Below are 57,671 nucleotides of genomic sequence, written 5' to 3' on the forward strand. Positions count from 1 at the left end.
GGAAGCTTTAATGAAAAAAAACTTTATCCGTTTCTTTCTGATCTGCTTTTTCACTATCAAAATCTCCTGCGTTTAAAGGAAAATAAACAGCTTCTGAAAGAACATTTTCCAAAGCAAATTTCCAGTGCTGATTTTGAAAAGCTTGAAATCATTTATGAAGAATTGGTAAATGATGACAAGATTATGAGGGAATTGGAGGAAATCGTAATGTTTGCATTGCCTAAGCTTAAGGATCAGTTGGTGGAGGGGAAGGAGATTTATGAAGAGATTGAAGACATGCTGTCAATAAGTCCGATAGGATTGTCTCCTCTTAATTTGGATGCAGGATACCTTTTGTTTCACACCAATAACAGGAGCGAAACCCGGGTCTATGAATATCAGGTTACATTATTTCAAACTGCTGAAGCCAAATACAGAGGTATTCATACTCATTTTGTCGAAAATATCAGTAAGACAATAGGGAATACATATGAAAATATTAAACTGGAGTTGATTAAAAAGTATAAAAAGTTGCCCAATCCCGCTACTTTTCTTGTTAATTCAAAATTTAGCTATCCCTTTGAAGAAACTGTAATGCCAATTACCAAGAGATTGTTGGTTAAAAAACTTTATTCAGAAATTTAATTAAAGTGATTAGACCCAATGAATGTATATAAATAAAAAAGCCTCTAAATCAGAGGCTTTTTTATTTATATACTTTTTTATATTAACATTATTGAGCCGAATCATTTGTTGCAGGAACTTTTTCCTGACCTTCACCCGGCGCTTTAGGCATTAATTTATTTCCTTCCTGAGCTCTTTCCACATTCACGCTGTTAATGCCTCCATCATTTTCTTCTATATTGTTTTTATAAAGAAGATTGACGCCAAGACAAAGAACAACCAGGCCTATTGCAAACCCCCAGGTTAATTTTTCAAGCAAATCCCCAGTTTTTTTAACTCCCATAAATTGAGTAGAACCACCTGCAAAGTTTCCGGAAAGCCCACCACCTTTAGAATTTTGTGCAAGTACCAGAACAACAAGGAAAAAACAGGCTATAAATATTAAAACCGTGATAAAGATTTCCATTATAAATTATTTTTCGTTTTTTAATTCATTAATAAGGCCTGCAAAGTAAGTACTTTTTTCAGGATTTTTCAAACTTAATTGTGTGTAAATATCAATGGCTTTCTGAATTTTACCTTGTTTTATTAAAATTTTAGCAAAATTTTCAGATACCAATCCTTTAGATTCTACACCCGACTTCGCGGAAAGGTCTTCCTGTTCCTCGGCAATAGTTCTAGGATTTAAAGGGGGAATGGTAGGATCTTCTTTTATAAATTTATCTATTATATTCTCAATTTGCTTTTTATCAAGTTGTTTTCTCCCTCTTTCCAGGAATTCAAGATATTGTAGGTGCAAATCAGCATCTTTATTGCTGATTTCCTCATTATCAATATTCTTCTCAATGATCTTTTTCTCCAGAAAAGCGTTTTTCTCTTCTTCTTTCTTTAAAAAAATTTCAACCTTTTCCCAAGGGAATTTTTCAATGTTGATTTTGTTTTTTCCTTTAAATGCCTCTTTCTTCGATAGTTCTTCCAGGATTTTGTCTTCGGGGAAAGCGTACTTTTTTTCAGGCATTATAGCCGATGAGGCAGATGGAGAAGGAGTTTCTCCCTTTGCATTAGTATCAGGTGTATTATCTCTGGCCGCTTCTTCTTTCAGTTTTCTTAAATTCTGCAGATTTTTCTGCAGGTCTTCGAAAAACTCTTTTGAGTTGGTAATGACCTTGCCTGTAGGGATTGAAAATTTTTCAGGTTCAGGCGAAGTTTCGTCTTCAATTTGAGGATGAATTTGATTTTCATTCTGAACTGAAGTTTCGTTACTTTTATGAGATTCAGAAATTACCTTGTTATTTTCCTCTTCAGGAATGTTAATCGCATCCTGGGCTGTTTCGCTAATGGCAATGTTTTCTTCTTCGATTTCTTCAATAAGTACTTTTTCTTCAAGAAGATTTTCAGGCGCCGGTGCCTGAATTACAGGAGCGAAAGATTTATTATCTGATTTAAAAGAGTACCTGGAATGATGAATTATCTTTTTTAGGTTTTTCCTGTCAAAAGAATAGGCCGCTGCTTTTCTGATTCTTTTTTCAGCAAGCATATTGTCTGTTTCATAGGAAGCCTTGGCAAACAGGATATGAGCTGCCTGGCAGTAAGGAAATATTTTCACGACTTCTTCCAGATCTTTAAGATCTGTAGAAGAAACTTCCGTGGAGTTTGTGATTAAATCTATGAAACGTTGCTTATTCAATATTTATCCGGGTGTTTTAAATTTTACCAGTTGGAAGTGGTTTTTGTAAAGATATCCAATACTATCTGGTCCAGCATCTTATTAACTAATGATCCTTCTACCTGTGATAACGTCTGATTGGCAGGAAAGTCGCCACTTGTAGGAGGGCTGGTGAAGACATTGGTGAAACTGGCTTTTTCATCCAATGTATTAATAAATTTTACTTCAATTTTTATAACCAATCTGTTGATTCCTGCAATTTCATTTGACTGAACACCAACTGGTGTAACGTTATAACCAACGATTCGTCCTTCCAGTTGCCAGTCTCCATTGCTTTTTACTAAAACAAGATTAGAGTTTTGCTGATAATAGCTTCTTAATTTTTCGGTGAAACTTTGAGAAAGATTAGGAGGGCCATTACCTGCGTCATTTGGAAAATTCAGGATAGAAATATTTTTGACTTCCGGAGGAATTCTTCCATCAGTAAAGGAATATACACCACATCCTGTAAGAAAAGAAAGAATCAAAACCAGCATAAGAGCTTTGATGCTTAATCTGAACAGATTTATGGCAGAGGAAAATTTATTCATGATACTATATTCAAAATTCTTTTATTAAATCAAAATTATTCTTCGATTTCATACTGCTTTAATTTCCTGTACAGTGTACGTTCGGAAATGCCAAGGTCACGTGCAGCATTTTTTCTTTTATTATGATTTCTTTTAAGTGCCTTTAAAATCATTTCTTTTTCCTTGTCTTCAAGTGAAAGAGATTCTTCTTCCGGCTCTTGTATTGCATCCTCTATTTTTTCAATTTCAATTGGAGCATGGTCATGTATGTGCTCTTCTGTAGTAGGAGGTAGCAGAAATTTAGCCTGGCGTTGTTCTCTGGGATAGACCTCTTCGGTAATACCAGTAAAGAGATCAGGATGATCTTTGATCATTTGTGAACCATAATTTTCATTTTGAAGAAGTTCAAAAACCAGTTTTTTTAACTCTGTCATGTCTTTCTTCATGTCAAAGAGAATTTTATACAAAATATCTCTTTCTGAAAAATCATCTGTTTTATTCTTGTCTTTATTGTAAACGGCAGGAATACCACTGTGAGGCTCAGGTAGGTATTTTAATAAAGTTTCTTTAGTGATATCTCTGTTAGTTTCAAGAACGGAAATCTGCTCTACTATATTTTTAAGCTGACGAATATTACCAGGAAAGCGAAAATTATTAAGTGCAACCTTTGCTTCATCATTGAGTCTGATTGGCTGCACTTTATATTTATCGGCAAAATCTGAAGCAAATTTTCTAAATAGTAACTCTTTATCGCCTTCACGATCCCTTAATGGAGGTACGAAGATAGGTACCGTATTCAGTCTGTAATAAAGGTCTTCCCGAAACTTTCTTTTCTCCACAGCCTCAAACAGGTCTACGTTGGTTGCAGCTACTACTCTTACATTAGTCTTTTGTACTTTGGAAGAGCCAACTTTTATAAATTCTCCGTTTTCAAGTACTCTTAGTAGTCTGGCTTGTGTGCCCACAGGCATTTCACCGATTTCATCCAAAAAAATTGTACCACCGTTGGTCACCTCGAAATATCCCTTTCTCGCCTCATGAGCTCCGGTAAAAGAGCCTTTCTCATGACCAAATAGTTCTGAATCTATGGTTCCTTCGGGAATTGCTCCACAATTGATGGCAATAAATTGTCCATGTTTGCGTGCGCTTAAGGAATGTATTATTTTAGAAAAGGATTCTTTTCCGCTTCCACTTTCTCCGGTGATTAAAACAGTCATGTCGGTGGGTGCAACCTGAATAGCAACCTGTATCGCATGATTTAAAACAGGAGCATTACCAATAATCCCAAATCTTTGTTTTACGCTTTGTATTTCTTCATTCAGATTCACGGATCCTCCCTTCGATTTTAATTACTGATTTTTGTTGAAGAGGGAATTATTTCTATAATTTCCCCAAAAAGAGTGGCAAGTGAACAGTCTGTTACAAGGACGTTCACGTAATCACCCATTTTGCAGTCTCCTTTAGGAAACACCACAACTGTATTTTCAGAATTCCTGCCTTTATATTCCAGATTTGATTTTTTTGATTCTCCTTCCACGAGCACTTTGTGTACTTTACCCAGAGCTTCTTTGTTTCTATATAAAGAATGTTCTTGCTGCAGGTTGATTACCTCATTAAGACGCCTCATTTTAGTCTCTTCCGGAATATCATCGGCATACTTTTTCTGAGCAAGAGTACCCGGCCTTTCAGAGTATGCAAACATATAAGCAAAATGAAACTTTACTTCTTCCATGAGGGATAATGTTTCCTGATGTTCCTCTTCTGTCTCTGTGCAGAAGCCCGTAATCATATCAGATGATATGCCACAGTCTTCTCCAATGATATTTCTGATGGCTTTTACTCTGTCAAGGTACCATTCTCTGGTGTAAGTACGGTTCATTAGGTCAAGTACTCTGCTGTTACCGCTCTGAACAGGCAGGTGTATGTAGTTACAGATGTTTTCATACTTTTTGATTGTATAAAGTACTTCATCTGTAATATCTTTGGGGTGTGAAGTTGAAAATCTGACTCTCAGATCAGGGCTGATAAGCGCTACTTTTTCAAGTAACTGAGCAAAGTTTACCTTTTCACTTCCATCCTCAGACTGCCATTTGTAAGAATCTACATTCTGACCAAGAAGGGTAACTTCTTTATACCCTTGTTCTACAAGTTCTATAGTTTCTTTTATTATAGAATGAGGGTCTCTGCTGCGTTCACGTCCCCTTGTAAAGGGAACGACACAAAATGAACACATGTTGTCGCAGCCCCGCATAATGGAAACGAATGCACTGACGCCATTTGAATTTAACCTTACAGGACTGATATCCGCATAAGTTTCTTCTTTTGATAAAAAGACATTAACAGCTTTATTACCTTCATCTGCCTCGGCCATTAAATTTGGAAGATCTCTATAAGCATCTGGTCCTATTACCAGATCAACAATTTTTTCTTCTTCCAGGAATTTAGCTTTTAACCTTTCCGCCATGCATCCTAATACTCCGATTGTCAGAGATCGCTTTCTTTTTTTCAAAGCATTGAATTGGGCAAGACGGTTTCTTACCTTTTGTTCAGCATTTTCTCTGATCGAACAGGTATTTATAAAGATCACATCAGCAAGTTCCATGCTGTTGGTTGTATCAAAACCATTTTTATGCATAATAGAAGTTACAATTTCGCTGTCAGAGAAATTCATCTGGCAGCCGTAGCTTTCTATATATAATTTTCTTTTATTACCTGTATTTTGTTCAAGGCTAATTCTAGGTAAATCACAGGCGGCTTTTTCCTCTGCTGTCATTGATTCCTTATGATTGATCCTGTCTTCCATTTTTATAAATTCTTTTTGCAAAGATAAGAAATTTATTCCAAACTGACAGATTGGCAGATTTATTATTTATTAATCTGAAAATCAGTATTAAAAGTTCAATTCATCTATAAGTTTCTGATCCAGACCATAAATATCTTTTCGGAAATGGACATTTTCGTTGCTATCCATCCAGGTCGTGAAGTATACAATGTAAACAGGTACTTTTTTCTTGAGTTTCATATATACTTCCTTATCCATTTCGAGGAGTTTGTTAATTTCTTTCTCTTTCCACATGCCTTGTTTTTCTAGAAGGTATTGAGCCAGTTTCATCGGTTCTTCCAGACGAATGCAACCATGACTAAATCCTCTTTCCTTCTGTGTGAAAAGGTGTTTTGCTGGCGTGTCGTGAAGGTAAACGTCGAAAGTATTAGGGAATAAGAATTTCACCTTACCAAGAGGATTTTCAGGTCCTGGAGTTTGTATAAAGGTTAAATTGAAGTTTTGTTCATTGATCGAATGCCATATTATGCTATCTGGATGAATAGGGGTATTTAGTTTATTGCTCATAAATACCTGCATATTGTTTCTGGTTAGATATGCGGGATCTTTTTTCTGCAACGGAAGTAATTCTTTAACCGCAATACTTTTTGGTACATTCCAGGAAGGATTAAATACCAGAAACTGAATTTCATTTGAAAATATTGGTGTATGTGATAATGTCTTTCCTACAATGACATTCATTTGCCATGCGTGTTTATTTTCTTCATATACATGTAGTGCAAATTCTGGAATATTTATGGCGAGATACAAATCACTTCCTTTTTCCGGTAGCCATCTCCATCTTTCCATATTGGCTGAAATTTGTAAAATTCTTTTTTCAACCGGAATATTCAATTCATCTATAGTGTAAGAGTCCAAAATACCTGTAGTTTCAAGGCCGTGGCAGAACTGGAATTTTTTTAAAGCAAATACCAGAGTTGAGTCAAAATAATTGCTTGTATCAGCTTTTAATACTTTGCTTTCGAATGCAAGACGATAGCGTAGTTGTTTTATGATTGAAGAAGTATCGCCGGGTTTAATTTTATAAGTGCTCTTGGTAATATTACCCCAGCCCCCTTGACGAGCTATTTTTCTGTATTGAATAAGGGTTTCCTTTAGTAGTTTGTATTGTCTATGCAAAGGATGAAATTTAGATGCAGAAAAAGTGCTGTCCAGCTCTGCTTTGAGAATGGACATAAGGAGTTCTCTTTCGTTTATTGTTTTTTTTGTGATAAACCAATCGTACTTTTCGGGATTATTAATACCTGCCCAGATCTTCCGTGCATATTTAAAAAAAGTTATGGAAAGGAATATGTCAAACTCTTCTCTTGCCTTAATGTGTTCAGGGAGTATAGACTTCTGGTAGTCAGAAAGCTGAATATAATGATGCCAGATATCATTGGTAGGAAAGCATTCCATAGAAAATCCTTCTTCATCAATATTCTTAATCATATTGATTACGTAGTTTGCCTGAGGAATGAATTTTCCTTTATATGACCATGCAAGTTTGTAATTTCTATTTTTATAAAAAGTAAGTATATCTTCTCTCCAGATGGTATCTTCGGGCTGATTTTGAAAATAAAGATTTATTAGATTCTCGTCTGTTCTCTCAATTCCAGGTAGTTTAACAGTATGAACTTTTTTTTGAGAGTTTACTTTTCCCTTACAGGATAATATAATAATACTAATGAAAGTGAAAAGTAGAAATAATAAATGCTTTGATTTCACAATGTCAGAAGGTTAATGAATTTTCAGGCATCAATTTAGGAAATTATTCTTTTGATTCCAGAATCGATTTGAGCTGTTTGTCATGATCATAAATGTCTTTCAGGAAGTGAATGGTTCCTGTTTCATCAACCCATGTAGTAAAATAAAGGATGAAGACAGGTAACTTTTTCTTTAATAAAATCGATTTTTCTTCTTGCCTGTATATTGCTTCATACAACTTCTTCTTATTCCACTGAGGTTCATCTTTCAAGAGATAAGAAGCAAGCCAGATAGGATCTTCAATTCTTATGCAACCGTGACTAAAGTTTCTTTCACTTTCTTCGAAGAGGTAATCTGATGGAGTATCATGCAGGTATATGTCGTATTCGTTGGGAAATAAAAATTTTATATGTCCTAATGGGTTATAGAAGTTTGATTTTTGTTTCAGTACATAATTGAATTTTCGGGTGTCAAGAGTGAGCCAATCTATTGTGTCAGGATTAACCATTGTATTGAATGAGTAATCTGTATAAATTTCAATATTTTGTTTTGAAAGTATACTTGTATCTCTTTTAATCATTGGTACAAGCTCTGTTGTAGCGATTTTAGCAGGGACAATCCAGGAAGGGTTAATAACAATTTTTTCTATCTGGTCACTGAATATAGGGGTGTAGGCTCCACTTTTTCCTACAATAACTTTCATATTGTAAATCTCAGAGTTCTTTTCGAAAACATGCATTTTAAATTCAGGAATATTTACGAGTATGTATTTTTCAGAAGGTTCTTCAGGTACCCATCTCCAGCGTTCCATATTGATACTGATTTGCTCTATTCTATCCTCAATGGGAATGTTCATCTCTTTAAGGGTTTCACCTTTTACAATACCATCCTCTTTCAGTTTGTGTCTGTATTGAAAATGCTTTACTGCTTGTTCAAGTTCTTGATCAAATGTTTTGTTATCTTCAAAGTGACTAATATCACCAGAAAGGTAAAGCCGTTTTCTTAAGTGTATAATTTCTGAATCAATATCCCCTTTAATTAATACCTTGCCTTGAGGGGTTACCTCGGGCCATCCGCCATTTCCGGCAATTTCTGTATATTTATTTAATACAGCCTTCAGCTCTTTATAATCTTTGTGTAAGGGCTCAAATTCAGTGAAAGGATCATTAGCGCCTGAAGACAGAATGGAATCAAGGGTCCTTCCATACTTGATTTTTTTGTGTTTGATTTTCCATAAGTTTTCCAAGTCATCATTCTTGAAATGACCTCTCCATATTTTTTTGGAATCCTTGAAAAAGGATGCAGATAATAGGATATCCGTATTAATAAAGGTCTCCTGCTTGTCTTTCAATCTGAACCATTGCGTTTCATTACTTTTTTTTATGGCTTCTTTTAACGCCATTATATTGGCGCTATCTGTTTTCAGGCCATGTTTGTTCATATGGTTAAGGTAGTTTATCAGCATCTGGGCCTGAGGAATGAATTTGTAATCTTTAGACCAGGCAGGCTGGAAGTTTCTTCGTATGTAGAATTTCTCAAGTTTTTTTTGATACGGCTGGTATTCGGGGTGTTTTTTTATGAATTTTTTTATATCAGAATCGGAGATCTTGTTTTGTTCTGGCAATAGGATGTTGAAAGATACGCTATCATTGTAATCCCTTTGAAATGTAGTTGTTTTTTTAGAATCACAGGAATTCAAAAAAAGTAAGAGAAAAACTATCGATAATATCTTCATCAGAAATACAAATTCGAGTCAATAACAGATCATCAGGCATCTGACTAAATGCCCTATATGTTAAACAACTGCTTTAGGGGAAAATGAGTTTATGGATAATAAAAAAGAGGGAAAAGTTAATCAGTAAAATCAGAATGAATAAAAATACCATATAATTTTACTGTGTTTTTTCAACGGTTTTTAATCGGATATTTATTGTAAATTTATGAGAATCATTTGGTTTTAAGTAATTAACATTTTATACTTGTCTTTTATAAGGGCCTGTATATCTTCTAGTTAATATTTTTAATCTGTACTTAACATTAATTGAAATGAAGGATAATATTTTTGATTCGGACAAAGCATTTACAATTGAAACTTTAAAAGAGTTAAAAAAGCTGATCCTTGAAGAACAAAACATCAAACCTGAGAATAAAACAAAAATTTTTGAGATGCTTCAGGAAGTTGATTTTATTCTAGGGAAATATGATACTATTTATGAGGAAATGGTAGATGTATTTTCTTCTATGGCTTTACATGATTTCAGTAAAAGACTGCCGACTGATATTGGCTTTAAGCATGATTTTTTAAGCTTCCTGACCTTAGGAATAAATATGATAAATGAGCAGCTGGCGGAAAATTCCTTTTCCAAACAAGGAGTTCACAAGGTTATCGAAGTAATGGAAAATAAAGACAGGGTTATTTTCATTACAGGAATAAATGGGAATATATTTTTTGCCAATTCAACCGCTAAAGACCTGACAGATTTTAAAGAAGAGTCTTTGATAGGACAAAAGATTGAGACTTTAATTGAAAACTATTGTAATATTGAAGAGCTGATGTTGTGGGATGGAAGTCTAAATAATATTCCAATTCATTTTCGCTGGAATGGGAGTTTAATATCTTCCGTATTGAATGTTTCATTAATTATGCAATCAGGAAGAGTTGAAAATATTATTTATTTAATAAAGTTAAAAGCTTAAAACGGAAAGCACAAAACTTAAAGATGATAATACAGGTATAAAATTCTTTAAATTAATCTTACGACTAAAAAAATAAAAGCTGAAAGTTTAAAATGTCATTTTGAGACTTTAAACTTTCAGCTTTTAGCTTTAAACTTATAGCTTTTAAGCCGCTTTACCGCCACCAGCCAAGGTACTGATGAATGAAACTGAGAAGCTGTCTTTCATCTGAACAAAACCAATTTTTTCAATCACACTTGCATTAAATTTCCTTTTATTTTGTGATGCAGTAAATCCAAGAGAAACTTTAGGGGCTTTTAGTTCTCCGGCTCTTTTAACTATTTGCCAAAGTATCTGTGGGTATAAATTATGAGAATCAACAAACTCATAGTTCATTCCTGTGAGCAGGAAGCAGTATTCTGTTGCGGATTTATGACAGATTGCAATACCGGCAGGGTGATTGGTTCCTTTCATAAATACCTCGATAAATTCCCAGGAGTTTTTCTTTGCCATATTCTGGAACAGTTTTTTAGGGAGTAAAAATGTATTTAATACAAAGCTCTTGGCTGCCACATTTTTGTATAACTCATAGTATTCATCAATTTTAATATCTGAAGGGTTTGTAATAATATTTACATCATATAAAGATTCAAAATTTTGCGCTTTTTTCTTGATATAATAACGTTTTTCACTACTTACCCGATCAATGAAATCATCGGCAGATTCCCAATTGAAGTTTTCAATAACATGTGTGTCGGGAAGAGGAACTGGGATAAATCCCTGGTCTTTAAAAAAATTATATAGATCTGTATTGTTTTTGTAAAAATCTCTTAGGTTTAGAACCACGGCTTTTTGAGTATCCTGAAGCTTCCATACAGTGTCGAGCAAAAGCATTAGTGCTTTCTGCCATTCGTTATGATTTTGATTAAGATACATATGTTTGCCTTCTGTAAGCAATGTGCCCATGATCAGAGATTTTGAAGTGAGGAAATATTTATTTTTTTGTCTTCCAGATTCAATGATTTTCGACGATTCAGGAGGAGCAAGCATATCGTCTTTGGTTAGGGCTGTTGTGAAAAATGTGGCTAGCACAGGTATACCTATTTGGTCTCTAATGATATAATAATGAAAGTTCCAGTTGTTTTCAGGTTCAAAGTTTTGAGAAAAACTTTTTTCCATTAATTCAAGACTCTCATGATCAATAATGCCCTCCGTCCCTAAAAGTTTGTCCCAGAGGTTTCTGTCAATTTTAGAAATTGAATTTTCATATTGAATTGAAAATCCGGATGCAGAAGTAGGGATTGGGATTTCTTCTTTTTCCTTGAAATTGGCCACTCTTCTAAAAGCTCTGTAGACATCATTGATTGTTCTTCCTTCCTCTTCAAGTGCCTTTGGAAAATGATAAGCCAGACCTTTTACAAGTTTTTCTATATCCTCTTTGGTATGATGTAAAGTAATGGTAAATCTAACTCCTGTACAGGTTTCCGGAACAGCTGGAAAAGCTGAGATATTTACAAAGCAACCTTCGCCCAGCATCCGTTTGACAAGATTATATCCGACTCTTACCAAGCCCAGCCCTACAAAAAATATTGGGGTATTCGGGTTAGAAACTACGGGCAAATTATGAGCCATCAGCAATTCATGACAATAGTTTATCTTTTCTGCCAGCGCAGCTTGTTTCTCATAAATTTCATCTGATAGTAAAATTTTAGCAGATGCTATGCCAGCTCCTAATACCGGAATCTGATGTGGTCCAGAAAAAATAAATGCCCCCCCGCAGTTTCTTACTTTCTGACAAAGTTCTTCATCCGGAATTACAAATGCTCCTCCACCAGCTGCAAATGCTTTATTCAGAGAAGTGGCAACAATCATTTTAGGATGCAAGGACATCCTATTGAGTACATATCCTCGTCCATGTTGCCCCATCCATCCCAATCCATGGGCATCATCAGCATATACATGGAATTTTTTGTGACTTTTTAGCATCTCAGTAATTTGCTCCATGGGAGCAAAGTCTCCATACATGCTATAAACCCCGTCCATCATGTACCAGACCTTATTATAAGAGCGGCTAAGTTCTGTTACTTTTTTTCTTAGTTCATCCATGTCATTGTGTCGAACAATTGTCACAAAGACTCCTTTTGCTTTCATTTTGATAGCCGCATCCTGGACACTCGCATGAACTTGTTGGTCCATAATTATAGCATCATTTTCTCCTATTACTACAGGAATCACTGCATGATGCCCGAGAGAAACAGAAGTTGACAGTATAACCGGAGCATCAAAAATCTTTCTGACCAGACTTTCAAGTTCTCCATATAAGGTACATGACATATATGTACGAGAACATGAAAATTGCACACCATACTTATTAATAGCCTCAATAGCTCCGTCTTTAAGTCTTTGGTCGAGCTCCAGACCAAGATAACTGCAGGATCCAAAGTTTATTAGCTTGTTTCCTTCTACAGTAATAATTCTTCCATCATAAAATTCATCTTCTGTAGTAAACTGCCCAACTCCACGATTTTTTCCATTTGTTACAATCTCATTAATGAGTTCTAGAACATTTTTCATAATTTAGATTTTAGTTTTAGTTAGGTGTAAGGTTTTATCAAAAGTTTATACGGATATGGTTGAAAAAAAGATGATTAAAAATTCATTTTTTGAGAATGAATTTGCAGAATTCTGGATTGAGGATGGAATATTAATGGAAGTTTTTAAGCCAGAAGTTACATCTCTTACGCCACAGGTGGCAAAGAGAGTAATAGAGGATAGGCTGAAAGTTTCTAATGGTGTAACTATGCCTTTGTTTGTTGATTTTGCAAATCTTAAATCTGTAGACAATGAGACAAGGAGATTGTTTTCAAGTGCTCATTCTCTGCAATATATAAGTGCATCAGCATTTTTAATGCATAGTTATGTTGCTTTTTATGGTGGACGTTTGTATTTATTACTAGATAAGCCTAAGGTTAAGACAGAGTTGTTTAGGACGAAATCACGGGCCATAGAATGGTTGAATGCTCATAAAAAATGACGTTTATGTTGTAAATAATACATTTGGTCTACTGTAGTGAGGTGTTTAGGGGTTTTAAAAAGTAAACCATGTTAAAATTCTGAAAATTAGTTAATTGTGTTTTATTTAGATTGCTTTGAGTTTTTTAGGGATGTTCTATTGATTTCAGTGTATTTTTTGAAGTAATATTAATTGGTGTTTTTAAATATTTTGTGAAATTTTAAGCCTACTTTTAGTGGCTAATCTGCATTAAAAAAAAGCCCTTTCGGGCCTTTTCTAATTTCCCTGAGGGATTTTAATCTTCTTTTTTAATGAAACAAATCTCAAGTCAATCTCTCCATATATTTTTCCGACACTTGCAGTTGCCAGAAGTAAAATACCGGTAAACAGGCCGGCAAAGGCAAAGTGATCAAAATAGAAGTGAGAAATGTAGATATTTCCGATCATGTTGGTTAATCCAAGAATGACAAATGATTTTATCCTATATATATATCCGATAATACCAAAGATCATTGCAAATAGCAGGCTGAATGCTGGAAAAAACAAGTTCATGTTTTCTTTGAACGGGAAAAAACCTACAGTTACTCCAAGGGGCATTCCGATTGCCAGGAGGGTTGTAAGCATCCTTAAAGGATGATCTGTCTTTGTTTGTTTAACTCCAAAGGCTTTCCTTATTATTCTGTATATAGGTTGAAACAATGTTGCTCCACCCAACAGTGCCAACATAGCCAAATGAGGGTAGTTATATGCACCTAGACATCCTGCTAAAAGCCATATGCCTCCCATTGTTGAGAAAAGCAGGTAATAATTATTGTAATTGTTTCTAACATCCGCTGTAAATCTATCCATACCCAAAAAAGATTAAATTGAAGAATATACACCTATTCAAAAAAGTAACAGATAAATCAGGCAGGTTGTTGATTGGGTATAAAATGTAAGAGGCTAAAGATTTGATCTTTAGCCTCTTATATGGTTTGTTAAACCTTTGGTGATATCAGAGAGTATCTATTTTCCTCTTAATGCTTCTAATGCAAAACTCAAATATACAAATGGAGCATTCCAGTTTATGGCAATCTCATTAGAGGCGTAGCTACATTTGTGGTCGATATAAGATTTTGCAGGAGCTGAAGATGGGTATAATGACCCTGGACAATCGGCTTTGTCTTCCTGTCCTGGATTCGGACCACCTGCAAGGAGACCTGGAACCGGATCTTCAATACCGTCAGCTTCTGAAGGTCTGGTATGAGGATTCATTACTTTTTTACCCCCAAATCCTGTTAGAAAACAATATGCAGTAGCATTTCTTCCCAATAAATAATCCATGTTAGCTTGAGCAGCATCCAAATAAGCCTTATTCTTGCTTATTAAATAAGCCTGAACTAACAGGATACCTTGGTTGGCAGCGTTACTGTTACTTCCCCAGTTAAAATCTCCTCCTGAAGTACCCATTGGTGTGCCATATGCTGATTTTTCCGCATTTTCTTTGTATTTATTAGCCATGGTAAGGATTTTATTGGTAATTACATCAGGATTGATGTTTTCAAATTCAGCCAGTTTTTTAGTGTTTTGTGCAATCGTGTAAAGTGCAAGAGTTGAAACGTTTGCCCAGTTTGGAACTGAGTAGGTTCCTGACAGAGAATATTCGAGTTTGGAATCTTCAAAGTAGGCGCCTTTACCTGTAGTTACAAAAAGTTCTATAGCAGCCCACTGGAATTCATCTTCAAATTTAGAGTCGCCATATTCACCTGTTCTGATACCTGGCTGGAATTTTTGATTTAATGTGGATTGTCTGTATTCAATATTAGGATTCTTTTTAGCCCAGGCATATGCTTTTACGGCTGCATTTTTCAGAGAGTCAGAAAGACCAGGAAGTTCTTTTTTGTATTTGGAAAATACTCTGGCTGCTTGCGCAGTTACTGCTGCAAAATCAAGAGTAGCAGCGGTTCCTTTCTGAACAACATATCTTGGAGCTTTTGCATCAGCAGGCATTATATAACCGTCAAAGCTAGGGTTGGTTAATTTATGGTAAACACCACCATCTTCATCCTGCATGGTAAGCATCCATCTGACATTCCATAGAATCTCATCAAGAAGATCAGGAATATTGTTTTTGCTTTCCGGGATGTTAAGTTTTAATGTATCAGCAAACTTAGGGAAGTGCTCATAGATAGAAAGTAATGTATAAGTGCTTATACCTGAGTTTACAATATATTTATTATAGTCACCGGCATCATACCAGCCTCTGGGAGAAGATATTTCAAATTTTTCGGGACGAGTAGCTGTTGCTGCGGAGCCATGAACCATTACTTTATCGTCAGGGTGTCCTGCAGGTCTTGCCCATTTTCCAGCGAATTCAGGAAGAAGATCTATAGAGGCTCTTTGGTAGTAATAACCTCTCATACTTCCTTTAGCAACAGGGAGTAATACCTGATCTTTAATTTCGAAAGGGAATGAATATCCCAATTTTGGTACAAAAACGCGGTAAGTTCCTGGAGTTTTAAATTTGGAAAAATCAGCCTTGCTAACGTTTTCTTTTGAATGTTCCCATACAACACCAGGTGTTAGTTGTCCTGTAAAAACTGTATCTTTCAGATTCTCTTTTATTACATAAAATTTGTCTGAAGGTGCATCAACAACAACTGCAGTTTTAGGACCAGATGGATAAAATCCTACCTGATTCAGGCGGATATCTTCCGTAAGTTTTGATTGCGACTGTGCTTCCGGAGTAAGTAATAGAATTGGAAGAGAAAAAAGTGCTAACTTTTTGATATTTACCAATTTAATCATAGTTATTTACCGTGTTTGGATAAAATATTTAATAATTTATAAATATAGTTCAAAAATTTCGGTCTTTTACCTTTAAAAGTACTTTTATAAGGGAAAAAATAAACTAATTTTCAACTTTTTCCTGTAATTGTACAAATTCAAGAGTAAATCTTAAATTCTGAATACTAAGCTTTTTCGGATAATTCTAACCAACGTAAAGTTTTTTCTTCCAGAGTATTATTAACATTTTCAAACTCTTGTGAAAGCTTTGTCAAATCATCATGATTAATTGAAGAAGAAGATAACTTCTCAGTCAGTTCTGTTTTTTTCTTCTCAAGCTTTTCAATATCTTTCTCTAACGCCTCAAATTCTTGTTTTTCTTTAAAGGATAGCTTTTTCTTTTCCTCCACTGGTTTTGAAGACGAAGTTTGTTCAGCAGGTTTTTCTTTTGGTTTTTCCTTTAACTTTCCTTCTGCCTGTTTCTCTGATTCATCCAGATGATTTCTATAGTCTGTATAGTTTCCCGGAAAATCTTTGATAGTGCCTGAGCCGTCAAAAACGAATACATGATCTATGAGTTTATCCATGAAGTATCTGTCATGTGATACAATTACAAGGGATCCTTCATATGACATAAGGAAAGATTCAAGTACGTTCAGAGTTGGGATGTCAAGATCATTTGTCGGTTCATCCAGAATCAGGAAGTTAGGATTGCTGATCAAAACCCTAAGTAACTGAAGCCGTTTTTTTTCTCCTCCACTTAGTTTATTTACATATGTATATTGAACAGCGGGAGGGAATAGGAATTTCTGCAGAAATTGTGAAGCACTAAGTGTTTCTCCATTACCTATAGGAATATGCTCGGCAACTTCTTTTACAATATCTATCACTCGTTGATCTTCTTTAAAATCAAGCCCTGTTTGTGAAAAGTATCCTATTTTAGTTGTTGAACCTGTATCTATTTTTCCACTATCCGGCTGCAGTTTTCCTGTGATAATATTGAGGAAAGTGGACTTCCCTGATCCATTTTTACCAATGATTCCGATCCTGTCTTTCTTTTTAAAGACATATGAAAAATCATTGATGATTGGTTTGGCAAATTTTTTACTAATATGGTCAATTTCAATTACCTTGTTTCCTTGTCTGGAAGTTTCAACTTTCAGTTCAAGTGTCTGGTCGTTTCTCGTTTTTCCTGCTTTCTCTTCTAATTCATAAAAAGCATCAACCCTGGATTTGGCTTTGGTACCTCTGGCTTTAGGTTGTCTGCGCATCCATTCAAGTTCTTTGCGCAACAGGTTATTAGCTTTGTCTGTCTCGGCTTGTTCTATGGATAGGCGTTCAGCCTTTTTCTCCAGAAAAAAGCTGTAGTTACCTTTATAGCGGTATATTTTACCTGCGTCTAATTCTACTATTTCATTAGTTACTCTGTCGAGGAAGTATCGGTCGTGGGTAACAAGCAAGAGGGTGGTATTACTAGTGGAAAGAAATCCTTCGAGCCATTCCACAGTATCAAGATCTAGGTGGTTGGTAGGCTCATCAAGAATCAACAAGTCAGGACTTTCAATCAGTAACCTTGCAAGAGCAATTCTTTTTTTCTGACCTCCGGAAAGGTCTTTTATTTTCTGGTCAAGAATGGTGATACCCATTTTGCCGATAATCTGCTTTACTTTGCTTTCATAATCCCAGGCATTAAGAGCATCCATCTTCTCCATTGCCTTTTGCAAGGCATTAGAATCTTCACTATTGTTTAGAGCATTTTCATACTCTTTGATAGCAAGTAAAGAAGGGCTTTCCGAAGAAAATAAGGCTTCCATCACATTAATACCTTCCGGAAACTCAGGATCCTGATCAAGGAAACCTACAGTTATACCTGATGAAACCGCAACATGGCCACGGTCAGGATTTATCTTTCCGGATAGAATTTGAAACAGAGTAGATTTACCTGCTCCGTTTGCTCCAACCAGTCCTATTTTTTCTCCTTTACTAATACCAAAGTTTAAATCCTGGAACAACCATTTTTCATTGTATGATTTTCCCAGGGATTCTCCTGAAAGATAATTCATTGAGTTGATTTCTTGTAAAATAAAAAGCCTTATTGCATACTCAGAAAGTTTGCAATAAGGCAAAGTAAGTGAATATAAGGCAAACTTAAAACACTCTTGCTGTAGCTAATGAATGTTTATTTACTTCCACTTCCAGGTCTGCAAGTGCATTAATGAAGTAAATGTATGAATCGTAAGGGGAATTATAAGGGCTGAAGTATTTATGTACCACTCCGTCTGACCAGTATTTTGTACACATGTAATAGAAAAGATCTGAAGTTTGCAGTCTTGCCCATCTTTCAATCAGGTCTTTATCTCCAGAGTTTTTTACATCCTCTTCCATAGCATATAATTTGGAGAGGGATTCAGATTGCATCGAATTGCTCAGCCATGCACTAAGGTCTCTTTCAGAATCTGCCCAGGATGTAGTCGCATGAGCGTCATATACATCTTTGATTTGATAATCATCAGCAACTTCTCCAACTGTTTTGAAAGAAAAATCTTTATTCTTTAAAATCTCTTCAGGTAGATGTGCCATAAATTCAAAAATGCCAGTTTCCTTCCATTGGTGTTCGCCAAATGTTTCGTAGTCCATAAACAGATTAATGGTATCTGCTGAATGAGCATTGTGAAGCCATGAAGCAAATTTTTGTGCAGTAAGAGGATATTCCGGCCAGTCCCTGTTTGAGAATCTGAAAGCAATATCATCTGACAATCTAAAGTTTTTCAGAAGACATTTGATTTTCTTATTGTTTGGAGCTGTATAAATCTGATTAGGTGTTCTACCCTGAAGAAGGTTATCAACTCCTTCACAAAGTATTGCTTTGTACCCCATTTTCTGAATAAAGTCTGCCAGATCGTTGTTGTATATCAATTCAGTGTTTCTAAATACAACAGGCTCCTGATTAAAGTAGTGTTTGATTTTCTTTTCATGAAGTTCTATCTGCCTCACAAATTCCTCTTTCGAATAAAGATAGCTCAGTGAATGGTGAAAGGTCTCTCCCAGAAATTCTACGCAGCCTGTTCTAGCAAGGTCAATAAAAGACTCCAATACATCGGGTCTGTATTTTTCGAATTGTTCCAGAGCTATTCCACTAATGGAATATGATATTCTGAATTGCTTGTTGAACTTTTTGATTAGTTCAAGCATCAACTTGTTTGCTGGTAAATAGCATTTATCAGCTACTTTATTCAGAATTTCTTTGTTTAGTCTTTCGTCCAGATAATTATGATCATTACCTATATTGAAGAACGAATACTGTTTTAGCCGGTATGGTTGATGTACCTGAAAATAAAAACAAACTGCTGGCATAATCCGAATTATTTTTAAATATTTTTAAAGTACTCTTTTGTAAACATCTGCTACTTTCTCTGCAGCTTTTTCCCATGTTAGATTTTCCAGATCACGGAAAGCATCTTTAACTACGGATTCCCTGAGTGAATCGTTCTGAAGCAAGGAAATTATATGCCCTGCCATTTTATCAACGTCCCAGAAATCGGCTTTGAGTGCTCCATACAATACTTCTGATACTCCTGATTGCTTAGATATAACGCAAGGAATACCAAACTGCGCGGCTTCCAGAGCAGAAAGTCCGAAAGGCTCTGATACAGACGGCATCACATACACATCAGCAATTGAAAGAAGCTTGTGTACTTTCTCTTTGTTCAAGAATCCTGTAAAGTGGAATTTATTTCCAATTTGTCTGTAAGCACCTGATTCTATGAGTCCTCTTAGTTTATCTCCTGTTCCTGCCATTACAAATCTTGAATTTGGAGCATGCTCAATTACCTTAGATGCAATATCAAGGAAGTATTCAGGACCTTTTTGTCCAGTAACTCTTCCTAAGAACAGAACAAGTTTTTCAGGAAAATCCTTCGTGTCATGGAAAACATGAACAGGATCAGCTCCATTGTGAACAGGATAAATTTTTCTTTCATCCACATCATAATGGTTTTTAGCTATTGAACCTGTATAGCGGCTTACAGGAATGATGGCATCAGCATAATGCATACCCCATCTTTCGATATCGTATACCCAGCCCCTGCTATCAGGTCCGCCTCTGTCATAGTCAAGAGAATGAACATGAAGAACCAATGGTTTGCCTGATAAGGCTTTAATTTCAATGCCTGCAAGAAAAGTCATCCAGTCATGACAATGAATGATATCAAAATCCTTTGTCATAGCAAGACGAGCGCAAAACTTAGCATATTCAATCACTTTGTTGATAACATCATCTCCGTAAAGATCACCCACTTTAAAGATATTTACATTATCAAGTCTGAAGTCTATGGATTTTCCTCTGATGATATCGAAATCTGATTCAGCAGTTTCATAAGGAAAAATATTGGCCTCTACCGTAGTGACATGAGCAAATTCTTTGTAGTATTTGCTAGTGCGGATCTTTTTAAGATTTTCTACTTCGACGTTATTCAACCCGATCAGTTCCACATTATTAACCATGTAATTAGGATCTGATTTTGGGATGATCATGGACAGCTCTACATGTTGGGATAAAGCTTTGCACAAGCCGAGACAGGCAACCCCAAGGCCGCCATTTATAATGGGAGGAAACTCCCATCCGAGCATTAGTACTCTTGGTTTTCTCATATTAGTCTTTCCTTGAAAAATCTACTTTATAACCAGATTATCAGCGTAGTGTTTTTCTTTTTTTAAATAAACTTAATTGAACAAAATCAGTTTAACAATAACTCAACATTATAAAAATAGTTTTAGTTGAGACTTTTGAAACCATTGAAAAATTGCTCAAAGAGAGTATTAACGAATAAAAAAAAAGAGATGTTTTCACTCTTTCTTTTTTAATTGTTAAAAAAAGTTTTTACTCTAGTAAAGCAAAAGATGAACTTTATTGGAAGTGTTAATAAACAAATTTAAAATTGTACTATGTCTTTTTTATGCAACCTTTTGCCAGGTTTTGCATAAAGGGCTTTAAAATTGTTCTTATGGAAAGTTACATGAATCTAGGGCAGAATCAGATATCTGTTCAACAGTTTCCCGATACAGTGCAAAGTTGGAAACGCGATGGTTATACCTTTTATTTCTATTGTACGGAATCTGCGTTAGAGGTGAGTGTTAAAAGCGATAAGGTTATTCGCTTCAGGTATTCTCCCGAGAGCATTTTTCAAAGAGATTTTTCCTATTCAGGCGCTCATAATTATGAGGGAAAGGTGAAAGCCCTGGATATTAAAGAAGATGGAGAGAAGTTTACAATCTGTACTGCCTTTCTTGATATCGTAATTACTAAGCATCGCCTGCTTGTTACAATTCTTGATAAAGAAGGTAAAGTAGTGATCGACGACGAAAAGGGATTTCATTGGGAAGAGCACAAAGACTATGGTGGTGAGATTGTGATGATGAGTAAAAAAGTTCAAAGTGGAGAACACTTCTTTGGACTTGGTGATAAGCCTACAGATCTGAATCTGAGAGGTAAAAGATTTGAACTCTGGGGCAAAGATACCTACGGGTTTATGAAAAATGCAGATCCTTTATATAAGAACATACCATTTTTCCTGGGGCTTCACCATAAAATAGGTTATGGTGTGCTCTTTGATAATTCTTTCAGAACATTTTATGATTTCGGCTTTGAAAGAAAGAATGTTTACAGCTATTGGGCACATGGAGGGGAAATGAACTATTATTTCATCTATGGTCCTGAACTAATGGATGTTGTAGAAACCTACACCAATATGACAGGTAAGCCTGAGCTTCCTCCTTTGTGGTCCCTGGGGTATCATCAATGTAAATGGAGTTACTATCCTGAAAAGGTTGTCAAGAACATTGCTGCAGAGTTCAGAAAAAGAAGTATACCATGTGATGCTCTTTATCTCGATATTGACTATATGGATGGTTTCAGGTGCTTTACCTGGAATAAAGATTATTTCCCTGATCCTAAAGGACTGACAACTGAATTATCAAAAGATGGATATAAGCTTGTGGTCATTATAGATCCGGGTATTAAGATTGATAAAAATTATTGGGTATACCAGGAAGCTATAGAAAAGGATTATTTCTGTAAAAGACAAGATGGTCCGCTGATGCGTGGATCTGTTTGGCCAGGAAAATGTAACTTCCCTGATTTTACTAATCCTGAAGTGAGAGAATGGTGGTCAGGATTGTTTAAAGGACTTATAGAAACGGGAGTTCGGGGTGTGTGGAACGACATGAACGAACCTGCTGTATTTGAGATTGAAACCTTCCCTAATGATGTAAGGCACAACTATGACGGCGATCCTTGCAGTCATAGAAAAGCTCACAATGTTTACGGCATGCAGATGGCAAAAGCCACCTATGACGGTATCAAAAGGTTCCTTGCACCAAACTATCGTCCTTTCAATATTACAAGATCCGCTTATTCCGGAATACAAAAGTATTCAAGCGTATGGACAGGTGATAATGTTGCTTCATGGGAACATTTGTGGCTTGCCAATGTGATGTGTCAAAGACTTGCTATTTCAGGTATTTCATTCTGTGGGTCTGATATAGGTGGATTTATTGAAACACCGTCCGGTGAAATGTATATACGCTGGCTGCAACTTGGTATTTTCCACGCTTTCTGCAGAACGCATTCTTCTGGTGATCATGGTGATCAGGAACCATGGTCCTTTGGGGAAGAGTATGCGGAGCTTGCAAAAAAGACAATTGAATTAAGATACAGATTATTGCCTTATTTGTATACTACCTTCTGGCAGTATTCAAAATTCGGTACACCTTTCTTAAGACCACTGACATTCCTTGATCAGAACGATACTGAGACTTATTTCCGTCAGGATGAATTCGGAGTGGGAGATAACTTGCTTGTGATTCCTGTCACTCAGGCGGAAGCGGATGGTCGCTGGTTATATCTGCCTTCCGGAGTCTGGTACTACTTCTGGGATGATGAACGCTTTCATGGAAACATGGAAGTATGGGCTGAAGCTGACCTTAACAGAGTTCCAATTTTTGTAAGAGCAGGTTCTGTTATACCGATGTATCCTGTAATGCAATATGTTGGTGAGATAGAATTGAAAGAATTAATCCTGCATGCTTATTTCTATATTAAATCTCATACATCTGTTGTATATGAAGATGCAGGCGATGGTTATGGATACGAACAAGGGCATTACAACGTGAGAACGTTCAATACCAGTGGTTCTGATAATCAGTTTGTAATTGAGCAGTCAGTAAAGGGAGAATTTATTCCGACTTATCATACGTATGCTGTTAACATCCATGGCTTGGCATTTGAGCCTAGAAAGTGCGAAGTAGATGGTCAGGAGGTAGCCTTTACTATGGAAAATCAAGAGAAAAATGAAATTAAGGTAATGGTTCCGATTCATTTCGGTAAGTTAGTGATATCATAAAATGAATGAAATAAACTTATACTTAGAGCACACTAATTTAAAACCAGTTATTACCGATAAAGATGTAGATAAGTTGGTCGCAGAAGCCAAAGAGTTTAATCTCTTTGGCATTTGTGTTCCAACTTTTTGGCTTAAAAGGGCAAAGCGAGAAATAGGCAATTCAAATATCAGTCTTGTCACAGTGATTGGTTTCCCTTTAGGGTATCAGCTCACGGAAACGAGACTAGAAGAGATAAAACATGCCGTTGCCATGGGAGCAGATGAACTAGATCTGGTGATGAATATTTCTGCTTTTAAATCAGGAATGGAGTGGTTTAAAATTGACATTGCCAAAGCTGCCAAATGTTGTCATGAACAACAGAAGATTCTGAAAGTGATTATTGAAACAGCTTATCTTTCAGATGAAGAGATTGTGAAGGCAAGCAAAGCAGCAGCAGATGCAGGCGCTGACTTCATCAAAACTTCAACAGGACTTGCACCTGCAGGCGCTACTCCTGAACATATAAAACTAATTAAGCAAAATATTCCTTCATCGACAGGTATTAAAGCTTCAGGAGGAATAAAAACATTAAATGATGTCAAAGCAATGATAGAAGCCGGAGCTGATCGCATTGGTACTTCTTCTTCAGTTGCTATTATGAAAGATTATCTTTTGTCCTGATTTTTTTCTTATCTTTTCAGGATTGAGAATCATTGATGTTATGCATTTGTAATACATGAGAGCTTTTCTAATTATTATATTTCAGTTGGTTGTTGTATTTGCCCAAGCACAGCAATCAACTTTTTTTAAGAGAATAGATTTTCGGATCGATACTGCTGAATATCATTACCCTAAAGATTCAAGAGTTTATAAGGATGAAAAAACTTTGTTTTTTAAAGCAGAAAACAAAGATGAGATTATGGAAATAATTCTCTTTCCTGAAGAGGAGATAAAGATAAAGCGACTACATATTGCCGGATCTTCAGATTACATAGTGCTTGATTCTTTAAAGGAAATAGGAAATAAATATTTCAGAGGAAAGATAAGGTTACAAAACCTTCCGGATATTAAATTCCTAAGATTGGTGATGATTGCAGAAACGGATGAAGGCTTGATCACGGATGAAATAAAGATGAGTCCTTTCTTCGAAACCTTTGTGGGGGCTCCTTCTGAGATTCAGGATCTGTATTTAGGTGAAGACAGGACTATAGAGCTTTCTGCAAAGAATATTTTTAACATCAGAATTCCTTCTGACTGGCAGGTAGCTGGTCCTCTCAAATTCAGACTGCAAAAGGGAGATAATCATATTAAACTTTTTGTTCACCCTGAAAGTCTGGGTTATAAAGACTTGATTTTAAATCTTAAGACTGTAGCTCCTTTTCTGAAAGGTAATAAAGAATTAAGTTTTGATCTTCCACCTGTCAAATTAAAGTTTAATATAAAGCCAAGTCGCATTGGTTATGTGAATCTTGACAGAAATGAATTCTTCCTCGATCCGGCTTCACTTCATACAGAAGAAGTACAGATTGATTATCACAGAAATTTTGAACTTGGAAAAACCTATAGGGTAGAAAATCAACAAAAGCCCGGAGGTCGCCTTGTTGCAGAATTGTATACAATCTCAGTGGTGGGAAACAGTAATAAAATTCTGGCTGTTTTGAGGCCCTATACACTTCATAAAATATCTGAAGGTTATCTGTTTATTAAAGATGGTGATGAACTTGAGTTTATTACTAATTTTAATGTATTGGAAAAGCCTACCATTGAAAATATATCTGTGCTTAGGGAGGGACAGGACTGGACAAGCAGCACTGTTGTTTATCCCGGAGAGAGAGTGGAAGTGAAGATAGAGGGGAGAGGACTTTCTAAAGCTGATTTTTATTTTGACGGAGTGAGAGATATCAAATATGATACAACAAGAACTTCCGATAATGTTAAATTCTATCTGATAAGAATTCCAACGGATATTATAAAAAGAAGAATCTCTCTTTATATGAATGGAATCATCACTAAGTATGACCTTCAGTTGAGGGAGTTTCAGATACCCAAGGCTTTAGGATTTGTAGGATTAAGTTATGATAAAGAAGTGTTTCCGCTTTCGGGAAATGTCTTTAATAAACCTGTTCTGACAAGAGCACCAATTAAAGATATCAATATTGTGTTTTTTGAAAATAATATTGATACGAAGACCAGATTCTATGGAAAGCAGTACCTGAACATTGAGGTAAGGATGTACAATACTAAAAGTGATCTTATTGAATTCCAAAAGATAGAAAATGTAGTTGTTTGTCCTGGAGAAGCCTCTCCGAGATATTTTTTCTATGATGTCAAAGATTGTAAAAAAGGAGAGATTAATATTAACGACTATCTGTTGCACAAGACCTATGATATGGAAGGGTGGTGGAAGCTTGAGATTACCATAAAACATAACGATCAGAAATATAGCCTTCCTGGATATTCACAAAAAATTACTTTTATTAAGGAAATGGTAACAGCACTGGATCTGCAGGTTTCCTTTCCTACAGGGCTCCTGGTAAAGAAATTTTCTCAGTCCGGCTTTGGTAATTTGACAGGTATAAGCATAGCCTTTCTTGCTCAGTTCAGTTTCTATGATCAGCAAAAGGTTGGTAAACTTAAGCCGTATAAGGTGGGAGCTGGGTTTATTGCTTTGGATATTTTTAACCTGAGTGAAAATAATAAGCAGCGAGATCTGGGCTTTGTAGTACTTGGTTCATTATTCCCGGTCAGAAAAGAATCCAAGTTTAGTTTTCCTTTATATGCAGGCTGTGGGTATCTCTTAAAGAACAATACATTCTTCGTTGTATTTGGTCCGGGGGTGACATTTAATTTCTAAATTGGTAAAAGAAAGAGTAAACTTTTACAAACACTTTTACCTTGAATTCAGTTATGCAGCGATGCGAAGGGATGGTAATGTCTTCCTTTATTTTGAGCTTTCGAAACATCCGAGTGCCACAAGAATGAAAATTGAGCTATCTGGAAGAATGTGATTGAAATTGCAAATAATTTTGGATCTGTCAGATCCTTCGCTTGGCTCAGGATGACACAGTAGAGTTGATATGGCATACTTTTTCAAATCAGAATCAAATAACTTCTTAATTATTACAAAATGAAATATAAACTTTTTGGAAAGAGCGGTCTCAGAGTGTCTGAGCTTTGTCTCGGAACTATGACTTTTGGGGGAGACTGGGGATATGGAGCTGATAAAGACGAGTGTCAGAAGATGTTTGACATCTTTACAAAAGCAGGAGGGAATTTTATAGATACAGCAAATCGCTATACTGAAGGTACCAGTGAAAAATTCGTAGGTGACTTTATAGCAAGTGATCGTTCGAGGTTTGTGGTTGCTACAAAATATTCTCTTTATAACAGAATGCATGATGTGAATGCATCAGGTAACCATAGAAAGAACCTTGTGCAGTCGCTTGAAGGAAGTCTGAAGAGACTAAAATCAGAATATATTGATGTTCTGTATCTCCATGCATGGGATTTTACAACCCCTGTAGAAGAGGTATTGAGAGCATTAGACGATCTGGTAAGGGCAGGTAAGGTATTTTATATTGCCATCAGTGATACGCCGGCATGGATCATCTCTATGTCCAATGCTATTGCAGAGTTGAGAGGTTGGTCTTCTTTTGCAGGCCTGCAGGTGGAGTATAGTCTGCTACAGCGCACGCCAGAACGGGAGTTTCTGCCTATGGCAAAACACCTGGATATTGCAGTGACGGCATGGGCTCCTATAGCAGGAGGTGCATTGACCGGAAAATACCTTGGCGGCGGAGGAGATGGTAACAGGCTTAAAGCTGATAGTGTAAGATTAAATGCACGTAATCAGGAAATCGTATCATCTGTGAGAGAAATAGCAGAGGATGCAGGATGCTCATGCGCTCAGGTGGCCCTGAACTGGTTAAGGCAGAAGAATCAAGTAGTGATACCGGTAATCGGTGCCAGAAAAGAAAATCAGATGAGAGAAAATATGGCCTGTCTGAATTTTAAACTTACTCAAGATCAGATAAAAAGACTGGATGAGGCAAGTAAAATAGAACTTGGCTTTCCCCATGATTTCCTGGTGAATGATGGCATGAGAAATAATTTATATGGGGGTATGAGGCATGCTTTGGAAAATCATAGAGAAAAGTGGTAATATTTGAATAACTCCTTTTGGAATTATCTGCAAATACTTATAAGTTTGCAGAACCAAACACAAATGCCCAGGTGGTGGAATTGGTATACACGTACGTTTGAGGTGCGTATGCCGCAAGGCGTGGGGGTTCAAGTCCCCCCTTGGGTACTGGGACAGCAAGAGTGAGGAGCAAGAGCAACAGGATGAAAGAGGTTTTATAAAAAGCTACAATCTGTTGCTCTTGCTCACGCTCTTGCTTCTTTTTTTATTTACAGCTATGATTAGAAATTAAGAGTAGGGAGCAGCAGCAACAAGACGGAAAACGCCTTGATAAATAGTTTTAATCTCTTGCTCTTTTTTATGTTCAGCTATGTTCGACTTTGAAAAACTAACCGTTTATTTAAAAGCAAAAGTTATAACCTTGAGACTAGCAACTTTTAAAACAATTTGCATTTGACTCTGCCATTAAAAATCAATTGAGAAGATTCTCTTTAAGTATTGCACTGAATATTGCTGAAGGCAAGAGGTTCTGTTTTTGAATGTGTAGCTATCTTTGACTTTCTCAAAGATGAAGGAAGTATTCAGAAATTCTATTCCCAGTCAGAAGAAGTTATAAAAATGCTGTATGTAATGACGAAAAGCTTAAAGGTTAAAAAAATCTTGAATTCTGATTGTTTTTTTAGTTCCCAAAACATTCTAAAGACAGCAAGAGCAAGAGGATAAAAGAGACTTTGTTGAGAACCTACAGCTTGTTGCTCTTGCTCACACTCTTGCTGACTTTTTTCATTTCTTCCAATCAAAACTATCGAAAGGCAAAGTGATAAAGTCTATATGACTAAAAAATACATTAACTGTCAAGTGCTCCTGATCTATTGCCTTTTTAGTCTCTTTGAATGCTTTGTAATTCTTTTCAGGTAAAAATCTAACAGAACTCGTGTTAAAGTTCTTCGGTTTCACAAACCGTCCGGACAGGAAGTATTTTTTTCTGGATCTGTCCAGCTTTACATATCCCTGATATTGTTCTTTTCCAACTCCATCTTTCAGAAGAATAAATACCTGATCATAGTTCAGTACATTATAAGGATCTTTTGGTTCTTCCATTGTATATAAAGTTAAAAGAGCCTGATGCAGTTCATTTCCGTTGTAGAATAATACAAACCATAAAAGTTTACTTTTTTTTGATAATCAGTGTATTATAAACAATTTTTATGTATTTGAGTTTCAACTCTTAAACCAATATTTTTATTATGGATTTCATAGATCAGATTCGCGCCTTAAGCGATAAGGTAGCCAGACTTAAAGATCAGATTCAGACAGAGGAAGCAACTAAGAACGCTTTCATCATGCCATTTATCCAAACATTGGGATATGATGTTTTTAACCCTACTGAGGTGATTCCAGAGTTTGTTGCTGACATTGGTATTAAGAAGGGAGAAAAAGTTGATTACTGCATTCTAAAGGATGAAAATCCCATTATGATTATTGAATGCAAATGGTGGGGGGCAAATCTGAATGTTCACGATTCTCAACTGCACCGTTACTTTCATGTAACCAAAGCAAAATTTGGTATTCTTACCAATGGCATCGCATATAAGTTCTATACCGATCTGGAGGAAGCGAATAAAATGGATGAAAAGCCATTTTTAGAATTTACCATGACGGAGATTAAGGAACATGTAGTGGAGGAATTAAAGAAATTCCAAAAACATTCTTTTAATGTTGATGAGATTTTTAGCTCAGCGAGTGAATTAAAGTATAGCAAAGAGGTTCGATCTATTCTTTCGAATCAGTTAAGTAATCCGAGTGAGGACTTTGTTAAGTTTTTTGCCAGCAAGTTTTATGATGGAAGGATTACAGCAAAACTCATGGAGCAATTCACTTTAATTGTTAAGAAATCGGTAAATCAGTTTATCACAGATACTATTAATGACAGGCTAAAAGCGGCGTTATCTACTGAATCAAAAGGGTTAGAAGAAAAGGTAATCGTAGTCGCCAATGAAACACCTGTTCAGATTGTGGAGGATACAAGAATCGTTACTACTGAACTTGAAATTGAAGCATACTTTATTATAAAATCTCTTCTCCGGAATTCTGTAAGGAGTACAAGGATCAACTATAGAGATACGCAGTCTTATTTCAATATACTCCTTGATGATAACAGGAATAAGACCATTTGCAGATTGTATCTAAATGGATCTAAAAGGTATATCGGGCTATTCGATTCCAATAAAACGGAGACTAAACACTCTATTGATTCATTGGAAGATATATATACCTTCTCACAACAGCTTATCGAAACAGCACTAAGGTTTCCTGACGATATAAAGAAAGAAAAAGAATCTGTGCAATAAGGAGCAAGAGTATGGAGCAATAGCAAGAAAATGAAAGACACTTTGATAAGGAACAATCAGTTGCTCTTGCTCACACTCTTCCCCCCGGCTGGTGTCTGCACCAGGCGGAATCTTTCAATCACAGCTTAACCAAAATACTCTCTGTAATCTGTGATAAAAGAATATCTCTTTCATCATTCTTAAAATTGTCTGAACTGGGATTTTAGGGGATTCAGAGATAGACAGGATTATCTTCGAGTACCAATTAAATTTTGTTTGATATCTTCAGGATTTTTGAAAGCGACCATTTTAGGGGGGAGAGATGAACTTTTATCAGAGACAATCCTGTCTATCCATTCATCCCATAAATCCCTGTCCAAAAAATAACCCTCCGGACTACTTACAGCCTCAGAGGGTTTTGGATCAATTTAAAACAACAAAAACTCTCTTATACTTCTATCTGCCTTGTGACAGTAATGTTGATGATGTTGGAGAATTCTCCTACCTGTTCATCTTGTATCTTGTAGATTCCTTTGTAAGACCAGATAGCAGTGTCAGAGCCTGAAGACAGAGGATGCGTGTCTATGTAGTCAGGAGTGGAATCGTTGGCGAGGAACACAAACCCTTTGCCGTCTTTGCGATCTACATAGATGTCTATGGAATCCGCTGTACCTTTTTTCCACTTGATAAGCGGACGGTGAGCGTCCAGAGCACCGCTGATTTCAGGCTTCATGGTAGTTCTGTCCTGAGTAGATTCTGATCCGATAACGCCGAGATCTTTACCAATGGAATCATTGTAGTTAGGATGATTTTTGATTCTCTGCACCAGTTTACCTGTCCGCTTGAAGATACCGGCCTTTACCAACGCAGGTTGATTAAGAGCAGGGATTGAAGTCGGATAGGTAAGCGCTAAGGCTTCCGAACCATCTGCAAGAATGTTTTTGAAGGAGACCTTCTGTGCGGTTTCATTCTTTGAATTTTCCACCATTTCGAGGGCATACAAGAACGCTAATGCGTCATTGGAGACACCGATTACTTCTTCCGAAGCGATGCCCACGTTTGCTGCATGGATTTGAAGTTTACCGGAGAAATTTTTTAGCCAGATAGCTTTTTCTTTATCTGCCTTTGGCAGATATCCATTGTTGATTGACATAGCTGTTTTTAAAAGTTTAGGTTTAGATAAAAATATTAACAGTTTCAATATTAGAGTTTTAAATTATTTCGTGCAACTTTTTTTCTAAGATATTGCTCCTGGAAGATTCAGAAGTACTCCTGACTCTTCCAGAAGTGTTTCTGAAGCTTTCAGAAGTGCTTCTGGAAGTTCCGGAAGTAAGCCTGAAAGGTTCGGGCTTAAGCTTGGAGGTCTGAGGCTATAGCCTGGGAGTTTCAGGCTATAGCCTCATGTCTTTTTGCTTACTCCTGGGCCTTTCAGCAGCCCACTGAAGGAGTCAGGAGCGCTTCCGGAAGTATCAGGAAGCTTCTGGAAGCTCCGGGAATAAGCCTGGAACGGTCAGGCTTAAGCATGGAGGTCTAAGGCTAAAGCCCGAAAGCGCGATGCTTAAGCAAAAATGAGGCAGGCTTATATCTGAGTGGATATTAATGAAGGATTGTGGGGATGGGCTTAAGCAGGGGGGAGGGAGGGGGAAGGTTTGGAGGTGGGGGCTGAGGGCTCTTGCTATGGATTTAGGGAGGATTTCTTTGTTGGTGGTATTTATTGAGATTAGATTGTGGGGGATACTTAAATGTTTCTGATTCAGATAACTTAGCTTGAAAAATATCGTAAGTTGTAACACTTTGTTTTTATATTTGTAGACTAGGGCATTTTTGGGGGGAAGTAATTTTTAGTAAATAAGCTGGAATAGCTCTAATTAGGTTTTATATATTTTTTAATTAAAGGGATGAATAAAAAGAATAACCCAATCGATTTATCGAGGATTTACGAATTAAGAAGGTCTTTCACGATTATAGGTTTAACAGGAAGGACTGGTTCTGGATGTAAGGATGTAGCTCAATTATTGTCTGCAGGCTTTACTGAATCCTATCCTAGGCCTAATTTAAAAAGCGATCATAATACGGATAGAAAGTATAGAATAGTATATGAGTTTGCTAAGGTTAATTTTGAGAAATTTTTTCTGATTGAATATAGGCATGTTCTATCGCTTTTTATTTTGCATGAAGGAGTAGAGAGTTTAATAAGTTATTTAGATGTTGTTGCAGGTGATAAGGACTTCCAAAATGCTAAATATTCATGGGTTGAAGCTTGCAATTTTGAATTTGAAAAAGAAGAACTACATCGTCAAAGAAAAATATTTGACAATATAAAGAATAAACTTAAATCATATGATTTTAAGGCTCCAGAAAATATTAAAGGAGATGATTCTGAAAATCTTTATAAGATATTTATTAGCGATGATTTCAAAGAGGCCTCGGATTTAATAGATAAGTGTTTGTCTGTAGTCTCTAAATCGAAACGTATAAAACTTCTACAGATTATTGCTAATAATATTCGAAATGGAGGATGTGTGTTTTGTAATTCGCAAAGTGAAAACTTAGTTACTGTTTATAATATTGTAACTGTTATAAATAAGATAATAAAGGGGCATAAAAGGGTAAATGATAGGTGTCAAGCAGTAATAGATTCACTTAGAAATCCATTAGAAATAATGTTCTTTAAAGAAAGATATTCTGCATTTTATATGATTGCTGTTAACAATGAGGAAAGCCGAATTATAGATAATCTACAAGTATATAAAGAAGGGGGGATACTTCAAGATGTCATAGAGATTGATAAGGAAGAATATAAAGGAGGTAGTGATACCGAATTTTATAAGCAAAATGTTTCGGAGTGCATACAAAAATCAGATATACATTTAAGTAACATAACAGAAGAACAGGCCAACGAATTCAATAATAAGAATAAAGAAGAGAAAGATAATACTTCACCTAAGTTTTCATTAAAACAACAACTACTGAAGTATCTTTCTTTAATCTCTCAACCTGGAATAATAACACCATCGCCTGAAGAAAGATGTATGCAAATAGCTTACACTGCTAAGTATAATTCGGGATGTATTTCTCGCCAAGTTGGAGCTGTTATAACTGACCCTAATTATTCAATTAAAGCAGTTGGCTGGAATAATACAGCGGAAGGGCAAGTTCCTTGTTTATTGCGAAATGTTGATGATTTAATAAATGAAAGAGATGAGGCTGCTTTTAGTTTATATGAACGAGATAAACAAAATGATTTTAATAAAAAAATACTTCATTATTATGGCGAGATAGATACAGAAAATTTGAATGGTAGAAATGTATCATTTTGTTTTAAATGTGTGCAAAATTCAATAAAAGAAGGGAAGAATCAGGTTCATACTAGGTCTTTGCATGCAGAGGAAAGTGCTTTTTTACAAATATCCAAGTATGGAGGACAGGGAGTTAAGGATGGAAAGTTATTTACAACGGCAAGTCCATGTGAATTGTGTTCAAAGAAGGCATACCAATTGGGGATCTCTGTAATTTATTATATAGATCCATATCCAGGCATTGCTACAGATCATATTTTAAAGAGTGGTACAAAAACACCACAGCTTAGACTTTTTCATGGTGCCATAGGTAATGCATATCATAAATTGTATTCACCATTTATGGCATATAAAGATGAACTTTCATTATTAACAGGTGTTCAAATTCATGATTTGACTTATGAAATGAAATTAGAGTTAGAAAAGTATAGAAAAATTTATGGGGATTTAAAGGACTAATTTGTTTCACAGAGATTATATAAACTTTAAAGAATCTATTACAACTTTTAAAATATCAGATATGGCAAGAGATTTACACAAAAAGGGATTTGATGAGTCAACTCAAGCCAAGTTGGCAATTTTTCGGGATTATCTTAAAGAATGGTTACCAGTTTTCCTTTCTAAAAAGGAAATACTTTGGGATACTGTCAATATCTTTGATTTTTTTGCTGGCCCAGGTGAAGACAATCAAGGTAATGAAGGGACTCCACTCATAATTACTCAGGAAATTAATCCATATTTTGATCAAATAATTTCAAAAAAAATAGATATAAATTTATACTTCAATGAATATGATAAAAAGAAGTTTAACGTTTTAAAAGAAAGGCTTATCCCAGAAACAAGAGATCTCGCGCCTTACTCAATTGAAATTGATAATTTAGATTTTAAAGAGGCATTTAATAAGTGCTATCCCATAATGAAGAATAAGAGGGCGGCTAATTTACTTTTTCTAGATCAATATGGTATTAAACATATCAATGAAGAAATTTTTAAGAAAATTATTCAATTGAAGGCTACTGATTTTCTATTTTTTATTTCCTCTTCAACTATAAAACGATTTTCGGATCATCCAGAAATAGCAAAGTATATAGGCTTGGATAAGGAAAGTATTGAATCAACTCCTTATTATAAAATTCATAAAAAAGTGTTAGAGTATTACAAAACATTAATTCCTGCTAATATGACTTACCATCTTGCACCATTTTCTCTATTAAAAAGTTCGGGTGGTTTGTATGGATTAATATTTGGTAGTGGTCACATTTTGGGTATGGAAAAGTTTTTAACTACATGCTGGAAAGTTGATCCAGAAAGAGGAGAGGCAAATTTTGATATTGATGATGATAGGATTGATAACCAATACGATTTATTTACTGGTGCCTTAAAAAAACCTAAAAAAATTGAGGGTTTTGAAAGAGAGTTAGAAAATAATATTTTGAATTGCAAAATAAAAAATGATAGAGACCTCTATATATTTTCTATTACAAATGGGTTTACTCCATCACATACAAGGAAGATTTTAACTAGTTTGGTTGGAAAGAAAAAGATTAAGAAAAATATATTTGATTTATCTCATAGGATTATTAAAAAAGAGGCGAAAGTAACTCCAATCGAATTAATTTAATATTCAGGAAACAATTTTATATTTTTTGCATGTTAGTGGTCATTTAAGAATGATTTACTAAAAAAGTTAGCTTTGGGGTGGCGTTTTTTTTATCTTTACTCACATGTTATTTACATGTGAGTAAGTTTTATACCTTCATAATTTGAAACTTACAATAGTTCTAGATAGCAGCAAATATTTTAATTCTCAAATAATAATATGTCACAATCTAGCATCGAGTGGACAGAAGTGACTTGGAATCCAGTGACTGGCTGTACTAAAATTAGTTCTGGTTGCAAATTTTGCTATGCCGAACGTATGGCTAAAAGATTGAAGTCAATGGGGGTAAAACAATATGAGAATGGTTTTAACCTGACTTTGGCGCCACAAATGCTTAATCATCCATACAAATGGAAATCTCCCAAAACTGTTTTTGTGAATTCGATGAGCGATCTCTTCCATGAACTTGTTCCGCTTGAATATATTCAAAAAGTTTTTGAGGTTATGAATAATACACCACAACACACTTACCAGATATTGACTAAAAGATCTGAGAGATTGAAAGAATTATCTAAGCATTTAAAGTGGACAAATAATATTTGGATGGGTGTTTCTGTCGAAGAAGAAAAAGTAAGTTTCAGAATTAAGGATTTAATTAATACGCCTGCCAAGGTCAAATTTCTTTCTATCGAGCCCCTTATAAACCCTGTTTATAATCTTTATCTTGATAATATTGACTGGGTGATAGTAGGTGGCGAATCTGGCCCTAAAGCAAGGCCTATAGAAAAAGAATGGATTACATATGTTCATAAGGAATGTAAAAAGAAAAAGGTTCCATTCTTTTTTAAACAATGGGGTAAGCCAGAGTTTAATTCAAACCCTTTTGATCCAACGAAGGTAAAAGAGCATCCTATGTATGCAAAAGGGGGGTGTGAGCTTGATGGAAAAGTTTACAGGCAAATGCCTGTTTTGATAAGTACATAAATAAGTCCAGTAGAGTCCCTAAAACTTTACGTTGGCTTTTATATTATTCAAATATGACACAAGAAAAGAATATACAGCAAGAAAATATAGCTGCTATATACATTAATGAAGAAACAGGTGAACGTTTAATTTTTACACGTGATCAACTTATAAATCAATTGCAAAAGATATGTCCAAGTATTCACAAATCTTTTGATACTACCTTTTCAAATGAATTTAAAAATCTTAGTTCTGATCTAAGTGAAATTTCACCTATACTTTTTATAGGATATAGAATGGCTAAAGAAAATAATAATGAACTATTAATTACTTGTGGCGACCTTCTTAGGAATTCTGCTAATACAATCATTGCAGCTACTCAGACTTTACGATGCGGATTCAGACTTCAAAGTGGCATTTTACTGCGAAGTGTAATAGAAATGTGTGCTACTGTTGTTCATTTGATTGTGAAACCAGATGACCTAAATAAATTCCTCAACGACGAATTAATCTCATCAAAATCCATATCAATCGCAGACAAGCAAATTCCGTTATTTGGAAAAATCTATGGAATATTGAGTAAGAAACAAATACACATCAATTCTCTTCACGCTGATTGGTATCCAATGCGAGAATATAATAGTTCAGAAGAAATACCAGCTTCAGTGACATTAGGAATGTTAGGCTTTTCTACAATGTTGTTATACATTACTACAGAATTGACATTTATAAATGCGGTTGAAAATCCCAAATTTTGGGAAATAGTAGAAAAGGGAAAAGTTAAGTTCATCCCTCCAGACAATTCAATATTTTCATGGGTTGATGAAAAGCTTAAAAAAAAGTAATTATTAAACTTTTTATTTTACTTTAATAGTAAAGTATATAAAAACTAATGGTACTAACAGGATTCGTTTATTTTCCTTGCAAATTAACACCTCGCCCTGTGCCTCCCAGGCCGAATCTATTGCACTAAAAAGCCAGCCTTTCGGTAAATAATTCGTGTTTGCTTTCATTCCCTGTCACAGTCCAGATGCAAATGGTTTTATCGTGTTTATAATGCATACTCTGTCTTGTTATGCGGAAAAAAAATCATATTTTTAAATCAATATTTTTCAACAATAATAAATATTATTTTTCACTTAAACCTTAAAATAACTATTATGAAAATTTCTTGTAATTTTTTCCTTGGTCTGTTGGTTGCTTCTGTTTTTACATTTTTATGTAGTAAAAAAAAGTAAAGATCCTGCGCCTGCTGATGATAAGGTAGATATAGTTTTAAAAAATATTTTTATAGTGACTAAATGAAAAATTCATGATTAAGATTAATTCAATTCAGAAGTTAAAAGTAATTATTGCCTTGCTTTTACTTTTACAGGTAAAGGTAAAAGGCCAGGTGATTATATTAGACAATCAGGTGACAACATTTTCTGGAACGGGTGTATCCGGGTATACCGATGGTCCCAAAAGTATTGCACAATTTTTTGGTCCCATGGGCTTGGCTTTTGACCAAAAAGGAAACCTTTATGTTGCAGACAACATAAACAGATCCATCATCAGAAAAGTAACTCCGGATGGAGTGGTAAGCACCTATGCAGGAAATGGAGTTCAGGGTTTTGCAAACGGAAGTCTTTCTAATGCCAAATTCAGCCAGCCTACCGATCTGATTTTTTCCACTGACGGCATTGCTTATGTTGCAGACAATGGAAACCACCAGATAAGAAAAATTTCCAGCTCGGGCAATGTAACAACTTTTGCAGGAAGTCTTGACTATGGCAATGTAGATGGTGTCGGAGGGTCGGCACAATTTAATCAGCCCTATAGCGCTGTTTTTGATAAAAATGGAAATTTATTTGTTACTGACGAATTCAATCACCAGATAAGAAAAATAACACCACAGGGAGTTGTAACTGTTTTTGCCGGCAATGGCGAGGCAGGATTTGCTGATGGTACAGGAACTGCCGCACGCTTTGATATGCCAATGGGAATAGATATTGATGCCCAGGGTAACTTGTATGTAGCCGATTACCTAAACAGTAGGATTAGAAAAGTGACACCTCAGGGAGTTGTTACGACTGTAGCAGGAACAGGAGAAGAAGGTTTTGCAAATGGGAATGCAGCCACTGCTAAATTTGACAGACCAAGTGGTCTTGCTCTTGACGCATCTGGTAATATATATGTAGCAGATAGTTACAATTATAGAGTAAGGAAAATATCTGTAGATGGCATTGTTTCAACTTTTGCTGGCAATGGTACTTCCGGGTATATAGATGGTCTTAGTGGTAAATCATCTTTTAGATCTGTCAGTGATGTAGCATTTGGTCCTGATGGTGCTCTTTATGTGTCGGATAATGCTCATATTCGAAAAATAGCTCCGGTTTCTTTTAAAGCCTTTTCATCTGTTCAAAATTCGCCATCAACTGCTCAATCCATTGCTATAAGCGCATCTTCTTTAACTGGAAATTTAAGCATACTAGCTTCAGATGGTTACGAAGTATCTCTTTCCTCAACATCAGGTTTTGCCAGTTCATTAAATTTAACAGCCACAAACGGTTCAATTACATCAGTAGAAATTTTTATAAGAATATCTAACACAGCTAAACCTGGGACAAACAATGGAACCATTTCCTTTACTTCTCCAGGAGCCCAGGATGTAGTATTGAATTTTACAGGAGAAACAATTCCAAATATTGCTTCTCCGACTATTATGAAAGGAGTATATGTGAGTACATATGCTTCAGGATTAAAGGCTACTGGCGTAGTAGCAGATTCTGACGGAAATTTATTTGTTGCAGATGGTGCGAACCATGTAATTAAAAAAATCTCAACAGATGGAACCATAACCGTTCTGGCGGGCGCTGGCACGAGCGGATTTGCTGACGGAAAAGGTATAGATGCTAAATTTAATTATCCATATGGTATTGCAATAGCCAAAAATGGGGATCTATATATCACAGATTCCAATAACCACCGAATAAGAAAAGTAACGCAGGATGGAGAGGTAAGCACTGTTGCAGGAACCGGCACTACAGGATCATTAGATGGGGCAGCAGCTACAGCCCAATTTTATAACCCAAGAGGCATAGCAATTGATATCTATGGAAATATTTTTGTAGCAGATTTAAATAACGATAAAGTAAGAAAGATTAGCACTGACTTGATCGTCTCCACAATAGTAGGAACTTCTTTCTACTTTCCTTCCGGAGTAGCTGCTGATTTAAATGGAAATATTTATGTTGCTGATCAGGCAAATCAAAAAATTAAGAAGATAGCTGCTGATGGTACAATTTCAATCATTGCAGGAACTACAGTAGGATATGTTGATGGAAATGCATTAAGCTCAAAATTTAATTATCCATCTGCGCTTACCGTGGATGTTGAAGGCAATATCTATGTTTCTGATGTGCAAAATCATTTGATAAGAAAGATATTGCAAACAGGTCTTGTAGTAACACTTGGCGGAAGTACTTCGAGTTCAGGATCAGTAGATGGTGTTGGTACTAGTGCTGTTTTTTCGTCTCCTCAAGGGCTAACTACTGATCTAAAAGGAAATGTTTATGTAGCTGACGTAGGAAGTGGTAAAATCAGAAAGTTAAGTGCATATCAAATGGCTGGGCTGTATGGGATACAAGGCTCTCCTTCTGCTAAAGTTGATTTCCCGGTAGTTGCTGCTGCGCTTACCAATAATCTGGTTGTAACGGGTACTGCTAATCTGGAAGTTTCTTCCTATGTATCTTTTTCAAACAGTTTGAATATTACTCCTACAAACGGGACTGCAAATTTCACTTTATCAATAAGAACAAAGGCTACAGCTCCTGTAGGGGCCATCCTGGATACAATAATTGTTTCATCTTTAGGAGCGGAAATACTGAGAATTCCTGTTGAGGCATATGTATCATCAATGAAATCGGTTATCAACTTTGACCCTGTTGTTTCCACACTTGCAGGTACAGCAACATCCGGTTTTCAGGATGGTAAAGGAGTGGATGCAAGGTTTAATACCCCTTATGGTCTGGCACTAGACAAAAATGACAATCTCTTTGTAGCAGATTATACTAATCACAGAATTAGAAAAATTACTCCAGATGGTGAAGTAACTACCTATGCAGGTACAGGAACTAAAGGGTCTTCGAATGGACCAATAGCTACAGCAACATTTAACAACCCTCAAGGATTAGTTTTTGATGCTGCCGGAAACCTATATGTCTCCGAATATGGCAACAATGTAATTCGAAAAATTACACCAGATGGCATTGTATCAACATTCGTTGGGGGATCATTCTCTGGAAATGCCGATGGAACTGGAAGCCAGGCTTTATTTTATAACCCTTCACTGATGGCTATTGATGCGTCGGGTAATATTTTTCTATGCGATGTAGGGAATAACAAGATCCGAAAAATTAGTCCGGAAGGCGTAGTTACATCTCTTCCATTTTATTTCAAAAATCCGAAAGGAATTGCTTTTGATGATGCTGGTAACATTTATGTGGTTGATAACAATAATCATCAAATAGTAAAAATAACACCTAATAATGAATACAGTGTGTTTGCGGGCGGAGGCAGTTCTGGCGCAGATGGAGTAGGATCTTCTGCAGGTTTTTATTACCCATCAGGTATTACAAGGGGTAAAGATGGTAACTTTTACATAGCAGATGGTCTGGACTACAAAATCAGACAGATGACACCTTCCGGCATCGTCACGACTATTGCGGGAACGGGAACTTCAGGTACTGCAGATGGTCTTGGATCCTCCGCTACTTTCAGTGCCACTAATGCTTTGGTGGTAGGCTCCACTGGCAATATTTATATTTCTGAGTATAATAATATCAGAAAGATATCTAAGCTTGCTTTGACCCCATTCCAAGCTGAATTTGGATCTGTTTCACCTAGTCAGTCCTTTAATGTAAAAGGATTTAATTTGACAGAAAGCATGTCTATCACTGCCCCTGCAGGATTTGAATTGTCTTTTTCTGCAACCACAGGCTATTCAAATAGCTTAAGCCTGGCTCCTTCAAATGGAAATATTGCATCGAAAAGAATTTACATTCGATTGGCTGCCACTGCTAATTTATCCAGCTTTAATGACAAAGTGGTCATCAGCGTTTCTACTGCTGAATTTAAAACGTTGGATGTACAGGGAACAGTGACAGGTGTAGTTTCATCAGTGAAAAATGCAGATGAAAATGAATTTGCCGTTTACCCAAATCCTGTACAAAACCTTCTTCATATTATTCCAAATACAGGTAAAAGTGAAACTTTATCGGTAAAGCTTATAAATATGCAAGGAATAGAAGTTTTATCTACTGAAAAAAGTGGGGCTGCAGCATTTGAACTGGACTTCAATTTACTTCCGGCAGGTATTTACCTATTGGAATTAAATGATGGATCAGGCGCCGTTCAACGCAAGATTATAAAATAAAGGAAATAAGATTACCAAAAGAAGAACGCCTAACAGGAATAAGAGACCTGTTAGGCGTTCTCGTTTTTCAGCAAGAGTACGGAGGAACAGCAAGAGGGAAAAGGGCACTTTGGTAAAAGGTCAATCTGTTGCTCTTGCTCACACTGTTGCTCCTTATTTCAGCAAGAGTATGAAGCAACAGCAAGAGACGCATTATCAATATGTATCCGCTCCCCGGACGGTGTCTGCAACGGACGGAATCATTCGATCACTGTATAACCAAAATATTCTCTGTAATCTTTGATAAAAGAATATCTTTTATCGTCTTCCAAATAAAACGATGCAGATGACCACTGATAATCTTCCGGTCTTTTTACTAAATTCCATTAACCCCTAAGGAAAAAGTTTAAAGTCAAAAGTTTAAAGTAAAATATGAGCGTTAAACTTTACGCTTTACGCTTTCAGCTTTCTGCTTTCTGCTTTCCGCTTATAAATTATTCCCGCTCCCCGGCCGGTGTCTGCACCGGACGGAATCATTCGATCACTGTATAACCAAAATATTCTCTGTAATCTTTGATAAAAGAATATCTTTTATCGTCTTCCAAATAAAACGATGCAGATGACCACTGATAATCTTCCGGTCTTTTTACTAAATTCCATTAACCCCTAGGGAAAAGTTTAAAGTTGAAAGTCAAAAGTTTAAAGTAAAATATGAGCGTTAAACTTTACGCTTTGAGCTTTCTGCTTATAAGTTATTCCTCTTACTGATAATATCGTTTATTCTCATCTTTTACAATTCCCCACAACTTCAGCAGCTTCATATTTAGCCAGGAATTCTCTGGTCTTTCAATATTGTACCATTCTAAAACAGTACAACGATTGTCTATTTTTATGAGTTGTTCAGATGATTCTGCAATTTGAATAATAGACTTCCTTTCACATTCATTTTGGTTAAATTTCGGTTCATCTGAATTCTCAAAAACAAATAACACCAATACTAATAGAGGAATATACCAGTATTTTTTCCTATTAGAGAAGTTGTTTAGAATAAAAATGGAGGTTTTGCCAAAGAAAAACATCAGGCCTAATGTTATCGGCATGATTGTGTCGTATCTCAGAATATTGGGACGATAGCTTCGGTATCCTCCCAAAGGCAATAGTAGGATGTATATTAAAGCAAAAAGGCCGAACCATTTAAAAAGAGTCAATATCTTTTTGCCCTCTGTAGTATTGAGTGTATAGTGGATGATAATAGTGTTTATTATTAAAATCGCAAACAGAATAGGAAATCCTAATTTTTGTGTAAATGAGTAATATACTCCTTGTGGTAATCTTGAATACAACTCAGATAATGGCATTTTAGAACTTATACTAAAGGAATTATATCTACCAAGGAATAATGAATAGATTGAGAAAATAGTTATCGGTATTGAGAAGAAGTAATAATCATTAGGGATTTGCTGAATGGCATATTTCAGTTTTAAAAGGCAGTTTTTTATTTCTGATTTCGCTACATTTTTTGTGAGCTTGTGAAGGAACAGAAGTAATACAATTACTAAGGATATCCCAGGATTTAGAGGCCCGCTCAAGCTGGAGATCAATGCAAGAGGAGTCCATAAATATTTAATGTATTTATATCCTTTCATTTCAATAGAATAAAAGTACTTCATGAAAAGAGGCATAAAGTATATTATAACCAAGATGGTCGGAAGGGCATAAAAAAAGGTGTACGTAATTGACGGGTCAATAATTCCCATATAACTTCGATATCCATTGGCCTGAAATAATGGTGAAATTAAAACGGCTGCCAGTAAAAAATCAAATTTAAATATGCTTCCTGAGATCGATATTGCCAGCAAAGCTATAAGTGTTATCTGAATCAATATTTTGGCTATAGCGCACGATAAGTAAGCACTATCAACAGGGGAAGCAAATTTCTGAAGAAATAATGGTATTGTATTAAAGAATTTATAAAAACTCCAGTGACAAAAAAATCTGTTTGGATTATGATAAGTAATACCTTCTTGGAAAACCTTAAAGCCAAATGGGCTGCTAAGTATAGGCTTTATTTCATCTGCTGGAATAATATGACTGGCCATATCACCGTCAAAAGGCATATGATAATGCTGTAAAAATGAATATCCTAAGTCAGCTAATAACAGGATTATAAGTAATACAAATACTATTTTTTTAATCATTTGAGTTTTGATAATTAAATCCCAAAGGAATTTCGTTCTTGTGATCCGGAATATTGTAATGATTAATTAAGATCTATAAGACCTTCCAATTTTAAAATTCCATGAAATTAAATAAAACTAATAGATGTGACAATGAATTATGAGAAATTGATAGGAGTTGATTTTGTAAAGCAATGATAGTTTTAAGACCAGTCCTGAAGGGCCTACCATATCATCATTGATTGATTTAAGCGAAGTTTTACTTGCCAATTTATAATTAAACGCATTTTTAAATTTATGCCGGAGTAGGCAGTTAATGAATTGATTATTAGGTGTAAACTTTTTGATTGAATGCAACAAAAGTTACATTCAACTAAAAAGTTTTCCTTTATCTATGAAGAAATTTAGTTCAAGTAATTTTTAAACCAGTTAATCAATCAAACCACTAAAACTATGAGAAAAACTTTTTTTATTAGAAACGCAAAGTCTGCTTGCATTCATTTATTGTGTGCAGGTCTATTATTTACTATTGGTTGTAAAAAGGCAGAGGATGAACCCAAAACAAATAAGGAAGAGATTAATCCTCCTGCTGCCATAACCACCAAAGAGTCGTCAAGCGCAGGATTGATAAACGAATCTTCAGCCATTGAAGTAAAAGAAGTTATTCCTGCAGATAATTATCCTGGATTAAGAACAGCAGGAGCCGCTACCTACATTCATTTTGGCGACAGGACATCCTGCACCTGGAATCCCAATATCTGTAACAATTCATTTGTTGTGTGGCCTGGCTATATTCAAAGTACAGGAGGAGACGATTGGGGATATGCATGGATGAGCAATGGACCAGGAACAGCCTTCCTTCCTCATAATACAGGTGAACATTACCATATCGGAGGGTTATTTGATCCTGCTAATGAACCTAACCCTAAGGCCACTTCTATGTTTGGCAGTGACTGGTTTGCTTTTTATATGCAGAGAAGCGGAACAGGAAGAATCAATTTTGATTTAACTCAGATCAATGTGACTGGTGTTCCAATTACATTGTGGTTTAAAGCTGCAAATGGTGGCTGGTATTATTGGGCAAGCTTGCCGAAAGGAAGATGGAACTTACCAGGAGCAACCAATATCCAGGAGCTCCATATCAGAGCGGCTTCCGGACTGGCAAACGACAAGTGGTCAATTGATGACATTCTTGTGAAAGCGCTTTAAGATAAAATCAGGAATTTAAAAAAAACAGGACATTTACTGATGTATTTGTCCTGTTTTTAATAACTGCTATTTCTCGTTTTCACAGACCCGACTTCCCACTCGCCAGCCTGTGTCTGCACCGTAGCCGCCAACTTAAAGAATCTTTACTTTGTCATCTGAATTTGTGAAGCATCGACTCCCGGTCGGTGTCTGCAGTAGCCGGAATCTTTCGATCACTGCTTAACGAAAATATTCTCTGTAATCTGTGATAAAAGAATATCATTTATCGCCTTCCAAGTGATAAATAAAAAAAGGGACTCGGTATTATTTATTGCAACTCTTTTGGAAAGGTTCCGTCCGGTGCAGACACCGGCCGGGTAGGAGGAAAGGAGCAACAGTTTGCGCAACAGCAAGAGATAAAGGTGATTCAGTACTGGCCAGGGAGAAGCAATTTAGTATAGATGCATACTATTAAAACTTTCCATTCTTAAAATCTTCCAAAAGTAAGTAATAGATTTAACCTAAAAATTATGTGAATATAATCAGTAGGTAATTTAAGTTTGTTTGAGCTTTTCATATTTAAATTGTATCAATAATTGGTAGATATATTCTGAATTCAGAGCCTTTTTCAAGTTCACTATTGACTTCTATTTTCCCATCTGAGTTTTCAACAATTCTTTTAACTAAATACAAACCAACCCCAGATCCGGGGATATGTGCGTGCAATCTCTTAAACATTCTAAAAATTTTATCCTTTTGGCTCATGTCAAATCCAATTCCATTGTCAGTTATTTTAAAAACTAAAAAATTATTCTCTCGATAAGTATTTAAATGAATGACAGGCCTGCGTTGCGGATGATGATACTGTATGGAATTATTGATCAGATTGTATAAAATAGTCCGGAAATTCTGCCTGGAAAGGTAAACTTCTTTTTCCTTAAAGTCAGTGGTGAATATAGCATTGCTTTTTGCTAACTCCGCTTTATGATCTTCCATGTATTCGTTATAAATTTCGGAGACAGAAATGAGCTCTCGGTTATTATCAATATCTTTTTGAACTATGCTGATTTCTGTCAGGTCTTGAATTGTAATCTTCAACCGGTCAATAGATTCTTCCATCATTTTCAAAAGCTGAAGAACATCTATTGTAAATATATTTTTGGTTTCATCGTAAATAGTATGTAGAAGTCCTTCCATATTAGAGATAGGAGCTTTTAAATCATGAGAAGCGGTATATATAAAATTATCTAAATCATTATTTATTTTTTTTAATTCAATATTTGAGTGTATTAACTTTTCTTCGATTTGCTTACGTATGGTTATATCATCAACAATAGCAACTGCGTATTCAAAATTTCCTTTTTCATTCCAAACAATGGAACGGGTAAGTTTTCCCCAAAAAATTTCTCCATTTTTTTTAATGTATCTTTTTTCAATCTTATAATTAGGGATATCCTTTGCTTTGAGTTTTTGAAATAGTTCCAAATCGGCATTAATATCATCAGGATATGTAATATCTTCAAAAGATAAATTAATAAGCTCGTCTAGGGAATATCCCATCAATTCGCAATACTTTTGATTCAGTAAAATGAACTTTCCATTTTCTGCAACATGGGCCATGCCTACTGCTGCTTGTTCAAACGTTGATTTAAACTGACGTTGACTATATGCCAATTCTTCTAAGGTTTTTTGTGCCATTATTTCCTGAGTGATGTCAGTATTGGTACCAAACCAATTTTCAATTTCTCCCTTTTTATTTTTTATTGGCACTACCCTTGTAAGAAAATGTTTATAATTACCTTCCTTTCCTTTCATCGGAAAAGTCATTTGAAAAGGTTGTCCGGTGGATATGGAATTTTGCCATTTCTCAATTACTAACGGTAGGATCGAAGGATCATGCACTGATTGCCAACCCCAACCTTCCATTTCTTCCGGTGTTTTACCTGTGTATTCATACATTCTGCTGTTATACCATGAGATTTCTCCCTCTTTGTTTGCAATCCATACAAGGTTAGGTATATTGTCTGCTAAGGTTCTAAGTTTTCCTTCACTTTTTTCCAACTCAATAGACCTTTTTGATAACTGTTCATTCGCATTTATTAAATCAGCAGTTCTTTCAATTACCTTTTTTTCCAACTCTTCATTTATTTTGGATAATTGAACCTGGGCGATACGTAACTGTTCCTCTTTTTGGTTTAATAATGCGATCTGTTCTTTTAGTTTTACATTTATCCCTCTGAATTCTTCTGCGTTAGGTATCAATATTATTTCAGGGGTGTACTTAAGTAAGGCAATTGCTGTTCCTATAGATGCCAATGCGGTAATTACTCTAAACAAGCTATCAAGACGGTAGTAAGGCTTCCATATGTTTATTACATCCATAACATGTGTTGTTCCACACCCCAGAATAAAAATGGCAAATAGAATCAATAACCAGTAATACTTAAAATCCTTTCTGATTTTAACAATATATCCGATACTAAATGGGATGGTAAAATAGGCTATAGCGATGATGCTGTCACTGATCGCATTGGTCAAATAAATTTCTGGCTTCCAAAAATAACAATGCCCGTGAGGCATAAAGTCAGATTCGAATAGCTTGCGTAATAATTCCATAGTATAAGAATAGAAATAATAAAAATGGTTTTTGATAACTTATTGGAAATGATAATTGTTATCAAGAAGTGGAAACCAGTAAGTAAATCAAACAGGTTAAGGATTGTGTATCATTCTTTTCAATATGAGGGAAAGACTTGAAGAAAAATTAGTGAATGAAGCCGGTATTTTTTCGACAGTATTTGAATCGGTGGAGCAAGGAATTTTATTATTCAAGGTAATAAGAGATTCCTCTAATCAAATTATAGATTTTGAATATATCCTTGTAAACCGTTGGGCTGAGCTATTACTTGGCAATACACGAACTTACCTCATTGGGAAAAGACAGCTAGAAGAATATCCTTATCTGAAAGATGTAGGAGTTTTTGATTCGCAAGTAAAAGTAATAGAAACAGGCGAATCAATTAAAACAGATTTTTATTATGGATTTCAAGGTCTTAATAAATGGTATAAGAACGGAATGATTAAAATAAGTGAAACTGAACTTATTGTTACCTTTGATGATATCACCAAACAAAAAGAGGCGGATATTGAATTAGAAAACCTTCAGTCAATAATTCTACAATCACAGGCATTAGGTAAAATAGGCAGTTATGAATGGAATTTTGTGACCAGGAAATTAACCTTAAGTCCGGAAATGATTGAAATACTTTGTTCGGGCACCATAAAAAATATAGATGCTATAACATTGGAAACTCATCCCTTTGAGGAATTCATTCATCCTGATGACAGGGAAAAAGCAGACCAGACAATTAAGAAAGCAATTTTTGACCATCAGCCTTACGATATTGAATATAAAATTTTATGTCCAGGCAATTTAATTAAATATGTTTGGTCGAGGGGAAAAGTATTTTATAACAACCAGGGAAAGCCAATTAAAATAATAAGCACAGTGCTGGATATATCCGAATGGAAAAGAAGTAAACATGAAATCCAGAAAAAGGAAATCCTTTTGACTCTTGCTGAGGGAATGGCAAATCTTGGTAGTTATGAATTTGATATTGAAAATAAAAGCGCCATCTGGTCTGATCAATTATTCAGGATCTATGGTTACGAACCCAATGAATTCGAACCTAAAGAGGACAATTTATTTATGATGGTTCATCCCGAAGATAAAGATTATATTAAAGAATTATTTACCGAGACAGTTTTTCATGAGGACGAATTTGAATACGAATTTAAATTCATGCGGAAAGATTCTTCGCCAGGAGTAAGTTATGGAAAAGCAAGAGTAATTAGGAATGAAAATAATCAAATAATAAAAATCACGGGATTTGTTCAGGACATTACAGAAAAGGTTAAGATTCTTGAACAATTGTAGACTCTTAATTCCGAGCTTGAAAACCGTGTGAATGACAGAACGAAAGAATTGTCCATTAGCATTGATAATTTGAAAATGTTGAATGCCTCGCTTGATAATTATGCCTATATCATTTCTCATGATCTTAAAGCTCCTCTTTCGGTAATTGAAGGATTAGTACCTTTTATTAAAGAAGATTGTCAGTCAAGACCTTTGGATGAGGAAGGGATGAAAATGTTAGATATGGTTGTCGGAAAGATTGAAGATATGAAAAGCATTATTGAAAATGTTTTGAAATCGGCAAAAAAGCAGAAGCAATTTGAAGAACCTATCAATCTTTTGAACCTTTGCCAGGATGTCCTAACTACATTAAATCCCCCGTCTCATTTTCATATTCATATTTCATATTCATTGCCTGTAGTTACTTATAACAAGTCCTCTCTGAAGCAGATTCTACAGAATCTTATTGGGAATGCTATTAAATATATGGACAAAAATGACCCTGATATTAAGATAGGGTCCATTGAAACTGATACCTATTATCAAATATGTGTCCGTGATAATGGTTCGGGTATTGCAGAAGAGAAGTTGCCAGTAATATTTGATAGGTTTGAAATAGCACATACCAAAGAGAATATAGAAAGTCACGGCCTTGGACTTTCAATAGTAAAACAACTTGTAGAGGCAAATGCTGGAAGAGTAGGGGTAGAAAGCGAATTAGGGAAGGGGAGTAATTTTTATTTTACTATACCCAAATAGGTCCTATAAAAGTAATCTTGTTTATATTTCGAAAGCCAGTTGAAGTCAATAGGCTTCAACCAGAGGAAGAAAGGAGCAACAGTTTGAGCAACAGCAAGAGATAAATGTGACACAACAGTATGGCACATTGCCGGCCACGAGCAAGACCAATCTAAATTTTCATTAGTGCTTTTGTTACTGCTGCTTCATTCCTTTTAGAATAAAACGTCTTCCGAAAACCGCCAACAGTACCAAAACTGCTAAACACACCAGTGCAATCGGACTTTTTTCAAATAAGGATATCACACTTACTATGATGGCTATTATACAGCCTATAGTTCCCAATAAGCATAACCAATGGAAACGGACTTTGTCGTGATAGGCTATATAACATACTACCCCAAACGTGAATAGAAATATAAGACTGGTTGCACTTACTAAATCGCTTAAAGAACCTAACATCGCCAAAGCGGCAGACAGAATTCCTATTGTTATTAAACCTATATATGGAATCTTGTTTTGATTTTCCTTTGTAAAGGATTCGGGTAAATCGTTTTTCTTAGCTATGCTTTCAATTAATCTGCTGGTAGAGAATAAGGTGGCATTGATGGCAGATGCAGTAGAAAACGCAGCAGCTATAGTCATAACAACATAACCAAACTGACCTAGAGCTGCTTTACCTGCTACTGACAAGGCCACTTCTTTGTCTTTTATCATTATATCCGCTCCTACCAGCATTGTAGTACCCAGGGTAACTATGATATAAAGCAAAATTACAAATAGTACAGAGGAGAGCGTTGCCGATGGCAATGTTTTTTCAGGATTTTCTATATCTTTATAATCATAGGTGATCAACTGAAATCCCTGGTAGGCAATAAAAATTGTCGCTGCACCTACTAATGAATCTCCAATTCCTTTTGGCTCGATACCCTTTGTCAGCATTTCAGTATTCCAGTGAAACAAGCCAATTACAGCAAGACCAACAAGTGAAATTACTTTGCCCCACACAATTATTACTTCTACTCCTGAAGAATCTTTTGCACCTCTTAAATTGACCAGTGTTAAAATGGCAACGATTCCTAATGATAATGTTTTAGTGAAAAGTGGTCCTTTTGATAATGAATGTGAAACATAATGTCCAAAGGTAAATGCATAAACTGAAAGGGAAAGAATATAACCGAAGATTAATACCCAGGCCAGTCCTCCTGCAAATCCTTTTCTGTTTATTTCCCTTAAATAGGTGAAAGCTCCTCCGCCTTCTTTATATTTTATGGAAAGTTGACAATAGCTGTAGGCAGCAATGAATCCTATGATACCTGAAATAAAAAAACTAAACCATGCCCATTGACCTGCGGATTGAACTATCAATCCCAAAACAGAAAATATACCTCCTCCTACCATTCCGCCAACAGACATTGACCAGGTAGCATTAAAACCTATTTTCTTAGAATTTGCCATAATTATTTAAAACAATTTATAACAACAGGGCAAATGAAAAATTGTTGTATTATCTGCAGACATGCTAAAAAATAATAATGGGCTCAGAAGTTTTAGTATACAAACAAAAGCCTCTTTCCTTGAGGGTTTTTGCTGATCCATTTAATTGACTTATTTCCAACTCATAGTAAATATGAACTCAAGCAACATAAAGTTCATTACCATATGTTTTAAAAGAAATTACCTGGTAGATGTTCAATTCATTTACTGATTTCTAAAGTTGAACTGATAAAGTATATCGCATGTTTCTTATTGTAAGAGCTTTTGTGAGAAGATATGGGAAGACTTGAGAATAAGATAGCTATAGTTACGGGAGCGGGAACAGGAATAGGAGAGGCTATAGCCAAAAGATTTGCGCAGGAAGGAGCGAAAGTAGTAGTATGTGGCTTTCCTGAAGATCCGGTAGATGATACAGTAAAATCTATAAAGGAAGAAGGTGGCGATGCGGTGGTTTTTAAAGGAGATATCTCTGAAGAAGCAAATGCAAGAGCATGTATCCAAACTGCTATAGATCATTTTGGAAAACTTGATATTCTGATCAATAATGCAGGAGTATTTCCAGAGATTAATGAATTAACAGATTATTCGAATGAAGCATTCAGTTATCTTGTCAAAAACAATATTGAATCGGTATTCATGATGACCAAATATGCTTTGCCGGAGCTTCAGAAAAGTAAAGGAAACATTGTGTCTGCGGGTTCTGAAGCTGGTAAGATCGGAATAGCGGATAATACTCCTTATGGTGGAACCAAAGCTTTTATCCATTCTTTCATGCGTGGTGTTGCTATCGAACAGGCGAGGTATGGTGTAAGAGCCAATTGTGTTTGTCCCGGACCTATAGATACTTCCTGGCTGAACACAAATGAAAGTCAGGCAACGGATGAAATGGTAGAAACCTTTGTAAATGCTACTGCAATAGGAAGAAAAGGAACACCTGAAGAAATTGCGAATGTATATTTGTTCCTTGCATCGGATGAAGCTTCTTACGTCACCGGAGCACTCTATTCAGTCGATGGTGGCGTGACCATTACCAAAGGTGGGGTAGGAGTAAAGGCTGATAAGAGCATGAAAAAGGAACCAAAGGGACATATTAAACTGCAGCATCAGCAAGAAGGGGCGACATATATTCGGGAACCTGCAGGGAAAAGATAAGAGCAGTTAAATTATGAACTTTAAAACAGAAGTCACTTCCTCATTGGTTGTGACTTTATTTATTTCTAAAGTGATTCTTTGGGCTTTTATTACTATTTAAAAATAAATATTTAAAGACATATCTATTTTCTTTTAACTGAATCAGAGGCCTGAACCTATTATGATTATAATTGATATGTGCGCTTTAAACGATGGTGCCAATCAGATCGAAAAAGTGATCATAATCGAAAACTCTGAAATTAAAGGAATATATTTGTTCTTTTATTAGGTTTGTTCGAATTAAATGCTGAGCTTGCGTGAGCATTTAAGTTATTGTGTTTTTCAGCTGCTCTGTATTAATCGTACCTCAGTTTTTCTCACCCTTTCTTAATTTATAATCATTCTTTTCTAAGATCAAATTAGCAGAATAATTATTGCTACCTATGAAGTCAATTCATAAGACTATTCAGTGTTTTTTAATAATAATAAATATATAACAATGGAAGGGAAAGTAAAATTTTTCAATAACTCAAAAGGATTTGGGTTTATTACATCATCAAATTCTAATGAAGATATCTTCGTACATTCTACAGGCCTTATTGATGAAATCCGTGAGAACGATCAGGTTAAATTTGATCTTGAGAGAGGTAAAAAAGGTATGAATGCAGTGAACGTGCAAGTCTTGAACTAAGAAGTTCTTAATAGATATTTTATTTAAAATTTGACTCAAAAGAAAACTACTTTACTAAGAGTGGTTTTCTTTTTTTTTTTATCTGCAGTAACAATGATTCGGCAAGCATCAGAGTTTCTGAACGATCATGATTCTTTTATTACAGAGATAATCTGTTAAACATCCATTTAAGAATGTTAAATCAGCTGAATTATAATTCATCACAGATATGTGTGCATGCCCAATTACTGTATCACTAAGTTAGGAAAATATAATTCCCCTAAATATCCTATATTGGCAAGATGTCTATCATAATACTCATGGTTTCAGGCTTGCAAGCTCTTCCTGAAGATAGATGATCTCATGACTTCGCTTTCATATTTTGTGGATTAGTCATGTCTTAAGTAAACAAATGTTACTGAAAGCCAGATTTTAATTTAACGATAAACATGTATTCTTTTTAGATATATGGTTTATTTTGTGTATATTGGTGTAATTCTTCTTTTGCCACCGTATTTTAACATCAGATTTATTCAGCGATTTTAATATATAAGCTCAAGGGTTGGTAGAATTTCTATTCGATAATTATTTTATAACTAACATAGTAACACATGAGACAACTTAAGATTAGTAAACAAATTACCAACCGTGAAAGCCAATCCCTGGACAAGTATTTACAAGAAATAGGAAAGGTGGATTTGATTACTGCTGAAGTTGAAGTGGAGCTTGCAAAGCGGATTAAGGAAGGAGATCAGGTGGCACTTGAAAAACTGACGAAAGCCAATTTGCGTTTTGTAGTTTCAGTAGCTAAACAATACCAGAATAATGGACTGACTCTCGGAGACCTTATCAATGAAGGCAATTTGGGATTAATAAAAGCAGCACAAAAATTTGATGAGACACGCGGATTTAAATTCATATCATATGCAGTCTGGTGGATTCGGCAATCAATCATGCAAGCATTGGCAGAGCAATCACGAATAGTACGATTGCCTTTGAATCGTGTTAGTTCTCTAACCAAGATTTCAAAGGCCTTTTCAGAACTTGAGCAAAAATTTCAACGTGAACCATCTACTGAAGAAGTTGCAGAATTAATGGGAGTAACTAATGAGGAAGTAATTGCAGATCTCAAAGTATCAGGTCGTCAGGTTTCAGTGGATGCTCCTTTCGCTCAAGGTGAAGAAAATGGCTTGTTGGACGTTCTTTCTGATGAAAATGAGTCAACTCCCGATTCTCAGTTAATAATGGATTCTCTTTCTATGGAAGTGCAACGGGTTTTATCTACTTTATCATTGAGAGAGTCAGAGGTTATAGGTCTGTATTTTGGGTTGAATAATAAAAGCTCAATGACTCTGGAAGAAATTGGCGAGAAATTTAATCTTACAAGAGAAAGGGTAAGGCAGATCAAAGAGAAAGCTACGAGAAGATTAAGAAATACTTCCAGGAGTAAAGCATTAAGATCCTACCTGGGTTAGATTAAATCAGAGGGCCGAGCACCCAGACAAGTTACACTTTAAGATTTAAAGTAATAATACTAAGCCGGAAGCTTTTTTATTCCGGCTTAGTATTATAATAAATTTGAGGTCTTTCTCCTCTCACATCAAAAGCAGCATAAAAATCAACCACCTGTTGCTGTTACTCACATTACTCTTTTCTCTTATATCTTTCAAGCCAATTTAATGCTTTGGATCTATCATTAAATAGTTCTGTAGGAACAGGGTTATTTTGAAGTTTAAAGACAATGTTACCTATTGTTTTAGCAATATAATTGTCAACCAGCATCGCTATGGCACTCAGGTTTTGGTAAGAATCAGGTAAGTTGTAATATTTTTTAGCTTCTTTCCGAACCGAAATAACATTTTTAACCTCCACTAAAACAGGACGAATAGCATTCCCCGCAGCTATTTTTCTATCCTCAACAAGTTGCCTGGCCATGGGGAGGTCTACTTCATTGTACTCCTGATTTAATACCTGGAGGATTACTCCATTCTCCAGCCAAGTCTCTGAATATTTGCTTACTATATGATTCTCTTTCATCCCGATTTATGTCGATCTCGTAATTAGGCAACAATTGGAATACAATCTTACCTAATTAAACGTCGCAAAATTTATGAAAAAAAAAAGAATTTAGTAAATGAAATTGTCAGTGAGGCAAAACAGAGGGGTATTAGCCAGCTTGTAGCAGAAGACACTGTTTATGACGGAAGAATCATTACTGTAAAAGGCCGGGAATTAATCAATTTTGGGTCATACTCTTATATTGGATTAGAAACGGATGAGAGGCTAAAAGAAGCAGCAATTGAGGCGATCAGGAAGTATGGTATTCAATATCCTTCTTCAAGGGCATATGTTTCCAGTACGCTTTATGTTGAACTTGAAGATCTTATTCGTAGAATGTTTGATGCCCCCATAGTGCTGGCATCGTCACTTTCAATAGGGCATCATGGTGTGATGCCTGTAATTTTAGAAGAAGGAGATGCTATTATAATGGATCAGCAAGTACATTCAAGCGTACAGGATGCCGCTAGAAAAATGCAGTTGAATGGAGTTCACTTAACAATTGTAAGACACAATCAGCTGTCGGAGTTAAAAAAGAAAATAGAGGAGCTTGGAGCAAAATATAATAGAATCTGGTATATGTGTGACGGGGTCTATTCAATGTATGGGGATGTTGCTCCAATCAATGAGTTGATAAGTCTTGCAGACCATTATAAAAACTTCTATCTCTATGTTGACGATGCTCATGGAATGAGCTCATTTGGTAAGAATGGCACCGGTTATATATTAAGCAAAGCCAGTCTTCATCCTAAAATGATTTTATGTACAGGTATGGCCAAAGGCTTCGGAACCATTGGGGCCATATTCGTGATCCCGGATCAGGAACTTGCATTAAAAGTACGTAATTGTTCAGGACCTTTAATTTTTTCCGGCCAGCAGGCTACATCTATTCTTGCTGCAAGTATTGCATCAGCAAAGATACATCTGTCAGGAGAGATAGAAGTAAGGCAAAAATTCCTTGCAGAAAAAATCAGTTATTGTCACAGGTTATTGAAGAAATATGAATTGCCGGATATATCAGATCCCGAAACTCCCATTTTTTTTATAGGGCTTGGAATGATGAGCGTGGGATTTAATCTTGTGGAGCGGATGATAAAGGAAGGATTTTATGTCAATATAGCAGCTTTTCCTGCGGTACCGGAGATTTGTACAGGCATACGGTTTACTGTCACAATTCATACAACTCTTGAAGATATTGAAAAATTGGTAGAAGCATTAGTCAAACATTTCCCTCTGGCATTAAAAGAGGAAGGCAGAACTTTTAAAGATATTCAGAGGGCTTTCAGAAAAGTATCCAATTTTGATAACAATCAATTTATACCGGTAGTAAAGAATGAACAGAACTATTTCAGAGTCTCGCACACTGATAGTATAAATGAAGTGTCTGAATCATTGTGGAATAAATTATTGGGTCATAGGGGCATTTTTACACATAAGGCATTGCAGTTAATGGAGAGAACTTTTCAGTTATCAGATAAGCCCGAGGATAACTGGAAATTCCATTATTATTTTATCTATGATTCCAATAATAAACCCATTATTGCTACATTCTTTACAGAAGCACTTGTTAAAAGCGATATGCTTTCACCTGCCTCTGTTTCAGAACAGATTGAAGAGAAAAGAAAGCATGATCCATATTATCTCACTTCAAAGGCATTGGTAATGGGAACCGTTATATCAGAAGGAGATCACCTGTATCTGGATAAATCCAATAATGATTGGAGGAATGCATTGATGCTTCTGCTTGATACTGTTTCAGAGCTTTCAGAGAAAGTTAACATCGGTCAGGTGTTAATCCGAGATATGAATGCAAATGATACTGAAATTAACGATTTCTTTATTCATCATGGTTTTGTGAGGTATCAGTTGCCAGAGACCCATGTGATAGAAGATCTGAAATGGAATAATAAACAGGAATTTTTGAATAGATTCCATAAGCACAGAAAGCAATATCTAAAGCAGAGAGTATTTAAAAGTGAAGATGACTTTAATGTGAAAGTTTACAGTGGTAATAATGATCGTATTGCTTTATGGTATCAGCTATACAGGAACACTGCACAGAAAAGCGTTCAGCTGAATACATTTGTGTTACCTGAAAATTTTTTTCAGAACATCATTGAAGATACTGATTGGGAGGTGATAGAGCTTTCTTATAAAGGAGATAACACAACAGATAGGGAAATTGTAGTAGCTGTTATGTTTTGCTACAAAACAGGTAACAGCTATTGTCCTTTGTATGCGGGGTTAAACTATGATTACCTGGATTATGATATTTATCCTCAGCTATTGTGGCAAACTATATTGAGAGCAAAGGAGCTTGCTGTTTCACCAATAAATCTGGGCTTTACTGCTTCCCAGAATAAGAAAAAATTCGGTGTAATCAGTTATTCAAACGTTGGATATTTACAAATGAAGGATAGTTACCAGATGGCATTGATAAACTTAATGCCCAATGAAGTAAGGTAAGAAAAAAGCCCCTGAAGCAAAAGGTTTCGGGGGCTTCTTTTTCTGATAGTTAACAAGGTAATTGGATGATATAAACAGTCCCTTCCGATATATTGTAGAACTGATTGGTAGCAATTTTTAATATTGCATCATCTTTGTAGCCTGATTTTAACTTTACTTTAAATATCTGATCCGTTCCTGCACTGAAAATCTTTTTCTCAACTTCCTCCATATCTTCTATAAAAGCACTAATCTGCAAATTGTCGAATAATTCTGCATCAGGATATAAGTCGGTTCTATCCGTATGAAATAGTTTTATATATCCGTCTTTATTGGTTTGAATGATAACCGTGTTCTTAAGTCCAAGTTTGTCTATAGTGAGCCTGACAAGAGCTTTAGGAAATACTTTATCTTCTAGCTCTTCATTTAAAGTATTCAGACTAACAGATATTAAATTCTGGAAGGTTTTAAGTGAGGGGTTAAGTGATAGTCTTCCTGAAAAATCGAGTGAAGCCATCAGACAAATCATCCTTTGGAATTCATTAAAATAATTTTCTAAGTGATTTTGTTCATTAGTCCAATACACCAGGTTATTTAAAATGTTCGTAAGCTTTTCTCTGTCTTCATTCAGGTCGGTTGAATGGTTGAGGATTTGATAAGCTTCTTTTAAAAGATTATCCAAGAGGTGTTCATCTAATTTGCCGGTGATATTTTCCATAGGAAATAAAAATAAAATTGATAATACAATATTATGTTATAAAAACGAATTTGCAAAATCTCAGTTGCCGTTAAGTGTGTTATTTTGTGTTATAAAGAGGTGTTTTTTTTAGATAAAAGCTAAAGTTGAGTGTTTTTTTAAAAAAAACATAAAATATTTTATTTCATCATTTATGAGTTGCAGGAATAAAATAGACAAAAGGGA

The 57,671-nt window shown here is 35.6% G+C and carries 41 protein-coding genes and 1 tRNA gene (1 of these 42 only partly in view); 22 read left to right on the plus strand and 20 right to left on the minus strand.

Translation table 11 applies throughout. From position 1 onward, the window contains the following. A protein-coding gene (locus MYP_RS01505) for a hypothetical protein (RefSeq protein WP_045457483.1) crosses the window boundary here: on the plus strand, positions 1 to 624 show its 3' portion. 93 nt of this gene lie to the left of the window's left edge; the window shows 624 of its 717 coding nt (coding positions 94-717); the start codon falls outside the window, past its left edge; it ends in the stop codon at positions 622 to 624. An 88-nt stretch (positions 625 to 712) separates the two neighbouring features. Here the strand turns inward: MYP_RS01505 and secG are convergent, their stop codons facing one another. The 7 genes from secG to MYP_RS01540 form a co-directional block, all read right to left on the minus strand. Next, on the minus strand, positions 713 to 1,069 hold the full coding sequence (gene secG / locus MYP_RS01510) for a preprotein translocase subunit SecG (protein WP_045457487.1): 357 nt from the start codon (positions 1,067 to 1,069) through the stop codon (positions 713 to 715). A 6-nt stretch (positions 1,070 to 1,075) separates the two neighbouring features. Then, the gene (locus MYP_RS24665) at positions 1,076 to 2,290 is read right to left on the minus strand and encodes a hypothetical protein (RefSeq protein ID WP_052429879.1); all 1,215 of its coding nucleotides are present in this window, start codon (positions 2,288 to 2,290) and stop codon (positions 1,076 to 1,078) included. Positions 2,291 to 2,313: 23 nt separating this feature from the next. Further along, the gene (locus MYP_RS01520; RefSeq protein ID WP_045457490.1) at positions 2,314 to 2,859 is read right to left on the minus strand and encodes an LptE family protein; all 546 of its coding nucleotides are present in this window, start codon (positions 2,857 to 2,859) and stop codon (positions 2,314 to 2,316) included. 35 nt (positions 2,860 to 2,894) lie between these two features. Continuing rightward, positions 2,895 to 4,166 carry a sigma-54 interaction domain-containing protein gene (locus MYP_RS01525; RefSeq protein WP_045457492.1) on the minus strand — a complete coding sequence of 424 codons (1,272 nt, stop codon included), beginning with the start codon at positions 4,164 to 4,166 and terminating at the stop codon, positions 2,895 to 2,897. A 17-nt stretch (positions 4,167 to 4,183) separates the two neighbouring features. Further along, on the minus strand, positions 4,184 to 5,641 hold the full coding sequence (miaB, locus tag MYP_RS01530; protein WP_045457496.1) for a tRNA (N6-isopentenyl adenosine(37)-C2)-methylthiotransferase MiaB: 1,458 nt from the start codon (positions 5,639 to 5,641) through the stop codon (positions 4,184 to 4,186). An 87-nt stretch (positions 5,642 to 5,728) separates the two neighbouring features. Beyond that, positions 5,729 to 7,387: a L,D-transpeptidase family protein gene (locus tag MYP_RS01535; protein WP_052429880.1), complete on the minus strand. Its 1,659-nt coding sequence runs from the start codon at positions 7,385 to 7,387 to the stop codon at positions 5,729 to 5,731. A gap of 43 nt (positions 7,388 to 7,430) precedes the next feature. Beyond that, complete coding sequence (locus tag MYP_RS01540) at positions 7,431 to 9,101, minus strand: L,D-transpeptidase family protein (RefSeq protein ID WP_081990368.1); 1,671 nt, start codon at positions 9,099 to 9,101, stop codon at positions 7,431 to 7,433. A 311-nt stretch (positions 9,102 to 9,412) separates the two neighbouring features. Between MYP_RS01540 and MYP_RS01545 the strand changes: the two genes are divergently transcribed. Beyond that, positions 9,413 to 10,063, plus strand: a complete 651-nt coding sequence (locus MYP_RS01545; RefSeq protein ID WP_045457499.1) for a PAS domain-containing protein — start codon at positions 9,413 to 9,415, stop codon at positions 10,061 to 10,063. 144 nt (positions 10,064 to 10,207) lie between these two features. On the opposite strand, the gene MYP_RS01550 is transcribed toward MYP_RS01545, so the two are convergent. Next, complete coding sequence (locus MYP_RS01550; protein WP_045457502.1) at positions 10,208 to 12,616, minus strand: aminotransferase class I/II-fold pyridoxal phosphate-dependent enzyme; 2,409 nt, start codon at positions 12,614 to 12,616, stop codon at positions 10,208 to 10,210. A gap of 55 nt (positions 12,617 to 12,671) precedes the next feature. Between MYP_RS01550 and MYP_RS01555 the strand changes: the two genes are divergently transcribed. After that, entirely contained in the window at positions 12,672 to 13,076 is a 405-nt protein-coding gene (locus MYP_RS01555; protein WP_045457506.1) for a DUF7793 family protein, read from the plus strand. A gap of 255 nt (positions 13,077 to 13,331) precedes the next feature. On the opposite strand, the gene MYP_RS01560 is transcribed toward MYP_RS01555, so the two are convergent. The 5 genes from MYP_RS01560 to MYP_RS01580 form a co-directional block, all read right to left on the minus strand. Then, positions 13,332 to 13,904: a DUF7010 family protein gene (locus MYP_RS01560; protein ID WP_045457509.1), complete on the minus strand. Its 573-nt coding sequence runs from the start codon at positions 13,902 to 13,904 to the stop codon at positions 13,332 to 13,334. A 156-nt stretch (positions 13,905 to 14,060) separates the two neighbouring features. Then, positions 14,061 to 15,842, minus strand: coding sequence for a glycoside hydrolase family 9 protein (locus tag MYP_RS01565; RefSeq protein WP_045457513.1), 1,782 nt, complete (start codon positions 15,840 to 15,842; stop codon positions 14,061 to 14,063). 164 nt (positions 15,843 to 16,006) lie between these two features. After that, on the minus strand, positions 16,007 to 17,884 hold the full coding sequence (locus MYP_RS01570; protein WP_045457516.1) for an ABC-F family ATP-binding cassette domain-containing protein: 1,878 nt from the start codon (positions 17,882 to 17,884) through the stop codon (positions 16,007 to 16,009). An 85-nt stretch (positions 17,885 to 17,969) separates the two neighbouring features. Beyond that, positions 17,970 to 19,175 (minus strand): glycoside hydrolase family 57 protein, encoded by a 1,206-nt coding sequence (locus tag MYP_RS01575; protein ID WP_045457520.1) that lies wholly within the window; start codon positions 19,173 to 19,175, stop codon positions 17,970 to 17,972. Between the two features lie 24 nt (positions 19,176 to 19,199). After that, positions 19,200 to 20,471 carry a glycosyltransferase family 4 protein gene (locus MYP_RS01580; RefSeq protein ID WP_045457523.1) on the minus strand — a complete coding sequence of 424 codons (1,272 nt, stop codon included), beginning with the start codon at positions 20,469 to 20,471 and terminating at the stop codon, positions 19,200 to 19,202. 353 nt (positions 20,472 to 20,824) lie between these two features. Here MYP_RS01580 and MYP_RS01585 point away from each other — a divergent pair, with 353 nt between their 5' ends. From MYP_RS01585 to MYP_RS01605, 5 genes are all read left to right on the plus strand, one after another. Next, positions 20,825 to 23,221 carry a glycoside hydrolase family 31 protein gene (locus MYP_RS01585; RefSeq protein WP_081990389.1) on the plus strand — a complete coding sequence of 799 codons (2,397 nt, stop codon included), beginning with the start codon at positions 20,825 to 20,827 and terminating at the stop codon, positions 23,219 to 23,221. Between the two features lies 1 nt (position 23,222). Further along, positions 23,223 to 23,882, plus strand: a complete 660-nt coding sequence (gene deoC, locus MYP_RS01590) for a deoxyribose-phosphate aldolase (protein ID WP_045457527.1) — start codon at positions 23,223 to 23,225, stop codon at positions 23,880 to 23,882. Between the two features lie 55 nt (positions 23,883 to 23,937). Next, the gene (locus MYP_RS01595; protein ID WP_045457530.1) at positions 23,938 to 26,055 is read left to right on the plus strand and encodes a hypothetical protein; all 2,118 of its coding nucleotides are present in this window, start codon (positions 23,938 to 23,940) and stop codon (positions 26,053 to 26,055) included. A 273-nt stretch (positions 26,056 to 26,328) separates the two neighbouring features. After that, a complete protein-coding gene (locus MYP_RS01600) occupies positions 26,329 to 27,363 on the plus strand; it encodes an aldo/keto reductase (RefSeq protein WP_045457533.1) in 1,035 nt (344 codons plus the stop codon). Between the two features lie 65 nt (positions 27,364 to 27,428). Further along, positions 27,429 to 27,510, plus strand: a tRNA-Leu gene (locus MYP_RS01605). Between the two features lie 615 nt (positions 27,511 to 28,125). On the opposite strand, the gene MYP_RS01615 is transcribed toward MYP_RS01605, so the two are convergent. After that, the gene (locus MYP_RS01615; RefSeq protein ID WP_045457540.1) at positions 28,126 to 28,443 is read right to left on the minus strand and encodes a hypothetical protein; all 318 of its coding nucleotides are present in this window, start codon (positions 28,441 to 28,443) and stop codon (positions 28,126 to 28,128) included. A 146-nt stretch (positions 28,444 to 28,589) separates the two neighbouring features. Here MYP_RS01615 and MYP_RS01620 point away from each other — a divergent pair, with 146 nt between their 5' ends. Beyond that, positions 28,590 to 29,693: a type I restriction endonuclease gene (locus MYP_RS01620; protein ID WP_045457543.1), complete on the plus strand. Its 1,104-nt coding sequence runs from the start codon at positions 28,590 to 28,592 to the stop codon at positions 29,691 to 29,693. Positions 29,694 to 30,120: 427 nt separating this feature from the next. Here the strand turns inward: MYP_RS01620 and MYP_RS01625 are convergent, their stop codons facing one another. Next, positions 30,121 to 30,825, minus strand: a complete 705-nt coding sequence (locus tag MYP_RS01625; protein WP_045457546.1) for a hypothetical protein — start codon at positions 30,823 to 30,825, stop codon at positions 30,121 to 30,123. A gap of 92 nt (positions 30,826 to 30,917) precedes the next feature. On the opposite strand from MYP_RS01625, the gene MYP_RS26700 reads away from it, so the two are divergent. From MYP_RS26700 to MYP_RS01650, 6 genes are all read left to right on the plus strand, one after another. Continuing rightward, on the plus strand, positions 30,918 to 31,040 hold the full coding sequence (locus tag MYP_RS26700; protein WP_262506719.1) for a hypothetical protein: 123 nt from the start codon (positions 30,918 to 30,920) through the stop codon (positions 31,038 to 31,040). A gap of 530 nt (positions 31,041 to 31,570) precedes the next feature. Next, positions 31,571 to 33,430: a hypothetical protein gene (locus MYP_RS01630; RefSeq protein WP_052429882.1), complete on the plus strand. Its 1,860-nt coding sequence runs from the start codon at positions 31,571 to 31,573 to the stop codon at positions 33,428 to 33,430. Positions 33,431 to 33,491: 61 nt separating this feature from the next. Next, positions 33,492 to 34,592, plus strand: coding sequence for a three-Cys-motif partner protein TcmP (locus MYP_RS01635; RefSeq protein WP_156140239.1), 1,101 nt, complete (start codon positions 33,492 to 33,494; stop codon positions 34,590 to 34,592). A 198-nt stretch (positions 34,593 to 34,790) separates the two neighbouring features. Continuing rightward, a complete protein-coding gene (locus tag MYP_RS01640) occupies positions 34,791 to 35,555 on the plus strand; it encodes a DUF5131 family protein (protein ID WP_045457551.1) in 765 nt (254 codons plus the stop codon). Between the two features lie 53 nt (positions 35,556 to 35,608). Continuing rightward, positions 35,609 to 36,379, plus strand: coding sequence for a hypothetical protein (locus MYP_RS01645; RefSeq protein ID WP_045457554.1), 771 nt, complete (start codon positions 35,609 to 35,611; stop codon positions 36,377 to 36,379). Positions 36,380 to 36,846: 467 nt separating this feature from the next. Next, positions 36,847 to 40,950 (plus strand): NHL domain-containing protein, encoded by a 4,104-nt coding sequence (locus MYP_RS01650; RefSeq protein WP_045457557.1) that lies wholly within the window; start codon positions 36,847 to 36,849, stop codon positions 40,948 to 40,950. Positions 40,951 to 41,690: 740 nt separating this feature from the next. Here MYP_RS01650 and MYP_RS01655 read toward each other — a convergent pair. After that, on the minus strand, positions 41,691 to 43,127 hold the full coding sequence (locus MYP_RS01655; protein WP_045457559.1) for a hypothetical protein: 1,437 nt from the start codon (positions 43,125 to 43,127) through the stop codon (positions 41,691 to 41,693). A gap of 432 nt (positions 43,128 to 43,559) precedes the next feature. On the opposite strand from MYP_RS01655, the gene MYP_RS01660 reads away from it, so the two are divergent. Next, on the plus strand, positions 43,560 to 44,315 hold the full coding sequence (locus MYP_RS01660) for a hypothetical protein (RefSeq protein WP_045457562.1): 756 nt from the start codon (positions 43,560 to 43,562) through the stop codon (positions 44,313 to 44,315). 558 nt (positions 44,316 to 44,873) lie between these two features. On the opposite strand, the gene MYP_RS24670 is transcribed toward MYP_RS01660, so the two are convergent. After that, entirely contained in the window at positions 44,874 to 46,910 is a 2,037-nt protein-coding gene (locus tag MYP_RS24670; RefSeq protein ID WP_052429883.1) for a PAS domain-containing sensor histidine kinase, read from the minus strand. Positions 46,911 to 47,034: 124 nt separating this feature from the next. On the opposite strand from MYP_RS24670, the gene MYP_RS01670 reads away from it, so the two are divergent. Further along, positions 47,035 to 48,231, plus strand: a complete 1,197-nt coding sequence (locus MYP_RS01670; RefSeq protein ID WP_045457564.1) for a PAS domain-containing protein — start codon at positions 47,035 to 47,037, stop codon at positions 48,229 to 48,231. A 27-nt stretch (positions 48,232 to 48,258) separates the two neighbouring features. Continuing rightward, positions 48,259 to 48,969, plus strand: coding sequence for a sensor histidine kinase (locus tag MYP_RS01675; RefSeq protein ID WP_156140241.1), 711 nt, complete (start codon positions 48,259 to 48,261; stop codon positions 48,967 to 48,969). 174 nt (positions 48,970 to 49,143) lie between these two features. Here MYP_RS01675 and MYP_RS01680 read toward each other — a convergent pair whose 3' ends face one another. Then, positions 49,144 to 50,406, minus strand: a complete 1,263-nt coding sequence (locus tag MYP_RS01680; RefSeq protein WP_045457570.1) for an APC family permease — start codon at positions 50,404 to 50,406, stop codon at positions 49,144 to 49,146. A 315-nt stretch (positions 50,407 to 50,721) separates the two neighbouring features. Here MYP_RS01680 and MYP_RS01685 point away from each other — a divergent pair, with 315 nt between their 5' ends. The 3 genes from MYP_RS01685 to MYP_RS01695 all read left to right on the plus strand — a co-directional run bounded on the left by MYP_RS01685 (position 50,722) and on the right by MYP_RS01695 (position 53,721). Beyond that, positions 50,722 to 51,597 carry an SDR family NAD(P)-dependent oxidoreductase gene (locus MYP_RS01685; protein WP_045457573.1) on the plus strand — a complete coding sequence of 292 codons (876 nt, stop codon included), beginning with the start codon at positions 50,722 to 50,724 and terminating at the stop codon, positions 51,595 to 51,597. Positions 51,598 to 52,075: 478 nt separating this feature from the next. Next, the gene (locus tag MYP_RS01690) at positions 52,076 to 52,267 is read left to right on the plus strand and encodes a cold-shock protein (RefSeq protein WP_045457575.1); all 192 of its coding nucleotides are present in this window, start codon (positions 52,076 to 52,078) and stop codon (positions 52,265 to 52,267) included. A gap of 590 nt (positions 52,268 to 52,857) precedes the next feature. Further along, a complete protein-coding gene (locus MYP_RS01695) occupies positions 52,858 to 53,721 on the plus strand; it encodes a sigma-70 family RNA polymerase sigma factor (RefSeq protein WP_045457578.1) in 864 nt (287 codons plus the stop codon). A 169-nt stretch (positions 53,722 to 53,890) separates the two neighbouring features. Here the strand turns inward: MYP_RS01695 and MYP_RS01700 are convergent, their stop codons facing one another. After that, a complete protein-coding gene (locus tag MYP_RS01700; protein ID WP_045457581.1) occupies positions 53,891 to 54,283 on the minus strand; it encodes a DUF7793 family protein in 393 nt (130 codons plus the stop codon). 198 nt (positions 54,284 to 54,481) lie between these two features. Here MYP_RS01700 and MYP_RS01705 point away from each other — a divergent pair, with 198 nt between their 5' ends. Beyond that, entirely contained in the window at positions 54,482 to 56,770 is a 2,289-nt protein-coding gene (locus MYP_RS01705; RefSeq protein ID WP_262506725.1) for a bifunctional aminotransferase class I/II-fold pyridoxal phosphate-dependent enzyme/GNAT family N-acetyltransferase, read from the plus strand. A gap of 49 nt (positions 56,771 to 56,819) precedes the next feature. On the opposite strand, the gene MYP_RS01710 is transcribed toward MYP_RS01705, so the two are convergent. Beyond that, positions 56,820 to 57,467, minus strand: coding sequence for a hypothetical protein (locus MYP_RS01710; protein ID WP_045457586.1), 648 nt, complete (start codon positions 57,465 to 57,467; stop codon positions 56,820 to 56,822). Positions 57,468 to 57,671 lie beyond the last annotated feature (204 nt).

The organism is Sporocytophaga myxococcoides, assembly GCF_000775915.1.
GTDB classification, from domain to species: Bacteria; Bacteroidota; Bacteroidia; order Cytophagales; family Cytophagaceae; genus Sporocytophaga; species Sporocytophaga myxococcoides_A.

Bases quoted from the DNA above. Each gene is read 5' to 3' on its own strand.
- secG (WP_045457487.1), bottom strand. From the start codon at position 1,069: ATGGAAATCTTTATCACGGTTTTAATATTTATAGCCTGTTTTTTCCTT.
- MYP_RS01520 (WP_045457490.1), bottom strand. From the start codon at position 2,859: ATGAATAAATTTTCCTCTGCCATAAATCTGTTCAGATTAAGCATCAAA.
- miaB (WP_045457496.1), bottom strand. From the start codon at position 5,641: ATGGAAGACAGGATCAATCATAAGGAATCAATGACAGCAGAGGAAAAA.
- MYP_RS01540 (WP_081990368.1), bottom strand. From the start codon at position 9,101: ATGAAGATATTATCGATAGTTTTTCTCTTACTTTTTTTGAATTCCTGT.
- MYP_RS01545 (WP_045457499.1), top strand. From the start codon at position 9,413: ATGAAGGATAATATTTTTGATTCGGACAAAGCATTTACAATTGAAACT.
- MYP_RS01550 (WP_045457502.1), bottom strand. From the start codon at position 12,616: ATGAAAAATGTTCTAGAACTCATTAATGAGATTGTAACAAATGGAAAA.
- MYP_RS01555 (WP_045457506.1), top strand. From the start codon at position 12,672: ATGGTTGAAAAAAAGATGATTAAAAATTCATTTTTTGAGAATGAATTT.
- MYP_RS01560 (WP_045457509.1), bottom strand. From the start codon at position 13,904: ATGGATAGATTTACAGCGGATGTTAGAAACAATTACAATAATTATTAC.
- MYP_RS01565 (WP_045457513.1), bottom strand. From the start codon at position 15,842: ATGATTAAATTGGTAAATATCAAAAAGTTAGCACTTTTTTCTCTTCCA.
- MYP_RS01570 (WP_045457516.1), bottom strand. From the start codon at position 17,884: ATGAATTATCTTTCAGGAGAATCCCTGGGAAAATCATACAATGAAAAA.
- MYP_RS01575 (WP_045457520.1), bottom strand. From the start codon at position 19,175: ATGCCAGCAGTTTGTTTTTATTTTCAGGTACATCAACCATACCGGCTA.
- MYP_RS01580 (WP_045457523.1), bottom strand. From the start codon at position 20,471: ATGAGAAAACCAAGAGTACTAATGCTCGGATGGGAGTTTCCTCCCATT.
- MYP_RS01585 (WP_081990389.1), top strand. From the start codon at position 20,825: ATGGAAAGTTACATGAATCTAGGGCAGAATCAGATATCTGTTCAACAG.
- deoC (WP_045457527.1), top strand. From the start codon at position 23,223: ATGAATGAAATAAACTTATACTTAGAGCACACTAATTTAAAACCAGTT.
- MYP_RS01595 (WP_045457530.1), top strand. From the start codon at position 23,938: ATGAGAGCTTTTCTAATTATTATATTTCAGTTGGTTGTTGTATTTGCC.
- MYP_RS01600 (WP_045457533.1), top strand. From the start codon at position 26,329: ATGAAATATAAACTTTTTGGAAAGAGCGGTCTCAGAGTGTCTGAGCTT.
- MYP_RS01615 (WP_045457540.1), bottom strand. From the start codon at position 28,443: ATGGAAGAACCAAAAGATCCTTATAATGTACTGAACTATGATCAGGTA.
- MYP_RS01620 (WP_045457543.1), top strand. From the start codon at position 28,590: ATGGATTTCATAGATCAGATTCGCGCCTTAAGCGATAAGGTAGCCAGA.
- MYP_RS01625 (WP_045457546.1), bottom strand. From the start codon at position 30,825: ATGTCAATCAACAATGGATATCTGCCAAAGGCAGATAAAGAAAAAGCT.
- MYP_RS01630 (WP_052429882.1), top strand. From the start codon at position 31,571: ATGAATAAAAAGAATAACCCAATCGATTTATCGAGGATTTACGAATTA.
- MYP_RS01635 (WP_156140239.1), top strand. From the start codon at position 33,492: ATGGCAAGAGATTTACACAAAAAGGGATTTGATGAGTCAACTCAAGCC.
- MYP_RS01640 (WP_045457551.1), top strand. From the start codon at position 34,791: ATGTCACAATCTAGCATCGAGTGGACAGAAGTGACTTGGAATCCAGTG.
- MYP_RS01645 (WP_045457554.1), top strand. From the start codon at position 35,609: ATGACACAAGAAAAGAATATACAGCAAGAAAATATAGCTGCTATATAC.
- MYP_RS01650 (WP_045457557.1), top strand. From the start codon at position 36,847: ATGATTAAGATTAATTCAATTCAGAAGTTAAAAGTAATTATTGCCTTG.
- MYP_RS01655 (WP_045457559.1), bottom strand. From the start codon at position 43,127: ATGATTAAAAAAATAGTATTTGTATTACTTATAATCCTGTTATTAGCT.
- MYP_RS01660 (WP_045457562.1), top strand. From the start codon at position 43,560: ATGAGAAAAACTTTTTTTATTAGAAACGCAAAGTCTGCTTGCATTCAT.
- MYP_RS24670 (WP_052429883.1), bottom strand. From the start codon at position 46,910: ATGGAATTATTACGCAAGCTATTCGAATCTGACTTTATGCCTCACGGG.
- MYP_RS01670 (WP_045457564.1), top strand. From the start codon at position 47,035: ATGAGGGAAAGACTTGAAGAAAAATTAGTGAATGAAGCCGGTATTTTT.
- MYP_RS01680 (WP_045457570.1), bottom strand. From the start codon at position 50,406: ATGGCAAATTCTAAGAAAATAGGTTTTAATGCTACCTGGTCAATGTCT.
- MYP_RS01685 (WP_045457573.1), top strand. From the start codon at position 50,722: ATGGGAAGACTTGAGAATAAGATAGCTATAGTTACGGGAGCGGGAACA.
- MYP_RS01690 (WP_045457575.1), top strand. From the start codon at position 52,076: ATGGAAGGGAAAGTAAAATTTTTCAATAACTCAAAAGGATTTGGGTTT.
- MYP_RS01695 (WP_045457578.1), top strand. From the start codon at position 52,858: ATGAGACAACTTAAGATTAGTAAACAAATTACCAACCGTGAAAGCCAA.
- MYP_RS01700 (WP_045457581.1), bottom strand. From the start codon at position 54,283: ATGAAAGAGAATCATATAGTAAGCAAATATTCAGAGACTTGGCTGGAG.
- MYP_RS01710 (WP_045457586.1), bottom strand. From the start codon at position 57,467: ATGGAAAATATCACCGGCAAATTAGATGAACACCTCTTGGATAATCTT.